General features: G+C 61.9%; 50 protein-coding genes, 3 pseudogenes and 1 other annotated feature (2 of these 54 only partly in view). Of the genes and pseudogenes, 31 read left to right on the forward strand and 22 right to left on the reverse strand.

The features are described 5' to 3' along the window. The 5 genes from F0184_RS08550 to F0184_RS08570 all read right to left on the reverse strand — a co-directional run. Positions 1-1705, reverse strand: partial view of a bifunctional metallophosphatase/5'-nucleotidase gene (locus tag F0184_RS08550; protein ID WP_150495752.1) — the 5' portion only. 293 nt of this gene lie to the left of the window's left edge; only the first 1705 of its 1998 coding nucleotides appear in the window; its start codon is at positions 1703-1705; the stop codon falls past the left edge of the window. Between the two features lie 409 nt (positions 1706-2114). After that, positions 2115-3215, reverse strand: a complete 1101-nt coding sequence (gene modC / locus F0184_RS08555) for a molybdenum ABC transporter ATP-binding protein (protein WP_208998385.1) — start codon at positions 3213-3215, stop codon at positions 2115-2117. Further along, positions 3212-3907 carry a molybdate ABC transporter permease subunit gene (gene modB, locus F0184_RS08560; RefSeq protein ID WP_150495754.1) on the reverse strand — a complete coding sequence of 232 codons (696 nt, stop codon included), beginning with the start codon at positions 3905-3907 and terminating at the stop codon, positions 3212-3214. Before modB ends, modC begins: the two co-directional genes overlap by 4 nt. Before the next feature lie 3 nt (positions 3908-3910). Beyond that, positions 3911-4666: a molybdate ABC transporter substrate-binding protein gene (gene modA / locus F0184_RS08565; protein ID WP_244299069.1), complete on the reverse strand. Its 756-nt coding sequence runs from the start codon at positions 4664-4666 to the stop codon at positions 3911-3913. Positions 4667-4756: 90 nt separating this feature from the next. Further along, positions 4757-5134 (reverse strand): winged helix-turn-helix domain-containing protein, encoded by a 378-nt coding sequence (locus F0184_RS08570; protein WP_150495756.1) that lies wholly within the window; start codon positions 5132-5134, stop codon positions 4757-4759. A gap of 398 nt (positions 5135-5532) precedes the next feature. Here F0184_RS08570 and F0184_RS08575 point away from each other — a divergent pair, with 398 nt between their 5' ends. The 3 genes and pseudogenes from F0184_RS08575 to F0184_RS08585 all read left to right on the forward strand — a co-directional run. Next, entirely contained in the window at positions 5533-7755 is a 2223-nt protein-coding gene (locus F0184_RS08575; protein WP_150495757.1) for a bifunctional diguanylate cyclase/phosphodiesterase, read from the forward strand. Then, complete coding sequence (locus F0184_RS08580; protein ID WP_172972045.1) at positions 7752-10004, forward strand: ATP-binding protein; 2253 nt, start codon at positions 7752-7754, stop codon at positions 10002-10004. The genes F0184_RS08575 and F0184_RS08580 overlap by 4 nt, the downstream gene beginning before the upstream one ends. A gap of 186 nt (positions 10005-10190) precedes the next feature. After that, a pseudogene (locus F0184_RS08585) lies at positions 10191-10496 on the forward strand (L-idonate 5-dehydrogenase); the annotation flags it as partial. A 143-nt stretch (positions 10497-10639) separates the two neighbouring features. On the opposite strand, the gene F0184_RS08590 reads toward F0184_RS08585, so the two are convergent. Together F0184_RS08590 and F0184_RS08595 are read right to left on the reverse strand one after the other, a co-directional pair. After that, positions 10640-11449 (reverse strand): substrate-binding periplasmic protein, encoded by an 810-nt coding sequence (locus F0184_RS08590; protein WP_172972047.1) that lies wholly within the window; start codon positions 11447-11449, stop codon positions 10640-10642. A 289-nt stretch (positions 11450-11738) separates the two neighbouring features. Continuing rightward, complete coding sequence (locus F0184_RS08595; protein WP_150495761.1) at positions 11739-12758, reverse strand: LacI family DNA-binding transcriptional regulator; 1020 nt, start codon at positions 12756-12758, stop codon at positions 11739-11741. Between the two features lie 355 nt (positions 12759-13113). Here F0184_RS08595 and F0184_RS08605 point away from each other — a divergent pair, with 355 nt between their 5' ends. The 14 genes from F0184_RS08605 to F0184_RS08670 all read left to right on the forward strand — a co-directional run bounded on the left by F0184_RS08605 (position 13114) and on the right by F0184_RS08670 (position 26715). Beyond that, positions 13114-14256 (forward strand): TRAP transporter substrate-binding protein, encoded by a 1143-nt coding sequence (locus F0184_RS08605; protein WP_371871065.1) that lies wholly within the window; start codon positions 13114-13116, stop codon positions 14254-14256. A 121-nt stretch (positions 14257-14377) separates the two neighbouring features. Next, positions 14378-14896 (forward strand): TRAP transporter small permease, encoded by a 519-nt coding sequence (locus tag F0184_RS08610; RefSeq protein WP_244299071.1) that lies wholly within the window; start codon positions 14378-14380, stop codon positions 14894-14896. 11 nt (positions 14897-14907) lie between these two features. Continuing rightward, on the forward strand, positions 14908-16239 hold the full coding sequence (locus tag F0184_RS08615; RefSeq protein WP_150495765.1) for a TRAP transporter large permease: 1332 nt from the start codon (positions 14908-14910) through the stop codon (positions 16237-16239). A gap of 8 nt (positions 16240-16247) precedes the next feature. After that, a complete protein-coding gene (gene hisD, locus F0184_RS08620; protein WP_150495766.1) occupies positions 16248-17561 on the forward strand; it encodes a histidinol dehydrogenase in 1314 nt (437 codons plus the stop codon). Between the two features lie 4 nt (positions 17562-17565). Next, the gene (locus F0184_RS08625; RefSeq protein WP_150495767.1) at positions 17566-18318 is read left to right on the forward strand and encodes an SDR family NAD(P)-dependent oxidoreductase; all 753 of its coding nucleotides are present in this window, start codon (positions 17566-17568) and stop codon (positions 18316-18318) included. Next, entirely contained in the window at positions 18315-19310 is a 996-nt protein-coding gene (locus F0184_RS08630) for a zinc-dependent alcohol dehydrogenase (RefSeq protein WP_150495768.1), read from the forward strand. Before F0184_RS08625 ends, F0184_RS08630 begins: the two co-directional genes overlap by 4 nt. 10 nt (positions 19311-19320) lie before the next feature. Further along, positions 19321-19611, forward strand: a complete 291-nt coding sequence (locus tag F0184_RS08635) for a UxaA family hydrolase (RefSeq protein WP_150495769.1) — start codon at positions 19321-19323, stop codon at positions 19609-19611. 13 nt (positions 19612-19624) lie between these two features. Continuing rightward, entirely contained in the window at positions 19625-20806 is a 1182-nt protein-coding gene (locus F0184_RS08640; RefSeq protein ID WP_150495770.1) for a UxaA family hydrolase, read from the forward strand. A 334-nt stretch (positions 20807-21140) separates the two neighbouring features. Next, entirely contained in the window at positions 21141-22151 is a 1011-nt protein-coding gene (locus F0184_RS08645; RefSeq protein WP_172972048.1) for an Ldh family oxidoreductase, read from the forward strand. After that, positions 22138-23196, forward strand: a complete 1059-nt coding sequence (locus tag F0184_RS08650) for a YeiH family protein (protein WP_150495771.1) — start codon at positions 22138-22140, stop codon at positions 23194-23196. The genes F0184_RS08645 and F0184_RS08650 overlap by 14 nt, the downstream gene beginning before the upstream one ends. 36 nt (positions 23197-23232) lie before the next feature. Continuing rightward, on the forward strand, positions 23233-23649 hold the full coding sequence (locus F0184_RS08655; protein ID WP_150495772.1) for a universal stress protein: 417 nt from the start codon (positions 23233-23235) through the stop codon (positions 23647-23649). Between the two features lie 129 nt (positions 23650-23778). Next, positions 23779-23835 (forward strand) — a sequence feature (sul1 is cis-regulatory element that is thought to sense ions involved in sulfur or methionine metabolism; They are found in Alphaproteobacteria). Between the two features lie 67 nt (positions 23836-23902). After that, complete coding sequence (locus tag F0184_RS08660; protein ID WP_150495773.1) at positions 23903-25393, forward strand: SulP family inorganic anion transporter; 1491 nt, start codon at positions 23903-23905, stop codon at positions 25391-25393. 14 nt (positions 25394-25407) lie between these two features. After that, complete coding sequence (locus F0184_RS08665; protein ID WP_150495774.1) at positions 25408-26262, forward strand: universal stress protein; 855 nt, start codon at positions 25408-25410, stop codon at positions 26260-26262. A 162-nt stretch (positions 26263-26424) separates the two neighbouring features. Further along, positions 26425-26715 carry a DUF1330 domain-containing protein gene (locus F0184_RS08670; protein ID WP_150495775.1) on the forward strand — a complete coding sequence of 97 codons (291 nt, stop codon included), beginning with the start codon at positions 26425-26427 and terminating at the stop codon, positions 26713-26715. Between the two features lie 216 nt (positions 26716-26931). On the opposite strand, the gene F0184_RS08675 is transcribed toward F0184_RS08670, so the two are convergent. From F0184_RS08675 to F0184_RS08700, 6 genes are all read right to left on the reverse strand, one after another. Further along, positions 26932-27129: an ATP-binding cassette domain-containing protein gene (locus F0184_RS08675; protein ID WP_150495776.1), complete on the reverse strand. Its 198-nt coding sequence runs from the start codon at positions 27127-27129 to the stop codon at positions 26932-26934. A 395-nt stretch (positions 27130-27524) separates the two neighbouring features. Beyond that, positions 27525-28352 carry an ABC transporter substrate-binding protein gene (locus tag F0184_RS08680; protein WP_150495777.1) on the reverse strand — a complete coding sequence of 276 codons (828 nt, stop codon included), beginning with the start codon at positions 28350-28352 and terminating at the stop codon, positions 27525-27527. Further along, a complete protein-coding gene (locus tag F0184_RS08685; RefSeq protein WP_244299073.1) occupies positions 28349-29164 on the reverse strand; it encodes an ATP-binding cassette domain-containing protein in 816 nt (271 codons plus the stop codon). Before F0184_RS08685 ends, F0184_RS08680 begins: the two co-directional genes overlap by 4 nt. After that, positions 29157-29864 carry an ABC transporter permease gene (locus F0184_RS08690; RefSeq protein WP_244299075.1) on the reverse strand — a complete coding sequence of 236 codons (708 nt, stop codon included), beginning with the start codon at positions 29862-29864 and terminating at the stop codon, positions 29157-29159. The genes F0184_RS08685 and F0184_RS08690 overlap by 8 nt, the downstream gene beginning before the upstream one ends. 465 nt (positions 29865-30329) lie before the next feature. After that, on the reverse strand, positions 30330-33197 hold the full coding sequence (locus F0184_RS08695) for a sensor domain-containing protein (protein WP_150495779.1): 2868 nt from the start codon (positions 33195-33197) through the stop codon (positions 30330-30332). Between the two features lie 195 nt (positions 33198-33392). Further along, complete coding sequence (locus tag F0184_RS08700) at positions 33393-35663, reverse strand: methyl-accepting chemotaxis protein (protein WP_172972049.1); 2271 nt, start codon at positions 35661-35663, stop codon at positions 33393-33395. 357 nt (positions 35664-36020) lie between these two features. On the opposite strand from F0184_RS08700, the gene F0184_RS08705 reads away from it, so the two are divergent. From F0184_RS08705 to F0184_RS08735, 7 genes are all read left to right on the forward strand, one after another. Further along, on the forward strand, positions 36021-36758 hold the full coding sequence (locus F0184_RS08705; RefSeq protein ID WP_150495781.1) for a helix-turn-helix transcriptional regulator: 738 nt from the start codon (positions 36021-36023) through the stop codon (positions 36756-36758). 362 nt (positions 36759-37120) lie between these two features. After that, on the forward strand, positions 37121-38038 hold the full coding sequence (locus F0184_RS08710) for a GGDEF domain-containing protein (RefSeq protein WP_172972050.1): 918 nt from the start codon (positions 37121-37123) through the stop codon (positions 38036-38038). Positions 38039-38627: 589 nt separating this feature from the next. Continuing rightward, positions 38628-39770: an Acg family FMN-binding oxidoreductase gene (locus tag F0184_RS08715; protein WP_150495783.1), complete on the forward strand. Its 1143-nt coding sequence runs from the start codon at positions 38628-38630 to the stop codon at positions 39768-39770. Then, positions 39763-40206 carry a MarR family winged helix-turn-helix transcriptional regulator gene (locus F0184_RS08720; protein WP_150495784.1) on the forward strand — a complete coding sequence of 148 codons (444 nt, stop codon included), beginning with the start codon at positions 39763-39765 and terminating at the stop codon, positions 40204-40206. Before F0184_RS08715 ends, F0184_RS08720 begins: the two co-directional genes overlap by 8 nt. A gap of 185 nt (positions 40207-40391) precedes the next feature. Then, positions 40392-41561, forward strand: coding sequence for a MerR family transcriptional regulator (locus tag F0184_RS08725; protein ID WP_150495785.1), 1170 nt, complete (start codon positions 40392-40394; stop codon positions 41559-41561). A 62-nt stretch (positions 41562-41623) separates the two neighbouring features. Further along, entirely contained in the window at positions 41624-42163 is a 540-nt protein-coding gene (locus F0184_RS08730; protein ID WP_150495786.1) for a GNAT family N-acetyltransferase, read from the forward strand. A 313-nt stretch (positions 42164-42476) separates the two neighbouring features. After that, entirely contained in the window at positions 42477-42884 is a 408-nt protein-coding gene (locus tag F0184_RS08735) for a GFA family protein (RefSeq protein ID WP_150495787.1), read from the forward strand. A gap of 442 nt (positions 42885-43326) precedes the next feature. On the opposite strand, the pseudogene F0184_RS20875 reads toward F0184_RS08735, so the two are convergent. Continuing rightward, a pseudogene (locus F0184_RS20875) lies at positions 43327-43437 on the reverse strand (IS110 family transposase); the annotation flags it as partial. Between the two features lie 659 nt (positions 43438-44096). Between F0184_RS20875 and F0184_RS08745 the strand changes: the two are divergent. The 7 genes and pseudogenes from F0184_RS08745 to F0184_RS08775 all read left to right on the forward strand — a co-directional run bounded on the left by F0184_RS08745 (position 44097) and on the right by F0184_RS08775 (position 51606). After that, entirely contained in the window at positions 44097-46292 is a 2196-nt protein-coding gene (locus F0184_RS08745; RefSeq protein WP_150495788.1) for an efflux RND transporter periplasmic adaptor subunit, read from the forward strand. Further along, on the forward strand, positions 46289-49468 hold the full coding sequence (locus F0184_RS08750; protein WP_150495789.1) for an efflux RND transporter permease subunit: 3180 nt from the start codon (positions 46289-46291) through the stop codon (positions 49466-49468). Before F0184_RS08745 ends, F0184_RS08750 begins: the two co-directional genes overlap by 4 nt. Before the next feature lie 32 nt (positions 49469-49500). Further along, on the forward strand, positions 49501-49842 hold the full coding sequence (locus F0184_RS08755; RefSeq protein WP_150495790.1) for a copper-binding protein: 342 nt from the start codon (positions 49501-49503) through the stop codon (positions 49840-49842). A 65-nt stretch (positions 49843-49907) separates the two neighbouring features. Then, positions 49908-50264, forward strand: a complete 357-nt coding sequence (locus tag F0184_RS08760; RefSeq protein ID WP_150495791.1) for a copper resistance CopC family protein — start codon at positions 49908-49910, stop codon at positions 50262-50264. A 6-nt stretch (positions 50265-50270) separates the two neighbouring features. After that, a complete protein-coding gene (locus F0184_RS08765) occupies positions 50271-51230 on the forward strand; it encodes a copper resistance D family protein (protein WP_150495792.1) in 960 nt (319 codons plus the stop codon). Between the two features lie 6 nt (positions 51231-51236). Next, positions 51237-51377: pseudogene (locus F0184_RS08770) on the forward strand (integrase core domain-containing protein); the annotation flags it as partial. 49 nt (positions 51378-51426) lie between these two features. Continuing rightward, positions 51427-51606 (forward strand): hypothetical protein, encoded by a 180-nt coding sequence (locus F0184_RS08775; protein ID WP_172972051.1) that lies wholly within the window; start codon positions 51427-51429, stop codon positions 51604-51606. A 21-nt stretch (positions 51607-51627) separates the two neighbouring features. Here F0184_RS08775 and F0184_RS08780 read toward each other — a convergent pair whose 3' ends face one another. The 8 genes from F0184_RS08780 to otnC form a co-directional block, all read right to left on the reverse strand. After that, positions 51628-52788: an MFS transporter gene (locus F0184_RS08780; protein ID WP_150495794.1), complete on the reverse strand. Its 1161-nt coding sequence runs from the start codon at positions 52786-52788 to the stop codon at positions 51628-51630. A 53-nt stretch (positions 52789-52841) separates the two neighbouring features. Then, positions 52842-53894, reverse strand: a complete 1053-nt coding sequence (locus F0184_RS08785) for a permease (RefSeq protein ID WP_172972052.1) — start codon at positions 53892-53894, stop codon at positions 52842-52844. A gap of 55 nt (positions 53895-53949) precedes the next feature. Further along, positions 53950-54267: an ArsR/SmtB family transcription factor gene (locus tag F0184_RS08790; protein ID WP_150495796.1), complete on the reverse strand. Its 318-nt coding sequence runs from the start codon at positions 54265-54267 to the stop codon at positions 53950-53952. Positions 54268-54540: 273 nt separating this feature from the next. Then, complete coding sequence (locus F0184_RS08795; RefSeq protein WP_150495797.1) at positions 54541-54777, reverse strand: thioredoxin family protein; 237 nt, start codon at positions 54775-54777, stop codon at positions 54541-54543. A 12-nt stretch (positions 54778-54789) separates the two neighbouring features. Continuing rightward, positions 54790-55848, reverse strand: coding sequence for a permease (locus F0184_RS08800; RefSeq protein ID WP_150495798.1), 1059 nt, complete (start codon positions 55846-55848; stop codon positions 54790-54792). After that, the gene (locus F0184_RS08805; RefSeq protein WP_150495799.1) at positions 55845-56132 is read right to left on the reverse strand and encodes an ArsR/SmtB family transcription factor; all 288 of its coding nucleotides are present in this window, start codon (positions 56130-56132) and stop codon (positions 55845-55847) included. Before F0184_RS08805 ends, F0184_RS08800 begins: the two co-directional genes overlap by 4 nt. 167 nt (positions 56133-56299) lie before the next feature. Next, on the reverse strand, positions 56300-57067 hold the full coding sequence (locus F0184_RS08815; protein ID WP_150495800.1) for a hydroxypyruvate isomerase family protein: 768 nt from the start codon (positions 57065-57067) through the stop codon (positions 56300-56302). Continuing rightward, positions 57064-57671: the 3' portion of a 3-oxo-tetronate 4-phosphate decarboxylase gene (otnC, locus tag F0184_RS08820; RefSeq protein WP_150495801.1), read on the reverse strand. The gene runs 40 nt beyond the window's last position; the window shows 608 of its 648 coding nt (coding positions 41-648); the start codon falls outside the window, past its right edge — the gene reads right to left on this strand; the stop codon is at positions 57064-57066. The genes F0184_RS08815 and otnC overlap by 4 nt, the downstream gene beginning before the upstream one ends.

Here is a 57671-nt window from a genome sequence, read left to right on the forward strand (position 1 = left end):
CTTCCGCGGCCGAACCACCAAGTTCGATCGCGTAACGCAGTCCGCTCGAAAAGTGAAGGAACCCGCGCGAGACAAATCCGTTCAGATCCGCGCTCTCCACTTCTTCGGGCCGCAGGATCCGCTTGGCGTTGCTGTCCAGCATTGCCTTCAGATCCCGACCTGTAACCGTCGCTACATGCACCTGGTCGGCATAAGGCATCACGTCGAACCATTCACCGAAGCTCAATGGCCCTTCGTCCACCCCGGCAGCGAGTCCTGTTGCATTGAAAAGCGCAAGATCCACCGTCCCATTCGCGAATGAACTGGAGCGCGCGACCAGCGCGTCGTTCATGAAGTTCGCCAGCGCAGCTTCGCGGATATACCGATCCGAAATGGTCCGATGACGCGATAGAAGACCCTCTGGATCGACTACATTGCCAATCGCTTCCGCCATTTTGTCTTCCAGCGCGGCGATCATCGGCCCGATTACCTCTGCCTCGAATTGCTGATCGTAGTCTTCGTCCCGCTCGGCAGCTTCATAGCCGTCATCGCCCGGGACCAAACGGTCATCCCGGCGCTTGGTGGGATGCAAGGAGACGCTAGTAAACCAGCCCCGGCGACCGTTTTCCGCAGCAATCGACATGGCTATATCACCCAGATGCCGGCCATTGGCATTTGCCTGGGTAATTAGCACGCCGTTCATGACATTAGCGGGATTGATCCCGGTCTCATTCAAAACGGTATGAGTATGGCCACCAACAAGAACAATCGGCTTGTCCGACAATGGACCTGCGCGTTCAGCCAAGACGAAATCGCCGTCGTCGATACGGCGGGCAAAGGCCGAGCGGCCACTCTGATGGCTTCCCGCGCCATAACCACAATGGGACAAGATCACAACAACGTCCGAGACCGCGGATACCGCCGGCATGAGGTTTTCAAGTGCGGTCACCGGGCTCGCCACGGCAAGCCCAGGATCTGACTCGGTGCCAACTCGCGTATCGACCGATGTTGTCAAGCCGATGACGCCGATCCGCAGGCCCTTCGCCTCAAGAATCGCCGCTGCATGATAGTCGCGATCACGTTCCATGTGGGCGGAGCCATGTATGTTCGCAGACAGAACCGGGAAGGTCACATCCCGCTCAATACCAAGGCGCAACATCTCCGCGCCTCTGTCGAATTCGTGGTTGCCAAGTACGGCAATGTCCAAACCCGCTGCCGAGGCGGCGCGATAGCCGGCATCGGCGACAAACTCCTCAGGGGACCAGCCCATCAGTTCGTCGAAGACGGAACCTGTATGATCATCGCCCGCGGACACAAAGAGGGTGATCTCATTGTCGGCCGATGATGCGCGTGCAGCCCGGACCATCTTGACGATCTGGCTGAACCGATGGGTGTCGCCTCGTTTGCTATGCATCTCGGTCAGATGGTTGTGCATATCGTTGATATGCAGAATGCGCAGCACCCGGCGTTCGCCCTCAGGCAAAGCCGGAGACGGCACAGGCGAGCCGTCGGCGGCCACGATCCGCTCGATCGGCCCCGCAAGCGGATCGCCGGTCAGCAAGAACGCGCGTTCAACAACGCCTTTCGGATTGGGGGCAACTTCGGTCAGGGACAGCTCGCGAAGTCCGGCCTGGGCGTTGGCCCGGAAAACAATCATTGGAGTCAGGGCGGCTGCGGATGCCCCAACGAGGAAGGCGCGGCGGGAGGGAGAAATGAAGGAAGGCATAAAAAACTCCTGATTGGTTTCCCGCCTGATAGAGCAGGCATGTGACAGGCGTTTGATCATGGTTGGGCGGCTACAAAACTGCGGTTTCCTAAGTCAGCGGTGGCGCTCTGCATTGATGAAAGGACCGTCCATTTTCACAGGTTGGTCCGAATCGGCTTCAAAAAGCTCCCGCTACCCTCGCCCCACCACGAAGCGCGCCTGCCAACCCGCCAAACAACTTCCCCAAGCGCTATCGAGTGCGGTTTTTTAACGCTGCGATGGCTTCCTCCGGTTCCGCCGCGCGCCCCCGCCAAAATGCCTCCAGCCCGAAAGCCGCACGAAAATCGGCGTTTTGGAAGCCGAAGTCGGCCACGATGGAAACCTGCGGCGCGACGCCCCTGCACCCCAGACTGTGGTCTGGCCGACCGCCCTATCGCTTGGTTCTGCCTCCGCCTCCAACGTCCAGCGGGGCAACGGAAACGGTCTTGACGATTGCATGAACTTCCGCCCCCGGCACCAGGCCGAGCACATTGGCAGAGCGCCGCGTGATCCGTGCCAGGACACGCCCCGCACAGGTGTCCAGCGCGACAATCGCGCCAGGTCCCTCGCCGGGCCGGACCTCGTGCACCACGCCCGGCAGGATGTTCAGCGCCGACAGCCCCTCGGGCCGGGCGCGGGACAGGATCACGTCATGGGCGGCGATGCGGACCCGCAATCGCCCCCCTTCCGGCTGGGGCACCTTGGGCAGAAACAGCGGCAGGCCGCCCGCATCCAGCTCGGTCAGCCCGTCCGCATGGTGACGCGCCACACGTGCGGTCAAGACGGCCCCTGCTTCGCGGGCCCCTGCCGGAAGGATGCCCGGATTTCCGAGAACCTCGGCCGCCGGCCCCTGCGCCACAACGCGGCCGGCGTCCAGCGCCACGACGGTCGTGGCGAGCCGGGCGACTTCGGAGGGCGAATGGCTGACATACAGGATCGGCACGCTCACCTCGTCGCGCAGTCTCTCGAAATAGGGCAGGATTTCGGCCTTGCGCGCCTCGTCGAGAGCCGCCAGCGGTTCGTCGGCCAAAATGAGGCGCGGCGCGGACAGGAGGGCGCGGCCGATCGCGACACGTTGCTTCTCCCCGCCTGACAGCGCGCCGGGACGGCGATCGAGCAGATGGCCGATGCCCAGCAAGTCGACCACCCCTGCCGTGCTCGCGCGTGGGGCGTCCTTGGGCGCGAACCAGGCACCATAGGCCAGGTTCTGCCGGACGGTCAGATGCGGAAAGAGACGCCCTTCCTGGAAAATGTAACCCAGGCGGCGCCGGTGCGGCTTCAAACGGATCCCGCTTTCGGTGTCAAGCAAGCACCAGTCCCCCGACGCGATGCGGCCGGAATCCGGCATCAAGAGACCCGCAACCGTATTGATAATGGTCGTTTTGCCCGATCCGGACCGCCCGAACAGAACGGTGACACCGGGCGGGGCCTTGAAGGCAGCGTCAAGGGCAAACCCTTCGAAGCGATGGCGGACGGAAACCTCCAGCATCATCGGCCTCCGACCCGCGCGGTGACCCGGCGCCCGATCAGTTCAGACAGCAGAAGAGCGCCCATGGCAACGACGACCGAAACGATCACCAGCTTCATCGCCGACGCCTCGCCCCCTGGCACCTGAAGGAAAGCGTAGATCGCCGAAGGGATGGTCCGCGTCTCGCCGGGAATATTGGACACAAAGGTGATCGTCGCCCCGAACTCGCCCATGGCTTTGGCGAAGGCGAGGATCGCGCCAGCGACAATGCCCGGCAGCGCCATGGGGAGCGTGACGGTCAGGAAGACCCAGACCGGCGAAGCGCCGAGCGTTGCCGAGGCTTGCTCCAGCTTCGGATCGACAGCCTCGATCGACAGCCGGATCGCCCGCACCATGAGCGGAAAGGCCATCACCGCGGCCGCCACGGCGGCGCCGGTCCAGCGAAAGGCAAAGACAATGCCCCAGTCGGCCAGAACGCTGCCGATGGGACCGCGCGTGCCCAGTGTCAAAAGCAGGAGATAACCCGTGACGACGGGAGGCAGGATCAGCGGCAGATGAACAAGGCCATTGAGGACCTGCTTGCCGGGAAAAGACCAGCGCGCCAGAGCGTAGGCCACGAAGATACCGAGTGGCAGGCTGACGAGCGTCGCCCAAAAGGAAACCTGTAGAGAGAGCGCTACCGCGCTCCACTCAGCGGGGCCGAGCCAGTCTGTCATGCGCTACTCTGTGAGGACCGTGAAGCCCTGCCGCTCGAAGGCCGCGCGCGCTTCCGGGCCGCGGAGATACGCGAGAAACTCCGCTTCGGCGGGAACATCCCGGCTGGCAAGATCGGCCGCCGGATAGACAATGGCGGGATGCGTGTCAGGGGGGAACGTTCCGACGATGGTCACGTTGTCCTCAGCAGCCGCATCCGTGGCATAGACGATACCATAGGGTGCCTCCCCGGCCGCCACGAAGGCAAGCGCCGCGCGCACATTGTCGGCTTGGGCCACCTGCGCTTCGACATCGTCCCAAAGCCCGAGGCTCTCAAGGGCCGCCTTGCCGTAGACACCGGCCGGCACGGAATCCACCAGCGCCATGGCCAGCCGGCCGTCGCCGAGCAGACCGGCAAGATCGAGGTCGGGCCCGATCTCGACGGGCGCGGTCTCGGTGCCGAAGGCGGCAAGAACGATGGAATTACCGAGAAGGTCGAACCGCGATCCCTCCTCGATCAGCCCATCGGCTTCGATCCTGTCCATCCAGTCCGTGCTGGCCGAAATGAAAATGTCGGCCGGTGCGCCCTGCTGGATCTGCCGCGCAAGAGCCGAAGAGCCCGCGAGCGAAACGACAAGGTCATGGCCTGTGGCCGCCTCGAAATTCGTTTCGATCTCGGCAAGGGCGCTGGTCATGCTCGCCGCGGCGAAGACAATGATTTCCTCAGCCGCGACCGTGGCCGGTGTGGCGGCAACGCAAACAATCCCGAAAACGCGAGACAAGGCTGATCTGACCACGGACGATACCTACCAACTTTGATATGTTTCTTGAAACATATCGCTATACACCATCTATCTGGTCAAGCATTATTTTCACTCGGAAATATCGCGCAACATGGACCGGAGGGAACCGATCCGCGCGGCCCCAGCTTCGGCCAGGATTTCCTCGAGCTTTCGATAATTGGTCAAGACGGTCTCGCCCGCCTCGGTCAGGCGGGCACCGCCGCCCCTGGAGCCGCCACGGGTGGACTCAACCAAAGGGTCACGGAATGCATTGTTCATTTCCTCGACCAACATCCATGCGCGTTTGTAACTCATGGCCATCGCGCGGCCAGCCGCCGCGATCGAACCCGTTTCGCGGATTCGTTCGAGCAGGTCGGCCTTTCCCGGCCCCAGCATCGCGTCCTCACCGAACACGATCCGGATGCGCAGGCTCGGGGCGGCTTTGTCATCGGGACGGTCGTCACTCATGATGCGGTTATGCCAGTCAAACGGCAGGACCGGCAAGCCATATGGACGGCCACCGGGGCGGCCCGTCCACAAAGCTCGCCTGAAGGCGATATTTCCCTATGTTCATATCATCCTCAAAATGCCGGGCGGACAAGCGGGTGTTGAAGATCAACCGAAACGGCCTGTCGCAAGGCGCTGGAGACTACTTGACCGAAAACCCGGCCGGAAATCGGTTCTCTTGAGTGAAAAAGTCGCTCCCATACCCAAGCGTCATCTGGTGATTTCACCAATGAAAATTGATGATATCCCTCGGTATCACTGTGAATTATATCACGTTTTATAGTTTTATCTTTTGCTTAAATCTTACTGGCTAGGTTGCGGCTTACTGAGCGGTAGGAATCCTTTAGAGGCGTAGGCGTATGCTGAAATCTGCGGCGGACGCGAAAGATATTGTCCTCTTCGTAGACGAGACTGACCGTACCCCGCCTTCCCAACTCTTCTGGAACGTTCTGATCGTCGATGACGATCCGGATGTGCACGAAGCAACCCGGCTCGCCCTCGACAACGTGAAGATTGAAGGCCGGCCTCTGCGGTTTCTTCATGCGCGGTCCGAAGCCGAGGCCATGGACATTCTCCATTCCGCGAAGGACACCATTCCAGTCGCCTTGATCGATGTTGTGATGGAACGCTCCGATTCAGGGCTGCGCCTTGTAAAGCATATCCGGGACGAGCTCGGACTTGACACGCTGCAGATCATCTTGCGCACCGGGCAACCCGGATACGCCCCCGAACTGGAGACGATCGAGACTTACAATATCAATGACTACCGCACCAAATCCAACCTGACCCGAACCCGGTTGTGCACCAGTCTCATCGTTGCCATCCGCTCCTATAATCAGTTGCGGCATCTGGAAACAAACAAGCGCGGTTTTGAGAAGATCGTCTCCGCGAGCACCCACCTCAACGGGCTGCGCAGCCTCTCCCAGTTCGCAGACGGCGTGATCGCCCAGATCTGCGCCCTTCTTGAAGTGCCCGAAAACGGCTTCACGACAGTCGTTGGCGTCGATGGTGCCCTGGTCGATCCGCTGGTCATTTCCGGCACCGGCCGGTTTGAGGGCTATGCGGGACAGAACCTGGCCGACCTCAAAAACGACGTCATCAGAGAGCAGATTGAAATCTGTATCCGCAACAAGGCGAACCAGTTGGGGCCGCTCACCTGTTTCGTGTTTCGGGCCAGCAACGATGTGTGTCTTGCGACCTGTGTGGACACCCCCCGTTGTGACCATGAGATCGACCATCGTGTGATCGAGGCGTTTTGCGCGAGTGTGACCGTGGGGTTCGAGAACGTGCTTTTGAACGGCAAGCTTCAAAGGCTTGCCTACCGGGATCACCTCACGGACCTGCCCAATCGCAACGGGTTTGAGCGCATCATCGACGACTATCTCGCGAACGAGACCGACGGACGGCTGGCGCTTGTCGATATCGACGATTTCGCATCGATCAACGCGGCCCTGGACCAGCACTATGGTGATGACGTTCTGCGGGCGATCGCAGGCCGTTTGCTGGATGTGCTCGGCCGGTCCGTCAGCCTCGGGCGGATATCCGGCGATTGTTTCGGTGTGATCGGACCGGAGGACGCCGTGCGACCGGACATGATCGACGACTTGTTCACGGAACCGATCGTGGTCAACAACGAACCCTTGCGGCTCTCTGCCACCAGCGGGTTCGTTTCCCTGCGGCAAAGCTCCGGTTCCGGCATGCAGCTGTTAAAGGACGCAAACATCGCGCTGAAACAGGCCAAGCTGGAGAACCGCGGCAAGGCCCTGGTGTTCAGCGAGAATCTGCGGACCCAGGCGGACGCGCGGATCAACATGCTGTCGGGCCTTCGGTCCGCATTCACCTCGCAGCGGCTGTTTCTCGCCTACCAGCCCCAGGTTACCATGTCGGACGGCCGCCTGGTCGGTTTGGAAGCCTTGCTGCGCTGGCGTGATGCCCATGGCAGTTTCATTCCGCCCGACCAGTTCATACCGCTCGCTGAAAAATCCGGCCTGATTAATCCGATTGGCGACTGGGTGCTTCGGGTGGCCTGCGATCAGCTGCGCGCGTTTCTGGACGCCGGACATCACCAGACCCGGATGGCCGTCAATGTTTCCCATGTCCAATTCCGCGAACCCGGCTTTGTCGAAACGGTCGCGGAGGTGTTGTCGGAGACCGGGGTGCCGGCAAAGTATTTGGAAATAGAATTGACCGAATCCGTTGCCGTTGAAAACACCGACATGATCGTTTCCAGACTTCAGGACCTGCGATCTCTGGGGGTTTCGATCGCGCTTGATGATTTCGGGACCGGCTATTCCTCGCTGAGCGTCCTGAAAGACCTGCCCCTCGACAAGCTCAAGATCGACAGGTCGTTCATCCGGGATCTGCACAGCCACGAAACCGCGACCAATGTCGCCGACCTGATCGTGGCTTTTGGCAAGAAGATGGGCCTCGAGCTGATTGCCGAAGGTGTGGAAACCCCGGACCAGATCGAGATCCTTCGCTCGATGGGGTGCGAGGTCGCGCAAGGCTTTTATTACTCAAGACCCCTTGAGGCGGCCCAGCTTTTCAAATGGCTGGAAGCGCGGCAGGAAGATGCAACATGACCGTCAACACACTCCAGACAAACGATGCGCCATTGGAACGAAGCAGCGACTCCGAACGCTTGATCAAGGACTATGGCGGCTTGTTCATCGGCGGAATCATGCTGTTGACAGCCGTCGGTGTCGGCTTTGGCCTTTTGCAGGCGAAGCAGATCTCGACCCGGTTGGTCCAGCAGGCCACCGGACAGGCGGAACTGCTTTTCAACGGTCTCTCGGAGCAGCTTGACATCGCCCAGCGTCATGTCGACGGGATGCGCTTCGTGATGGAGAATGTGCTCGCCCATCCTGAACTGGCGGATTTCGGTGCGATCAGCTCAACCCTGAACCGCATTGGGCAAGGCAGCCCGGAGGGCGCACCTTGGGATAGCGTTCCGAAGGATTTGCGCGGCCGCACCGGAACCCTGTTCACCCGCAACGCGGAAGCTGCGCGCAGCCCGGAACTCGAGCGCATGCTTTCGGTCTTGCCCTTGATGTGGAATGCGCACCAGCAGCATCCGGATTTCCAGTGGAGCTACTACTACGACGACAAAGAGGAATTCAGCCTGCTTTTCCCCGGCCTGGACTACAGTGTCTTGGCCGACGCGACCGGGAAAACGAACATGAACGACGTGCTGGACGTGGTCTATGCGGCGGGCGGTACGTACCCGGTCGATCTTGTTTCTCCGGGCAAAAACCCCGAACGCGACCATATCTGGACCCCGCCCTATCCGGATGCCGCAGCAGCTGGCCTGATGATCTCGTTGGTTGCGCCGGTTTATGACGGCAACAGTTTTGTGGGCGCCTTCGGGGCCGACCTCACCTTGTCCGTCCTCAATGATTTGCTTGCGCTGGACGGCTCCGGTGTGGGCAAGATCTGGGTCGTTGCAAGGGACGGCCAGGTCATCGCCACCTCCGAAGCAACCGGCGACATGGGGCAACGGATCCCGCAGTTTTCCGAGTTCATTCCGCAATTGCCCATCGAAACCGTTTACGCGACCACACCGGGAGACCGGCAAACGACGCACGACGGGATCTGGAAGACATTCGACCTGAAAGGCACCCCCTGGAAGATGCTGCTTTATATCCCCGACGCGGATCTGAACGGTGCCGTGTTCGATGTCATGAAGCCGTATCTGGCCATGACGAGCCTCTGTGTCCTGTCCCTCATCGGGCTTGTTCTCCTGCAGCACCGCCGCTTCACCCTCCCCGCCCTGCTGCTGGCACGCCATGTCGAAACCCTCCCTCAAAATGCCAGGATTGATACCCCCCAGGTTCCAAGTCATTGGAGAGGCCTGTTCGGTCGGGCCAACACCACCGAGAAGGAGCGGCGCGAAGCGATCGCCAAGCTTCAGGACCTGAATGCGGACCTGGAAAGCCTGGTCGCGGAACGAACGCACGAGCTGACAGAGGCAAACGGGCAGCTCTCTCACACGATAGACGAGTTGAAGGCAACGCAGGGCCAGTTGGTCAAGGCCGAGAAGCTCGCCAGCCTGGGGTCACTGGTGGCGGGCATCGCCCATGAGCTGAACACCCCAATCGGCAATGCAGTCATGGTGGCCAGCACATTGGCCGACAGGAACAAGGCGTTCCGCGAAGCCATGGATCAGCCGCTGCGAAAATCGGACCTCGACGAATTCGTCGACCTGATGGACAATGGAAGCGCCGTTGTCCTGCGCAATCTGGCCAGGGCCGAGGAACTCGTCACCAGTTTCAAGCAGATCGCGGTCGATCAGACCAGCTACAATCGGCGCACATTCCAGATTTCCGAAGTGCTTCGCGAAATCAACATCGCCTTGGGGCCGTCTCTTGAAAAAGCCAATGCTGTGATTGAAACCCGCGTCGAAGGCGATGTGGAAATGGACAGCTATCCCGGACCTGTCGGCCAGGTCCTGCTGAACCTTTACAACAATGCGATCATTCATGGGTTTGAAGCCAAGGGAAGCGGCAATATCAAGGTCCACGCCGTCCAGATCGGGACCACTGTGAAAATCACCGTTTCGGACGACGGCGCCGGAATTCCGGAAGAAAATCTCAACAAGATCTTCGATCCGTTCTTTACCACCAGACTTGGAAAAGGCGGTTCCGGCCTCGGCCTGCACATCCTGTTTAATCTGGTCACCGACCTGCTGGGAGGCGACATCAGCGTCGAAAGCCAGGTCGGCAAAGGGACGAAGTTCGTCATCACGCTGCCGGTCGTCTCCCCGCAACGGGCGAAGTCGAAGGACTCAGATGCCGAAACTCGTCCGCCAGAATCCGGAGTGCGTGTTCACTGACCGGCCGGGCATCGGCGCACATCCACTTCTTGGATCGGAGATTGCCCGCGCTTGCTTATGCGGTCGGGTTGGTCGGAGAAGAAAAGACCTTCTCTTCAAACGAGGGGTGAACTTCTTTTGGTACTGCCAAGGGGCCAATGACTCTGGCATTTTCTTTTAATCTGGCGCCGTGTTTTTTGCGCCCGCTCAGCCGCTGCGCCCGCCATCCGCACGGCCATTGCCACCACACGGCCGCTTGGAACCATCGTGCACATCGGCGTGACAGGCGACCAACCCGTGCCGATCAACCTGCTCGTGGCAAAGGAGATCAGCCTGGTCGGAACCCACAGGTTTCATGCGGAATACAAGGAAGCCGTTGCGGCGATCAACTCGCGGGCGATTGACGTGAAGCCGATCCTGACCCGTCAGTATCCGCTCGAGAGCGCCACGGCCGCCTTTGCCGAGGCGGGCGACAGATCCCGGGCCGTCAAGGTTCACCTGACCTTTGCATGACCGGCGGCCGTGTGAACGGCAAAGATGCGCGCCCACTCAAAACGCGATCAGCTTGGGGCGTGAAACCGGTTCCGGTTTAACGCCCGCAGATCTCGCAACGGGTCAAGAGCGTGGGGAACGGTTACGGCTCATGTGGCGCAGGGTTACTCGCGAGCACCGGCAAGCCCCTCCAGTCCCTCCAGGCTTTGGACCGCTTGCGTCCAAATCCGGTCATAGGAGCCATCTGCCTTCATCTCGCGGAGTGTCTCGCTGAAGGCTTTCGCCATGGTCTCACCGGTCAATGTGCGGTTGAAGGCCACATAGCAGGCCCGGCGTTCGAAAACCGTCCGGTGCTCGATCACGAGTTCGTCACGCTCCATCTGGAATTCGGTCGCAAGCGCATACTCCAGCACCTCACGCGCATCGATCAGAAAATCGACCCTGTCCGCCTTCACCTGCCGGATCGACGACGGCAGGTCGGGCGACAGGCTCCAATAGATACCCGGATTGCGCAACAGGCGCGCTCCATAGTCAAAACCGAGGATCACCGCCACACGCTTGCTGCTCAGATCGGTCATGGTTTCGAACGACCATCCCGCATCCCTCCGGCGCAGGACCACAAGATCGTGAACCATCAAGGGTTCCTCGGAGAGGTAGGAAATCTGCCGGCGTTCCGGGGTATCCCAAACACAGTCCGCGGCAAGCACAGCCGCCGCGCTGACCCGGGCGATGACGCGTTTGAACGGATAGATGCGGTGCGTCACCTCATGGCCCATACGCGCAAATACGGCGCGGGTCAGCTGCGCCCCGACGCCCTGCGCCTCCAAGGTCTCCCCATAGAACGGGGGCCAGTCACCCGCGGCGATTTCGAAGTCGGCGGCGGCCAAGGGTTTTGACGTCCCCAGCCATGCGACCACCACCAGCGGTACAGCGCTGATCAGAAGACGGAAAACGAGAGATAGCCTTGGGATCATGCCCGCCTTTATAGCCAAGCTCCGTAACAAAATTTTTGCAACAAACAGAGTGTCATCGCCGGGGATGGGCATGGCATCGATTGGCAAGTCGCGGCGCGATCAATCGATCAAGGCTGCGGGCAGAAAACCGCATGGACCATGACCGGGCAAAGCCCGCACCTTTGAAGTATCCATGACAAGCCGGACAGACTGCTTTTATGCGTCCGGTCGCCCTCGCATTCAGGGGGCCAGCCCCTTCCCCGCCACCGTCACAATCCATCCCGACCACGCCCTTTTTCACAAAAGGGGGCTAGAGGGTCTGCCTTCGGCAGATCTCGACCGGCAGTTCGACACTTGGCGGCTCCAGGCCGTCCAGAGTCTCAACCAAGACACGGGCCGCCAATTGCCCCATCCGCCGGTGCGGGACATGCACCGTCGTGAGCGGGTACGGTGCGACCTGCGCGAGTTCGATGTCATCGAAGCCCGTGATGGCGACATCCTCCGGCACCCGCAATCCCAGACTTGCCGCGCCTTTCAAGGCGCCGATCGCAAGGACATCGTTCCCGCACATCACGACTTCGGGTTGTGCGGCGCCGGACATCAGCTGCGCGAAGGCTGCTTCGCCATTTTCAATCGAATAGGTGGTCTCGATCAGTTGGAGCGTGCCGGGATCAAGGTGGGCGTCGCGCATGGCCGCGCGGATCCCCTCGACCCGATCCCGTGCCCGGTCGTTGGTTCCGGTTTCGGCGGATATGCATCCAATCGCCGTGTATCCCTCTTGAATGACCATATCGGCGAGTTGTTTCATGGCTTTACGGTTGTCAAATCCGACCGAAAGCAGGCCGCTGTCCGGCCGTGACGCCCAGGTCAGAACGACAGGGATATCGCGCTTTTCCAGATAGTCGTAGATGCGTGCATCCCTCTGGTAGCCGATCAGCAAAAGCGCATCTGCCCCCCGCGCGCTCAAGGTTTTGATCTGCTGCTCTTCCAGATCGAGCCGATAGGAGGATGAGGCGACCAGGAGCGTGCGCCCGTGGCGCTGCAATTCCTCTTGAAACGCCTGCAGCCCGCGCGCGAAGATGGCGTTCTCCATGGTCGGAATAATGGCGCCGACCATGTTGGTGCGGTTCGAGGCAAGCGCACGCGCGCTGAAATTGGGCGAATAACCCAGGCGCTCCACCGCTTCCATCACCCGTTTCAAGGTTTTCTCGCTGACGACCGTCGGAGAATTGAGACACCTGGACACGGTCGCCGTCGATACGCCTGCCGCAGCGGCCACATCTGCAACGGTCGGGACGGGCCGTCCGCCGGAGCTATGGGTTTTGTCCATCTCTGCCATTCCAAGTAAGTGGCAGCCGCACCATTCGCTGCCGAAACCGATGTCCGCTCATGGAAAATACACTTTTCGCTTGTCAGAAGAAATGTAACCGCTTACATTTCTAATCGCTGGGTGATCTGATCATTGGGAGGTGATCATGCTGTTGGCTTTGGCAGGAGGCTTCTTCTGCGTTTACGTGATCAACGTGTGGATTGGATCCTTTGGCGGAACACCGTTTTTTGGCGCTGTCGGAGAGATGCTGTGTTTGTTCGCAGTATCCATCTCATTCACGGCGGCGGTCCTGAGGAAGGAAGCGGAGAAGAAAGCCAGCAAATAATCGGCAAACTGGAATTTCTGGGAGGAAATGATGAAAAAGACAGAAGACCTGGCCTCACATGAGCGCCGTAATTTCTTGAAGCTGACCAGCAAGGGCGCGTTTACCGCCGCGGTCGTGGCCGGGGCCGCCGGGACGCTTTGGTCCGACGAAGCCGTTGCGCAGACGGCCCAGGAAGAGCGCGAGCGCCAACAGGCCGCGGACCACACGATGACACTTGCGACCGCCTATGTTCTCGGCGCATCGCGCAGCTATCCGATCATGCAGCTCGACCTGAAGGAAAACATCCAGAACGCGACCAACGGCAAGGTTTATGTAAAACTGGCGCCGGGAGGCCAGCTTGGAGCCGGTGGCGCGCTGGTTCAGGCCGTCCAGGGCGGCACCATCCAGGCAGCGCAGCACTCGCTTGCCAACTTCGCGCCGTTCGCCTCCGCTGTGGATCTCATCAACATGCCGTATTTCTGCGGCTCAAACCAGCGCTTTACAAATCTTGTGACCTCCGATGCCTGGAAGCGGGAAGTCCATCCGAAGATCGAAGCCTCCGGCTTCAAGGCGCTGTTCTACGTGGTCATTGATCCCCGCGTCGTCGCAATTCGCAGAGGCGGCAACCAGGTGATCACCCCGGGCGATCTGGCTGGCGTGAAGTTCAGGGTGCCAGGTTCGGCGATGCTTCAGCAGTATTACCGGATGGTCGGCGCCAATCCCACGCCGGTGGCCTGGGGCGAAACACCCTCGGCGATCAAGCAAGGCGTGGCGGATGCGCTCGATCCGTCAGTCGGCGCGCTCTACGTGTTCGGCTTCAAGGATATTCTCAGCCATGTGACCTTCACGCAAGCCGTGCCGGACAGCCAAGTGTATTCGATGAACCTGGAGTGGTTCAATTCCCTGCCTGCCGATGTCCAGGAAGGCATCGAGTTCGCCGGTGAAATCACCGCTCAGCAAAACCTTGCCAAGGTTCCGGCCGCCCGGTCCTTCGCCATGGCCGAACTGGTCAAGTCGGGCGTCGAGTTCCACTCGCTGACCGAAGATCAGTTGGCCGAATGGCAGGCTGCCGGTGGATACCAGCGCTCTGAGTGGGATGAGTTCAAGGTGGAACTGGCCGGCTCCATGGATACGTTCAACCGCCTTGAAGAGGCCGCGAACACCCAGGGCCGCTACTACGTGCACGACGCCTAAGGGCTGAACGACGGCCGGCGCCATCAAGAGCGCTGGCCGCGGGCACCGCGTGTTTTCACACATCTGATTTGCGCGACCACCGCATCGGCTCCACGGACTGATGGGAACGGGAGAGGAGTGCTTGAAGTTGAGTATCCTGAATGCAGTCGACAAAAACGGAGAGCGCTGGCTTCTTCTCGTCTTCTATATGATGCTTGTTCTCACAATGTTCATTGAGGTCGTCCGGCGGGAAGTATTTGCCTACTCGTCGATATGGGGCGAGGAAATCGTCCGATATTCCTTCATATACCTGGCCTGGATCGGAGCGGCATCCGCCGTGAAGGAGCGCGGCCACATCCGGATCGACGTGCTGATGCAATATGTCGGCCCGAAGGCGAAGGCCGGACTCTACATCTTCGGCGACATCGTCATGGCGGTAGTCGCGGTGATCGCCTTCATCTGGTCGCTCGAAACGGTGCTTGTTTCCGCCAAGTTCGGGTCGGTGACCCATGGCCTGCGCATCTCGCAGGTCTGGTTTTTGAGCGCTGTTCCCTTTGGCTTTGCGCTTGTTCTCTTCCGTCTCACGCAGTCCTTGCTGCGCGATATCCGCGACCTTCGTAACGGCCGTCCCGTTTACGAAGGCGACAAGTTGTTCGACTGAGGAGACCGGTCATGCTCTGGCAACATCTCCAACCCCAAACCATCGAACTCGGCTGGGATTTTTACGGTCCCGTCCTGCTGTTCGTTCTCCTCGTCGCGCTTGCGGTCCCGGTCTGGGCAGCAATAGGTGCTGCCGCGAGCCTCATGCTCGTCTGGTCCGGTGCCCTTCCCCTGTCCCTTGTCGGGGAAAAGCTTTTTAGCGGCATCGACGCCTTCGCCCTTACCGCCGTCCCCTTGTTCATCCTGACGGGCGATGCGCTCGTGCGCACCGGGCTCAGTCGAAAGTTCCTCGATGTCGCAGAAGCGCTGACCCAGTTCGCCAAGGGCGGCTTCGGCTCGGCAACCGTTCTTGTGTGCGGCATGTTCGCGGCGATCTCCGGATCGGATGCGGCTGGCGCCGCGGCGGTCGGCCGGATGACCATCGACCGGCTGGTGGAAAGTGGTTACCCCCGCCCCTACGCGTGTGCGCTGGTCGCTGCGGGCGCTTGCACGGGCATTCTGATCCCGCCCTCCATCGCCTACATCATTATCGGATTGGTCCTTGGCATATCCGCGTCCACGCTTTTTCTGGCCGCGATCATTCCCGGGCTTGCCATCCTGGTTTCCATTCTCGCCACCAATATCATCATGAACCGGCTTTACGGCTGGGAGGGCGGCGGCAATATCGGCCTCAGCGACTATTTCAGCCGCCTTTGGGGTGCCCTTAAATCAGGTTGGTACGCCTTCATCGTCCCGGCGATCATCTTCTACGGCATCTTTTCGGGCCGCTTGACCCCAACGGAAGCAGGCGCCACCGCCGTCGTGGTGACGATCGCCATCGGCTTTATCCTGGGAACGATGAAGCTGTCCGACTTTCCGGCCATGTTTGTCAGCTCGGCCAAGGTCAACGGCGTGATCATTCCGATCATCGCATTCTCCATTCCCCTGGCCGAAGCTCTTGCCATCATCGGGGTGCCGCAAGGTTTTGTCGCGGTGGCCACAGGTATCAGCGACGAGCCGTGGGTCCTCATCATGATGATGATCCTGGTGCTGATCGCCGCCGGGTGCGTCATGGAAACCACCCCGAACATCGTGATCCTGGCGCCGATCCTGAAGCCTCTGGCAGACAACATCGGCATGAACGAGATCCAGTTCTGCATCATGATGATCACCGCGCTCGGTGTCGGCTTCATCACGCCGCCGCTCGGTCTCAACCTGTTCGTCGTCTCCGGCCTGACTGGTGAGTCGATCCTCAAGATCGCCGCCCGGGCCGTCCCCTTCGTCCTCTTCATGCTCGCAGTGACCCTGCTGATTGCCTATGTGCCGGCAATCTCCACCACGCTGCTGCCTGAAATCTACAAGTAGGTTCAGCCATGACCGTTGAATATCTGAAAAAAGCAGATCGAACCTCAACCAGCGATGCGTCCGAGACCACCAGGATCGTTCAGGAAATCCTGGATGCGATCGAGGCGGGCGGAGATGCCGCCGCGATGGAATATGCCGCCAAGTTCGACAAGTATGACGGGGCGATTATTCTCAGCGCGGCAGACATCGAAGCGGCGAGCGCCAAGGTTCCGGAAAAACTGAAGAACGACATTGGATTCGCCCACGCAAACGTGAAGCGCTTCGCCGAGGCCCAGCGGGAAACCTGCCAGAACATCGAGGTCGAGGTTATTCCGGGCTTGATCGCGGGCCAGAAAAGCATCCCGGTCAATACCGCGGGCTGTTATATTCCAGGAGGCCGTTACAGCCACATTGCCAGCGCGATCATGACCGTGACGACCGCCAAGGTGGCGGGGTGCGAGAACATTATCGCCTGCTCCCCGCCCCGGCCCGGGATCGGCATCAATCCGGCCATCATTCACGCAGCCCATGTGTGCGGCGCCGACAAGATTGTCGCCATGGGCGGCGTCCAGGGTGTGGCTGCCATGACCTTCGGCCTGTTCGGCCTGCCGAAGGCCAATATCCTCGTTGGTCCGGGCAATCAGTTTGTCGCGGAAGCCAAGCGGATCCTGTTCGGCCGCGTGGGCATCGATATGTTCGCAGGCCCCACCGACAGTCTAATCCTCGCCGACAAGACGGCCGATCCGGAAGTGGTCGCCGCCGACTTGGTCGGGCAGGCGGAACACGGCTACAACTCGCCGGTCTGGCTGGTCACCGACACCAGATCGCTCGCCGAGGAGGTGATGGCGCTGGTGCCCAAACTCATCGACGATCTGCCGGAGGTGAACAGCCAGAACGCGGCGGCCGCCTGGCGCGATTATGCCGAGGTGATCCTGTGCGACACCCGCGAGGAAATGGCGGCAACATCCGACGCCTATGCGCCCGAACATCTGACGGTACAGGCCGAGGACCTGGATTGGTGGCTGGACCGGCTGTCCTGCTACGGCTCCTTGTTCCTGGGCGAGGAAACCACCGTGGCTTTCGGCGACAAGGCGTCGGGCACGAACCATGTTTTGCCGACTTCGGGCGCCGCGTCCTACACGGGCGGCCTGTCGGTCCACAAGTTCATGAAGATCGTGACCTGGCAGCGGGCGACCCGCGAAGGGTCCAAACCGGTTGCCGAAGCGACAGCCCGCATTTCCCGCCTGGAAGGCATGGAAGGCCATGCCCGCACGGCGGACATCCGGCTCCGGAAGTATTTTCCAGGTGAGAACTTCGACCTGAGCGCGGAGGCCGCGGAATAACGCCATGTCCGGTTTGTTCGACATCTCCGGAAAGGTTGCCTGCGTCACCGGAGCAAGTTCCGGTCTTGGCCGGCAAGCGGCGACCGTGTTGGCCCGGGCCGGCGCATCGGTTGTCGGCGTCGCCCGCCGGGCCGCCGATCTCGAAGACTGGCGTCAGGAGGCCGGTGCCCAGACCGCCGCGGTTCCAGCCGATCTGAGCGACCGGTCAGCCATGTCTCGGATCGCGGAGGATATCGCGGCGCCCTTCGGCCCGCCGCAGATCCTGGTCCATGCGGCAGGGATCAACACCCGCGAACCGGCCGATGAGGTGACCGAGGCCGGATGGGACATCACCATGACACTCAACCTCACGGTTCCATTTTTCCTCAGCAAGGCCTTCGTACCGGCAATGCGCGAAAAAGGCTGGGGCCGGATCGTCAATTTCGCCTCGCTCCAGACAACCCGGGCCTTTCCCGGCGGCATCGCCTATGGAGCCTCCAAGGGCGGGATTGGCCAATTGACCAGGGCGATGGCCGAGGCCTGGTCAAGGCATGGCATCAATGCCAATGCCATCGGCCCCGGCTTCTTCCCAACCGAGCTGACGGCCGCTGTCTTTGGCGATGAAGCGCGGGCGCAGCGCAACGCGGACCAGACCTGTATCGGCCGCAATGGCGCCCTTGAGGATATCGACGGGCCGATCCTGTTCCTGTGCTCGGATGCCTCCCGGTATGTGACCGGTCAGGTCCTGATGGTCGACGGGGGGTTCACCGCAAAATGAAAGCCCTTGTCTATACCGGTCTCGAAACCCAGGCCTATCGGGATTTTGCCGATCCGGTTCCAGCGGCCGGCGAAGCGCTGATCAAGGTGGCGCATACCGGGATCTGCGGCTCGGACATGCATGCCTTTCTCGGTCACGACGAGCGCCGGCCCGCCCCGCTTATTCTTGGTCATGAAGTTGCCGGAACCGTCATGTCCGGCGCGCTCGAAGGCAAGCGTGTCACCGTCAATCCCCTGGTCACTTGCGGAACCTGCGCGGCCTGCGCATCTGGCCGCGACAATCTGTGCCCGGACCGGCAGATCATCTCCATGCCGCCGCGCGAAGGCGGGTTTGCCGAGTATCTTGCCATGCCCGAACGCAATCTCGTGGTCGTGCCGGATCACATTTCGGACGCGCAGGCCGCCCTTGCCGAACCCATTGCCTGCGGCTGGCATGCCATCAAGCTGGCGAAACGGGCATCGATGGTCGATCCGGTGGACGCAAAGGCCCTTGTCATCGGCGGCGGCGCAATCGGCCTTGGCGCGGCTCTTTCGTTGAAGGCGCAAGGGATTTCCAACGTCCGGCTTGTCGAACCCAATGCGGAACGGGCGCAGTATCTTGCCTCCGCTTGCGGGATTGACATCCTGACCCCAGACCAGGCGGGTGCCAGCGGGCATTATGATCTGATCGTCGACGGCGTCGGATATGCCGCAACGCGAGCAACCGCCTCCAAACTGGCAAGACCGGGCGGCGTCATTGTCCACATCGGACTGGGATCCGCCGATGGCGGGCTCGATATCCGCCGCATGACGCTGCAGGAAATCACCCTCATCGGCACCTACACCTACACGGCCGAAGACTTCCGCGAGACCGCCAAGGCCATGTTCGATGGCCGGCTGGGCGCGCTCGACTGGACCGAGATCCGGCCGCTGTCCGATGGACTGAACGCTTTCAACGACCTCCGTAAAGGCGCGGTTTCTGTTCCGAAGATCCTACTCACACCAGACACTTGAGGAGACATTCATGTCTGAAATTCCGCATCTTCTCGTCCACGAACACGCCGACAATGTCGGTGTCGTGGTTGTGGAAGGGCTGACCAAGGGCACCGACATGCTGTGCTGCGTCACCCATGACAATTCCACCTTCCGCCTGACCGCCGGCGCAGATGTTCCGATCGGCCACAAGATCGCTCTGAAGGATCTCAAAGAAGGCGACACGGCCATCAAATACGGCGAGGACATCGGCAAGATCATTGCCGACATCCCGAAGGGCGACCACGTCCACACCCACAATTGCAAAACCAAGCGCTGGTAAGGAGCCGCCTGACATGTCGACCAAATACTCCAATATGACGGTGAAGGCCTACCGGCGCGAGAACGGCCGTATCGGCGTGCGCAACCACGTGGTCATTCTGCCTGTCGACGATATCTCGAACGCCGCCTGCGAAGCGGTGGCCAACAATGTCAAGGGCACGCTGGCCATTCCCCACGCCTATGGCCGCCTGCAATTCGGGGAGGATCTTGAACTCCATTTCCGCACTATGATCGGCACCGGGGCCAACCCGAATGTTGCCGCCGTGGTCGTGATCGGCATCGAGCCGGGCTGGACCAAGCGCATCGCCGACGGCATCCGGGAGACCGGCAAGCCGGTCGCCGAGTTCTCCATCGAGCAGAACGGCGACTTCGAGACCATCCGCCGCGCGTCCTGGGCCGCGAAGGAATTCGTCCACATGACTTCCGAATACCAGCGCGAAGAATGCTCGATTTCCGAGCTCTGGGTTTCCACCAAATGCGGGGAGAGCGACACGACCACGGGTCTCGGCTCGTGCCCCACCGTCGGCAACATGTACGACAAGCTGCTGCCGGAAGGCATCACGGGGTTCTTCGGCGAGACCTCGGAAATCACCGGCGCCGAACACATCTGCCAAAAGCGGGCGATCAACGAGGAAGTCGGCGAGCGCTGGTACAAGATGTGGAAGGCCTATCAGGACGAGGTCATTTTCGCCCATCAGACCGATGACCTGTCCGACAGCCAACCGACCAAGGGCAACATCGAGGGCGGTCTGACCACCATTGAGGAAAAGGCCCTCGGGAACCTGGAAAAGATCGGCCGCACCTCGCAGTACATCGACATCTTGGAGCCTGCAGAAGCGCCAAAATCCGGCAACGGCCTCTATTTCATGGACTCGTCCTCCGCCGCCGCGGAATGCGTGACCCTGATGGCCGCGGGCGGGGCCGTGATCCACACCTTCCCGACAGGCCAGGGCAACGTGGTCGGCAACCCGATCGTGCCGGTGATCAAGATCACCGCCAACCCGCGCACGGTCCGCACCATGAGCGAGCACGTGGATGTGGATGTGTCCGGCATTTTGCGACGGGAGATGACCATTGATGAGGCGGGCGATGCCTTGATCGATATGATCTGCCGCACCGCCAATGGCCGCAACACCGCAGCCGAAGCCCTTGGGCACCGGGAGTTCTCGATGACCAAGCTTTACCGGAGCGCTTAAGGCCCTTCGAACCGGCGGCCGGCACCCCGGCCGCCGCTCTGGTCTTCTGAAAAAAAGGGTCGGTGCCAGAAGCACTTCAGGACCACGAACAATCAGATCGCGTTTGGCAAGGGCCGGGCCATGGCCTCCATCCTTCCAGACGCGTTTTGCCCCCCTCGGGATGCGGGGAGCAAAGCCGGGATGACGATGGGATTTGGCAGCTCCGCCCGTCGTCATCCTCAGCCAGAGGAGGGTCTCGGATCCACCTCGCAGGAGGTGTGGCAATTCCGTCGCCAAGACGCGCGAATAACGATAGCTCTTGGCGATCTTTTGTCATTTGAAAGCATGAACACCCATGGAACCAACCGAACGCCTGACCCTCACCGACGCGCAAGCCCTGATCACGGCGGCCTTCGCCACCGTGGGTGTGCCCGATGCCATCGCGCGCTCGGTTGCCCAAGCCCTCGTGGCCGCCGAAGCCGAGGGGCAGGTCGGGCATGGATTTTCGCGGGTCGAGGACTACGCCGCCCAGGTCCGCTCCGGCAAGATCATCGCCTCCGCGCGTGTCGAGATTCACATGAAGGGAACCACCAGCCTGCTTGCCGATGCCGGTTTCGGATTTGCCTATCCGGCGCTGGACGCGGTGATCGAAACCGGATCCGTGATCGCGCTGGAGCACGGCTGCGCCGCCATGGGTATCACCCGGTCCCACCATTGCGGCGCCTTGTCGGTGCAGGTCGAAAAGCTCGCCCAAAAGGGCTTGATGGCGATCATGGTCGCCAATGCGCCAGCGGCCATGGCGCCCTTTGGAGCCAAGGATCCGGTCTTCGGCACCAATCCGATCGCTTTTGCCGCACCCCGTCCGGGCAAGGATCCACTCGTCGTGGATATGTCCTTGTCGCGCGTGGCGCGCGGCAAGGTCATGAACGCACAGAAGGCCGGGAAGGACATCCCGCAAGGCTGGGCACTCGACAAGGACGGCAACCCGACGACCAACGCGGAGGCCGCGATGGCGGGAACCATGCTGCCGATCGGCGAAGCCAAGGGCACCGCGCTGGCGCTGATGGTGGAAATCCTGGCCTCGGTCATGACCGGGGCCGCCAAAAGCACGGAAGCGTCGTCGTTCTTTTCCCCGGACGGACCGCCTCCGGGCGTCGGTCAGTTTCTGATCGCTCTGAAACCCATGGATTCCGATCATTTTGCACCCAGGATCGACGCCCTTCTCAGTCTGATTGAAACGATGGATGGCACGCGTTTGCCGGGCAGCCGCCGCGCGGCCGCCATCGCCAAGGCAACAATGGAAGGCATCGATGTCCCGGTGCGGTATGTCGAGGCCGTTAGGAGACTGCGCGATGGGTCAACCTGACATACCGGCAGAAGGACCCCGCACCCTTTTGAAAAAGACTGCAGGCAAAACCGCGGCGGCGCGGGAACTGATGCCCGGCCTGCTCGTTGCGGCCGTGATCGCCCTCGCCAGCCAGTTCATCGCCGAACACTATGGTGCGCCGGCCATGTTGCTAGCCCTCTTGATCGGCATCGCGCTCAACTTCCTGTCCGAGGACGGACCCTGCAAGGCCGGAATTGCTTTCGGCTCGAAGCAGATGCTGCGGCTGGGAGTTGCTCTCTTGGGGCTCAGGATCAGTTTCGACATGGTGGCAGCCCTCGGCCTGCCCGTTGTCGGCCTGGTTGTCTGCGGAACGCTTGCGACCATCGCATTCGGGATCACGTTCGCGCGCGCTTTTGGCTTTGACCGCAGCTTTGGCTTCCTGTCGGCGGGAGCAGTCGCCATTTGCGGAGCATCCGCGGCCATGGCGATTGCCGCCGTCTTGCCCCGGGATTCCGATTCGGAGAACCGTCTCGTCTTCACGGTTGTCGGAGTGACCATCCTGTCGACGATCGCGATGATCCTGTACCCTGTAGTCAGCCAGGGGCTCGGCTTCGATGACCGGATGAGCGGCGTTTACCTGGGAGCGACGATCCACGATGTTGCTCAGGTTGTCGGCGCGGGATTTTCCGTATCGGAGGAAACGGGCGAAACCGCGACGCTCGTCAAACTGCTTCGGGTCGCCATGTTGGCACCGGTCGTTCTGGCGGCCCTACTGATCATCCGGAACACCTCGGGGAAAAGGGCTGCGGACGGCCCCAAAGTCCCGCTGATACCCGCATTCGTGGCAGGATTTGTTCTGCTTGCGGTGATCAATTCTACGATCGATTTACCGGACATGATCGCGGACGGTTCGGCCGCCGTCTCGCGCTGGCTGCTGTTGCTCGCGATTGCCGCGGTCGGGCTGAAAACCGTTCCAAAGGATCTGATGAAGGTCGGCAAAAGCGCCGCCGCGTTCCTGATCGCCCAAACGGTCTTTTTGGCCATTTTGATCGGGATCGGACTGCTCGTTGTCCTGCCGGGCTGACCAGTTGACCATTCACGAACCCAAGAGGAGACCACCATGTACCGACACATCCTCATCCCCGTCGCACTTGATCATGAGGCACTGATTGCCCCCAAACAGAAGGTTGCCCGGCGCCTGCTGGAGGACGGCGGCCGTATCACACTGCTAACGGTGCTGGAGAATATTCCAGGTTTCGTATCGGAGTTCGTGGATCTCAAGATCGACAATCACCTGGCCGAGAAGGTGGCGGAAAAGCTGCGCGCAGCGGCGGACGCAGACGCGGACGAGCGGATCATCTGCAAGGTCGTCACGGGCAAGCCCGGCGTGCAGATCGCCGCCTATGCCGCCGAAAACAGTGTCGACTTGATAATCGTCGGATCGCACCATCCGTCCGCGCAAGACTATTTCCTGGGGTCGACGGCGTCCCGCGTGGTCCGCCGCGCGGACTGTTCGGTATTTGTGGTTCGAGATTGACCGTTTCATGCCCGAGGCGGGCATGTTCGGAGCGGTGCGTTCCCGGCGCCTGGCGTGTCGGGAATGAGCTTGCAGGTCCCCTGAAGCTTGCCATTTTCCTCCGGGGCGGATACACCGCACTGCAGCAAACCAGGACCCGGATGCGATTCCGGGTGGCTCTTCCGGCCGCCGATCCGCCGGACAATGACGAAAAAAGGTGCGAACGCACGCCGGTTTTGCAGTGTCTGCCAGACCGGTATCGGACAACATTTTCATGTTTTCAATTGACGCTTACCGCAGCCAATGGCTCGGAAACATTCGCGGCGATCTGCTTGCCGGGCTCGTCGTAGCGCTGGCCCTCATTCCCGAAGCCATCGCCTTTTCCATCATCGCGGGCGTGGATCCGAAGATCGGTCTTTATGCCAGCTTTTCGATTGCCGTCATCACCGCGATGACGGGAGGCCGCCCGGGCATGATCTCGGCCGCCACAGCGGCCACAGCCGTTTTGATGGTCACGCTGGTGCGCGATCATGGATTGCAGTATCTGCTGGCCGCGACCGTTCTAGCCGGGTTGATCCAGATCGGCGCCGGGCTGCTGCGGCTCGGGTTCGTCATGCGGTACGTGTCGAAATCGGTGATGACCGGCTTCGTCAACGCGCTCGCCATCCTGATTTTCATGGCTCAGCTCCCTGAACTCGATCCCCGCGAGGTGACGTGGATCACCTATGCGCTGGTCGCGGCGGGGCTGGCGATCATCTACCTCTTTCCTCTCCTGACCACAGCGGTGCCCTCTCCGCTTGTCACAATTGTGATTCTGACCGGCCTCACCGTCGCGCTCGGTCTCGACGTTCGCACAGTCGGCGACATGGGGGACCTGCCGGACACCCTGCCCGTCTTTCTGATCCCCGACATTCCCCTGACTTTCGAAACGCTTCAAATCATCTTTCCGTACTCCGTCGCGGTCGCCGTTGTCGGTCTTCTGGAAAGCCTGATGACGCAGAACATCGTGGACGATCTGACAGACACCAAGTCGAACCGGAACCAGGAATGCATCGGTCAGGGGCTCGCCAACACGGCGACCGGCTTCATCGGCGGCATGGCCGGCTGCGCGATGATCGGTCAGTCGATCATCAACGTGAAATCGGGTGGCCGCGGACGGCTTTCCTGCTTCGTGGCGGGCGTGTTTCTGCTGATCCTGGTCGTCGGGCTGGGCGATCTCGTCAGCATCATTCCGATGCCGGCGCTGGTGGCGATCATGATCATGGTCTCGATCGGGACATTCTCCTGGTCGTCGATCAAGGCGCTGAGGGTCCATCCGCGCTCGTCCTCCATCGTGATGATCGCGACGGTCGTGACTGTCGTCTACACCCACAACCTGGCCATCGGCGTTCTGGTGGGGGTATTGCTGTCGGGCATCTTCTTCGCCGCCAAGATCGCACAGCTCTTCAACATGCGCACCGAAATCAGCCCCGATGGCCGGGTCCGCACCTATCACGTCGAAGGACAGCTATTCTACGGCTCGGTCGAGGATTTCATGAACGCCTTTGACTTCAGGGAGGCGCCGGAGCGGGTCGTCATCGATGTGAGCCGCGCGCATATCTGGGACATCTCCTCGGTTCAGGCACTCGACATGGCGATCCTGAAATTCCGTCGCGACGGCGCCGAGGTCGAGGTCGTGGGCATGAATGACGCGACAGAAACCCTGGTCGACCGGCTTGCCATCCATGACAAGCCTGGCGCCATTGACAAGCTGACAGCGCATTGAGGGAGGAGAGACCCATGACAGACAAGATCATCGCCCTCGTGGACGGCTCCATCTATTCGGAAAGCGTCTGCCACCACGCCGCCTGGATCGCGCAGCGCACCGCCGCACCGGTCGAGCTGATCCATGTACTCGGCCGACGGGAGGCCCCGGAAAAGTCGGACCTGTCCGGTGCGATCCGGCTGGGGGCGCGCAGCAAGCTGATGGAAGAACTGGCCGAGCTCGACTCGCAACGCGCGAAGCTCGTCGGCCATCGCGGTCGTGCGATCCTCGAGGATGCCCGCGCCATCGTGGACCGGGACGGCGTGACCGAGATCACCACCCGCCTGCGCCACGGCGATGTGGTTGAGGCCATTTCGGAAATCGAGGGTGAGGCCCGCGTCATTGTGATCGGAAAGCGCGGCGAGGCCGCCGATTTCGCCAAGGGGCATCTGGGCTCAAATCTGGAGCGGATCGTGCGGGCCGCCCACCGGCCTGTTTTCGTCGCCGCCCGCGCCTTCAAACCCATTAACAGCGTACTGGTGGCCTATGATGGCGGACGGTCGGCGATGAAGGCGGTGGATCACATTTCTCGCAGCCCGCTTTTCGCAGGGCTCGCCGTGACCGTGGTGACCGTCGGCACCGAGACGCCGGAAATCAAGAAGGGCCTCGCGGACGCGACGGCCTTGTTGATGGCCGCAGGCATCGAGGCCGAGACTCGGGTCGTGCCGGGCCAGCCGGAAACCCAACTTGGCAAGCTTGTCGAGGAAGAAGGCTTCGGTATGGTGGTCATGGGCGCCTATGGGCACAGCCGTATCCGTGCGCTGGTGATTGGATCGACGACGACCGAAATGGTCCGGTCCTGCAAGGTTCCTGTCGTTCTTTTGCGGTGACGGTCCGGCAGTCCCCAACCATCCGGTCTGGGCCATAGCCCGGCCTTGCGCCTTTATGCGCGGCGATGCATCCTCCCCGCCAAGATCAGCGAGCTTCAAGCCGGAAACGTTTCCCGCCCATGCGCTGATCCGATCCACAGGCCCAGATCAGGGGGGAGCAAGATGCCAAAAGGATATGTCGTGGCCCACATCCGCATTGAGGACGAAGGCGCCTACGAGGAATTCAAGAAAATGGCCGGGCCGGCCATCACTCAGCATGGCGGCCGTGTGCTGGTTCGCAACGGGGACGGCGATCATCGGGAGGGCAGCTTGCGCGGCACGGTCGTGGTGGTCGAGTTCGATGATCTTGCGGCCGCACGGCGCTTCTACGAGTCAGAGGCTTACACCGCCGCGCGGCAAGTTCGCGAGCGGGCGGGAGAAACGGATCTGGTGATAGTCGAGGGAGTCGATTGACGGTTCGACCCCGATTTGCAGCAGGCTTGCGGGCGACGGGCCAAAGCATGGACGCCTATCCTGTGCTGGACGCCTGAGAAGATTGTGAAGAGGATGCGTGCCCCGGACGCTGGCCTGGCCCCTGTCGCGCGAGGCTGGGCAGGCAGACAACCCGTCCGTCAGCAAGGTGTTCAACCCGGACATCGACCCCAAAGACATTCGAGAGAGCCTGGCTCGTCAATGCCTCCTGCGGGCCCCGGCCGCCCGGACCGGGCCCTCGTGCGGAAGCACGACCTGTGTTCCGATCGCCAGCGCATGATCTGGATCGTGGGTGGACAGCATCACGGTCAGACCGTCGCCCGAAAGACTGGCAACCTCGGTGAGGACCAGGGCCTGATTGCCGAAATCGAGGCTCGCGGTGGTCTCGTCGATCACGAGAACCGGCGCGCCTTGCGCTAGCGCGCGGGCAATCAGGACGAGCTGAGAACCTCTAGTTACCGGCTTTTTGAGACTATAATTGGCAAAATTGTCTGCTGGTAGGGGTGCGCTGGGTCTGTTGCTTCCGGATGATTTTGTCATTTATCCCCTGTAGGGCCTTTCGGCAGCCTATACCGTCTGTGTTTCGCTGATCTGGACGAGCCTTCTCATGGTGTAACGATGTTGGCCATTCCGATCCTGGTTCTGGCCCGCGCGATGCCGATGGGCCGATCCTGTCGTCATCATCAGTGCCACAATCGCTGCCGTGAGCTTTCGCATGCAGGTTCCTCCCGGGGGGAAGCCCGGACCCGGCGCCACAGGTTTGTGCGGCGCCGGAACGGATGGCGGCGGCGTCAGCTTCCGGCGTTGGGGAAGAAGAGCTGCTGGTCGTCCACCTGATAGGATGCGATCGCGGCCTGACCTTCGTCAGAAATTATCCAGTCGACGAACTGCTGGCCAAGATCGGCCTTCACATTCGGATGCTTTTCCGGGTTCACCAGAATAATGCCGTACTGGTTGAACATCTTCGGATCGCCCTCGACCGCGATCTGGTAGTCGCCCTTGTTGCCGAAGGAGATCCATGTGGCGCGGTCGGTCATGATGTAGGCGCCCATCGCGGTGCCGGTGTTCAGCGTGGCGCCCATGCCCGACCCCGTCTCGCGATACCAGCCGCCGGAAGCCGCGGCGACGTCCACATCCGTCTCACCCCAGAGGCGAAGCTCCGCCTTGTGCGTTCCGCTGTCATCCCCGCGCGAGGCGAAGGGAGCCTCCGCCGCGGCGATCTTCGCAAGCACGGCCGCCACATCGGACATTCCCGCGACCCCGGCCGGGTCCGCCGCCGGCCCGACAATCACGAAGTCGTTGTACATCACGTCGAAACGCTCGACGCCGTTGCCGTCGGCCACAAATTTTTCCTCGGCCGGCTTTGAATGCACGAAAAGGACATCGCCATCGCCATTGGCAGCGTTCTTGATCGCCTGGCCCGTGCCGACGGCAACGACCCGAACCTCGATCCCGGTTTTCTCGGCGAAGATTGGCAGGATATGGTCGAACAATCCCGAGTTCTGTGTGGATGTCGTGGACTGGACAATAATGAAATCATCCTGCGCCGCGGCTGGACCGGACAGCCCCAGCGCCAATGCAAGGCCGGCGGCCAGTCCGAGAAAACAGCGTCTGATCATGTGTTGTCTCCCGGTGCTTGAGATCTCTCCGGATCTCCGGTTTCAAAGTGAAGGCGGCCTTCGAGCCAGGCTTGCGCGGCTTCCGAACGTGGCGCATCCAGAACGCGGGCCGCCGGTCCCGACTCGACGATCCGCCCGCCGGACATGAACAGAACATGGTCGCCGAGCCGGAGCGCCTGGGCACGGTCATGGGTGACCATCACGATGGTAACGCCGGCCGCGTGCGCCTCCTGGATGAGGCTCTCGATGGCGTGGGTCGAGGCGGGGTCGAGGCTCGCGGTCGGTTCGTCGAGAAACAGGAGTTCGGGTTCGCAGGCGAGCGCGCGCGCCACGGCAAGCCGTTGCTGCTCGCCCCCTGACAGGACCCGCGCCGGCCGCCCAGCAAGGTGCTCGAGCCGTGCGAGCGCCAGTGCGGAGCGTTCGCGCGCGCGCCGCGCCGGCCCGCGCAGGCCATGGACGCGCAGCGCGAACTGGAGGTTGGCCAAGACCGACCGGCGCAGCATGACCGGCCGCTGGAATACCATCGCCTGCGCGCGCCGTCCTGCCGCGTCGAGTGGCCGCCCCTTCCACAGGACATGCCCATCGGTCGGGGAGATCAGCCCGTGCAGGAGGCGCAGCAACAGGCTTTTGCCCGCCCCGTTCGCGCCCATCACCACGGTCCGTCGGCCCGCCGGGATCTCAAGGCCGATATCCCGGATCAATGGGCGCCGGTCGACCGCGTAGCTAAGCCCCCGGGCACCGACGATGGCGGGCGGGGCCGCTTCGCCGGTTTCCTTCCAAACCGTTTCCATCAGGTCGGCGGGCTTAAGCATAAGCGGCCCTCACCGCAGAGGCGCGGATGGCCATCACGGCCGCATTCACGATCAGCGCGATGGTCAGGAGAACCACGCCGAGCGCCAGCGCGAGCTGCAGGTTGCCCTTCGAGGTTTCCAGCGCGATGGTGGTCGTCATCACCCGCGTCACGTGGTTGATGTTGCCGCCCACGATAATGACGGCCCCGACTTCCGCCACCGCTCGGCCGAATCCCGCCAGGGCCACGGTCAGCAAGCTGTAACGCGCGTCCCACAACAACGCGCCGACCCGATCCAGCGGACCGACGCCCATCGATGCAAACTGCTCGGCATACTCCCGGTTCAGATCCTCCACCACCTGCTTGGTCAGCGCCGCGACAATCGGTGTGACCAGTATGGTTTGAGCGATGACCATTGCTGTCGGCGTATAGAGCAGTTGCAGCGGTCCAAGTGGCCCGGATGCGGACAGCATCAAATAGACCATCAGCCCGACGACGACTGGGGGCAGTCCCATCAGGGCATTGAGAACGACAGTCACCACCGTCCGGCCGGGGAAGCGGAACGCGCCGACGGCCGCGCCGAGCGGCAATCCGATCAGGCAGGCGATCGCGACCGCGGTCAGAGTTACCCGGAGCGACAATGCGATGATCTCGATCAGGTCGGGGTCCCAAGCCAGTATAAGCCCGACCGCCTCCGCCAGGATGCTGCCAAAACCGTCCAAAGGTGCGTTCTCTCCCGTTTTCCGGAAGAAAAACATGAAAACACGACAGGATCCACCCCGAATATGGATTCGGCCAACTGCCTGCGCACCAAATTCGGCGGTTTAACGGGAACTATGGGAACCGAGACGAACCGGGACACATCATTTGAGATCTGAACAGACCGAAGAATACGCATCAAAAAGAATAATTATGCAGGGCTTTTCGAGGTATGCCCCGGAAAACCGCCCCACATGCCCCTTTCCGCCAAGCGAACCAAGCGGCCAACCGGCCGAATCCTGCTTTTCGAATAAGAAGACCATGGCCCACGCGGCCGCATTGCACTTGCCCGAATATCTCACCCGACCTGATCCACAGTCCCTGAAAAATATCAAAGAACGAAAATATTATTCCAATAATATTCCATCATAACAAATATTCACGTAAATATATTTTCGATTACTTATAAAATAGACAAATAATTTTACTCATGAATATTCAAAATAATGCGTAAGCGTCATGGGCTTACTGATCAAATAGCCTTGCACACTGTCACAGCCGATATCCAGAAGAAATTCGAGTTGCGCTTCGGTCTCGACCCCTTCCGCAACCACTTCCAAATTCAACCCGTGAGCCAGCACGATCATCGTTTGGACGATGGTGTCGACATTGGCGTCGGTGCCGATATCCCGGATGAAAGACTTGTCGATCTTGAGCTTCGAGATCGGCAAGCGCCAAAGGTGCTTGAGGGATCCGTAGCCGGTGCCGAAGTCATCCAGAGACAATCCGATTCCGGCCGCGTGAAGCCATCTTACATTCCGGGTGATTTCATCGCTTTTCTGATCGAGCAGAACCGTTTCCGTGATCTCGAATTCCAGCCGCCCGCGAATCTCGGGAAACCGTGCCAAGAGCGCGTCGATCCAATCTGAAAAGCCGGGATCGGACAATTGCGAGGTGGCGAGGTTCAAGGCCAGATGCCCGGGATTCACGCCGGATTTGATCAAGGCACCGTACTCTTCGCAGGCCCGTTCAATAACAACGGCGCCCAGGGCGCATCCCGCACCCATCTCTTCGGCGATTGCCACAAACTCCTCCGGCGACACTGCCGTTCCGCCATGGGACCAGCGGGCAAGGGCCTCGAATCCGACCAGTTTGCGGGTGCCGGTCTCGACCTGGGGCTGGAACGCAACGCCGATCCTCTTGTCCTTGATGTCCTGCTGCAATGCCTCGCGTAGAATTTGCCGCCGCTCCAGACAACGCCGATACTTTGGATCGTAGGTTTTCCAGGTGTTGCGCCCGCTTCCCTTGGCCCGGTACAGAGCCAGGTCTGCATTTTTCAAAATCTCACCGGCTGTCTGCCCGTCCGCCGGGATGTGGGCGACCCCCAGGGAGGCCCGCGGCGAGACCTGCTGGCCGTCGACCCAAACGGGCTGACACAGCTGGCCATGCAAGGCAGTGAAGTCTTCCGGGAGGAATCCCTCCCTGCCGCACGCGTGCGCCAGGAACGCGAACTCATCGCCGCCTAGCCTGGCGACAAGACCCCCGCACTGCAGGCCGACAACCTCGGTCAGACGTTTCACCGTCTCGGTCAGGATCACGTCGCCGCCGCCATGGCCGTACTTGTCGTTGATTGCCTTGAAATCATCGATATCGACAATCCCGAACACGGCTTTGGACACGGACGTTGCCTCGGGATGCAGGACCTCGGCGAGGCTGCGCAACATGATATCGCGCGTGGCCGCTCTGGTCAGCGGATCCGTCTCCGCGATCCGGCGAAGATCGTCCTCAGCCTGTTTCAGCGCGGTGATTTCGCTTCGCACACCGACCTTTATTCCGCTGCTCGAAACACGCTCACGGATTTGGAACCATCTGCCATCGGTCAGCTTTTGCACCACAACTTCCTGAGGATTGCGGTGCTGATGCAAACGCCAGTCCAGCCATTTCCGCTTTTCCGTGTCGGTCTCGCCGGCATCGGCGTAAAATCCCGCCTGCAAACCCTTTTCGATAATGTCCCGAAAGCGCATCCCGGTACGGAGCTTGACATCCGAATTCAGATAATACTGCCGGAATGCCTCGTTGAACAAAATCAGACGATCCGTCTCATCGAATGCCGCCACGCCGTCCGGAATGGTTTCTATGACCTCTTTCAGCAAGGTCCGCGTGGCTTCCCGTTCACGCTTTTGGTTTTCTTCCTCCGTCACATCGACAAAACTGGCGACGACTTCGCGGTCATGGGTCGCCGAGGCCCCGGAAATCTGAGCATTGACGCGTAGCCATTGCACGGCACCGTTCGGTTTGCGAACCCCGACCATTTGGTTCTCGACCTTCTCGCCCGTCGAAAGGGCGATGGAGGACGGCATTTCATGGCCGCCCATGGACCGTCCATCCGCGTAGATGAGACCCCAGCTCGGATCCAGAACCTCCCTGCCCTTCATCTGATCCTCGGTCATTTGAAGCAGACGGCAGGCCTCGGAATTGGCGGCCACGATATTCCCGTCGCTGCCGTGCAAGACAATCCCCGCCGCCATGTTTTCGATCACGATCTCAAGCCTGCGCCGGCTTTCCAGAAGCTCGGTAATATCGTTCTGGACTGCGATGAAGCCGATCAAGTCGCCGTCCGGCGACCGCACCGGCTTTATCTCAAGATCCAGCCAGTATTTCCGGCCGGACTTGGCTTGATTGAGGATCGTGGTCCGGATTTCGCGCCCATCTCGAACAGCGTCTCCAAGCTGTCTTATCGTCTCGCGGTCGGTCTCAGGACACTGCAGGACATCACCCGGCTTTCGATGCCTCACCTCCGGCAAGGTATAGCCGGTCAATTGTTCGAAGCCCGGGTTCACCCAATCGATCACCCCCGCAGCATCACACACAATGACAACCGCGTTGGTGGACCGAACGATCTGATCGGAAATCATGGCGCGGCGCGAGAGGCGCTCGCGCTCCGTGACGTCTTGCGCCACCCCCCAATAGCCGAGGAAATTTCCGTCCTCATCGAACCGCGGCTCGCCATTGATCTGGAAGAACAAGGCCATTCCGTCTTTGCCCGTGACGCGGCAGACCTGCCCAGTCAGCGGACGCAGCAACTCAAAATCGTCCTTCAGGCGCGACCGGCCGTGCTTCGTGGACGCACAGCTTTCCGCAAGCTGCCAGAAGGGACGGCCGATCCAGGATTGGAACAGGCAACGCACCCGCCCGTCCTTACCGATGATGTCCGTCAGCCGATGCTGGGCATCGGTTTCCCAGAGCCAGTCACAGGACAAGGCGAGCAAGGCCTCCAGCCGTTGCAAGATCTCGCCGGAGCCAACACAACAATCCGGCCGCTTGGTTTGGGGAGTGTGACTGTTCGATAACGCCATCGGGTCTGTCTACTTTACTGGGCTGGCGGCAGAAGTGATTTCACGCGCCGTCACCGGCAGGAGGTTTTAGCAAGGGTCACGCCTCAGGGGATCGCGCCTCTTGGGGGTCGCACCTGCCCGAACCGGGCAAGACGGTTCTTTGGGTTCGGGCAGCACCGGTGTTTTTCCGGCCAAATCGGCCAAGGTCCCAAGCTCTTATGCTGCCCGAATGTTTTCCAGGAAGCGGCGCGCCGCCTCTCCCAATTCTCCACTGATGGCCTGCAGGTCGTCGGTGACGAGTTGGATGTCCTGCGCCGAACGGTCCGTGGCTTCGCTGCCGTCCCGCACGGCAATGATCGTGCGCGAGACTTCCTGTGTTCCTTGCGCGGCCTCGGTGACATTGCGGCTGATCTCGTGGGTCGCGGCGCCTTGTTCTTCAGCCGCGGCCGCGACCGCCGACAGCATCTCCGAGATCTGCGCGATGTTGTGGGTCAGCGCGCCGATTTCATCGACGGTGGCCTGGGTCACGGACTGCATGGCCTCGATCTGCTGACCGATCTCGATAGTCGCGTTCGCCGTCTGACTGGCCAGGTTCTTGACCTCGCTGGCCACCACCGCGAACCCCTTGCCCGCCTCGCCGGCGCGCGCAGCCTCGATCGTCGCGTTGAGGGCAAGCAGGTTCGTCTGCTCGGCAATATCGGAGATCATTTTCAAGATATCGCCGATCCGCATCGAGTTCTCGTTCAACTGGCCCGCCTTTGCCTGGGTGCCGGTGGCGATTTCAGCGGCCTCCCGTGCCTTTCCGCTCGACTGGACCACCTGTTGGCTGATCTCGGAGATCGATGCCGACAGTTCCTCGGTTGCGGCCGCGACCGACTTGACGTTCGTGCTGGCCTGTTCGGCCGCCGCCGAAACTGAAGCGGACTTTTGCTGCGTGTCTTCGGCAACCGAGGCGAGTTGACCGGAGTTCGATTTCGCCCGGCCCACCGCTTCGGCGACCCGTGTCACGCTGCTGTTCACCAGTTCGGCAAGCTGTTCCCGCTCCGTGATGTCGTCCCAAACAACCATCGGACCGGCATAGGCACCGCTCGCATCCATGATCGCGGACACCTTCAGGGAGAACCGGCGTCCAGCGAACGAGATGCGGGCGGAATAGGGCAGTTTCGATGGGTCTGAGAGGATCTGTCTTTGGTGCTGAGGATTCTTGTGGAAGGTGTCGATGGAGGTTCCGATCAACTGATCGACCGGCACGTTGAGATGACCGGCCATGCTGTCGGCCATGCGTTCCATGGTGGGGTTCATGTAGCTGATCGCGAAATTGTTGTCCGGATCGGCAACCATCACCGGCAACGGCATCTGATCGATCATCTGCGCCTGGGTGAAGGCCTTTCGCACGGTTTCGCGAAGCGTTCCATAGGCGAGGATCAACCGGCCGATCGCATCGGTGCGCCCCCGTCCCTCCAGATCCTGACCGGTATCGCCGCGGCCGAGCCGCTCAAGCGCCCCGGCCACTGTCTCGACCGGCATGATGATGCTTCGCCCGATCAAAAGCGCGGCGGCAACGCCCACCGCCAAGGCTAAACCGCCAGCCACAATAAGGAGCCAGACCTGACGCTCGAACGCGCTCATGATCTCCGGCCCGACCGCGGACTGGGTATCCAAGGCATGGTCGACCAGCGTCCCGATGCTGGACAGCATCTGCGGCCCGATGACATCAAGCTCTCCGGTCAGGATCGCAGTCAGGGCCTCTTGTGTTTCCACACCATTTGCAAAGGCCTTTATGTATTCATCGAGGTGGGTCTGCGTGTCTGAGGCAAGGCCGGCTCTGCCTGGATCCTGAAGTTTGTCTTGAAGAACTTGAAGCTCAGCGGACGTCGCTTTCAGTTCGGCCTCCACCCGAGCGCGCGCGGCTGCATCATTTTGAGCCACGAAACGGCTGCCATAGTAGCGGGCCAGCATCAGATGTTCCTGAACGCGGCCCGCATAAAAGGCCGCCGCCGGATCGCCATCCTGATAGGCGCTTGCCATGATATCGGTCAGGTTCTGCCGCATCTGCGTGCCGAGCGAATCAAGATCCGCATTGATCCCCTCCCCTTGCGCATACAGATCCAGCGCCCGCGAAAACGCATCGGAATAGGAGCCGGCCTGCCGCGTGATCTCCACAATCTGACCGGCTTGCTCCGCGCCCAAAAGCTGTTTGACCTGCCCGGCTTCCTCGATCAGCGCCTCCATTTCGGCCCGAACGTCTTCCAAGGCCCCCTCTTGGCGCAGCGCCCGGTACTTCATGACCCTCAGACGGGCGGACAGAACATCCTCCTGCATGTCGCCCAACAGGACACTTTCCCGGGCTGCCGTCCGGTAGTCGGAAAACAGTCCAGTGCCCGCGATCGCGCCCCACACGCCCAGCAGGGCCAGAACGAGCACGAGGCCCATCAGGCTTCCGAATCCCACCGCCAACTGTGCCTTGATATTTGTCATGCGCACCATGGTCGTTCCTTCCCACCTTGGACTTTGAAAACTGTCCATTTTCCCGAGGAAAGAATTCGTGGAAATTGTTAACTGAGCGTAACGTATCAGCAGGTGGGTATTTGCCTGTAAAAACTATCAGGCGCAAAAATATCGACTAAAAATTCGCATTGAATTTATCTGGAAACTGCCTTGTGATGTTGCGTTTATCATCGAGGAATGCCGGGCCGAACCGTGCAAAGGGAGCCGGCTGCTCGGCTTGGCGCGCCAATTATTTCCATTCTGGACAAAATTCTATGGAAAGACCCCCCCTTAAAAAGATAAGTTTTAATACGCACATGAGATGATGCAGTATAACAGCACCACCAGGATCGACGGATGCCCCATCATTTGAAAAGAAATGCGGAATTCATTTTTTCATTCTATGAAGAATTAATGAATAAAAAGAACAAGAAAGAAGTGTCTGAATTATTGAATGATCTGTCTTCACGGTTTCAATTCGACTATTTCTATATTTTAAACATACCTGAAATGACGACTTCGAAACTCAGAAGTTCTTTTATTTTGAGCAATTGGCCACAGGAACTGACAAAGGAGTATGATGACAGGTCAGTCCTGACTCATAGCCCTGTCATTTCCGGCCTCAGAGCATCGCATGATCCGCTCAAATGGACTCTTGAAGACGTCCGGCGGAAGTTTCCCGCCGACATGGCGGAAGGTGTCGTGTCGATGTTTGAGCGCTTTGATATGAGAATGGGCTTGTGTTTCCCAAGCTTCGATGTGGAAGGCAGAGCGGGTGCCGTGTGTTTTGCCGGCGATCGATCCATGCCGGAGGATGGGGAACTGGCCACGCTCCATCTGTTGTCGCATTTCCTGTTCGGGCACCTCAGCGTTCTGATCCAGGACATGGCGTCGGGCGCACCCAATCTCACCCATCGGGAACGGGAATGTGTCGCCTGGGCTTCGGAAGGCAAGACGATCTCGGAAACGGCTCAGATCATTGGCATCTCGCAAAACACGGTGAATGGCTACCTTGCGTCAGCCATGCGCAAGCTCAACGTGATGAACAAGACCCACCTTGTTGCAAAAGCGATTCGCTGCGGCGTGATCCACTGATTGGACATTCCGCGTCCGAGACCGGGGCCAATTTGCCGGTGGAGCCGTGGGCCGATTGGGACCAACGCCGGTTACGGGCGCGTGGACCGATCCAACCGCCCTAGGCGCAGCCCTTCGGCGATGCTGATTATTGATAATAATTACAGGTAGAATTTTATGGTTACGGCAGCAATAACAGGGCAGTAAGATCTTAACGATAAAAAGAAAGTGGCTCCATCGACACGTCCTGGGGAGGTGACTCCGGTTTCAACGATCGCCTCCCTGGACCGCGTCGGTTCAAAGACCGGACAGCCCACGATGACTGACCCCATGCGATGATTGGAACGCGGTTGGACAAGCAAACTCAGGGTGACCCCAAACCAGTGTCATCACCTTGCGAAACCGTCTTTTCGTTCATGAAAGAGCATGGCCTGTCCTGCGCGCCCAAAGTGTATCATGTGCTGTATGCGACATTGATTGCACGGGACAAGCGCATTGCGGCAGCGTTCGACCGGCTCGTGTCGCAAGGCATGATCACGGACACCGCTCTGGAATTCCTGTTCGACACCTATCTCTTCGGCGAACTGGACGGATCGCAGCGGGATGAAATCATCGAGACAACGCAGATGCGTACCCGGACGTTGACCGGTTTTGTGAAACGGTCTCACACTTCCGCGGTCGATCTGGCCTCACGCCCCAGCGCGACCCCCACCCACCAGGAATTGGCGCGGGATCTTTCGGAGGCCATGGAAGAGGCAAAACGCTTGGAACGCGATATTCTGGCGTTGCAACGGCAACTCATGACCGATCCGCTCACCGGCATCCCCAACCGGCGGTTTTTCGAGTTGGAACTCGCCGGCGCAATCCGTCAGGGGCGGAGCGATGCCTTTGTGGCGTTTCTGGACGTGGATCATTTCAAGGCAATCAATGACACCCATGGCCATGCCATCGGCGACCAGGTCCTCAAACTGATCGCCGGCCGCCTGGCTTCGAAAGTGGAGCGGCCCGACGTTCTCAGCCGCTACGGCGGAGAGGAGTTTGCGGCCCTGCTTTTCCGCAGCGACATGAGCGCGTGCCTGAACGCCATCGAAACGCTGCGAACGGAGATCAGTGCCCAGCAGATCCGGAATTCCAGGACGGGCAAGATGATCGGACGCATTACGCTGTCCGCGGGCATTACGGCAGTCGGGCCCGCTGACGAGCTGCAAGAGGTCATGAGGCGGGCCGATGGCTTGTTGTACAAAGCCAAGTCCGAAGGCCGCGACAGGGTCCGGCATCAGGGCCTCTCCGGACAGGATTGAACCGCGTGGCGGTCAATTGAACCCGGGAAGAATGCGCTTACCCCCCAAAGGTAAAAGTATTTTTGGTCATATTCCGGCCTGCCGCTTCCATCTGACCAGGAATTGCTCCAAGGGCCTTCAGGCACGGTTCGGCGCGGCATGAAGCCGCCCGGCATCCGCTTGCGCCTTTGCCGGCCTGTCGCGGCAGCTTTCCAAGGCCCCATGTGGGTGCCGATCTCCGGCCGAACTGGCGTGGGGCCAGGCGCCCATGAGCGGCGAGTTCGGATAGGTACCGCCCGACGTGACACCTGGAGCAAAAGTCGAGCCTGTGACAAAAGGGGCGGGCATCAAAGGACCGTCCCCCCCACCGCCCTGCGGGGATCCATTGGCTTCTAGAACGGGTGACACGGTGTGCGGTTCCCGAAACCCGTCACGGCCCAAATCGCCGCTTGGCGTTTGCCGCAAACCTGATTGGATCCCCGCACATTTCCGCTTCGCGGGGCGGGGATGTCCACGGCCGCGTCCGCCGGTTTGAAACCACGCCGCACTTGATTTTGATACGATACCGTACTAAATAATACGATATCGTATCAAAAAGGACACCCCGGCCATGAACCTCTCTCGCCGCAAGACCCTTGCCCTTATCGGAGGCGGGACGATCCTCGCCGCGACAAGTGGCGTGGGCTGGGAAATCACCCGCCCTCTGGCAACCGCGCTGCGGCCCTGGGATCGGGCGGGGCAATATGACGATCCGCGCATGCGGGCGCTCAGCTGGGCGATCCTGGCGCCAAATTCCCACAATATGCAGCCTTGGAAAGTGGATCTTTCGACCCCGGACCAGGCGGTTCTCTATCCCGATCTCGAACGAATGCTGCCGGAAACGGACCCCTTCAACCGCCAGATCACGGTCTCCCTCGGCTGCTTTCTCGAGCTGATGCGCATGGCCGCGCTGCAGGACGGGCTCGCGGTGGACGCGGATCTTTTCCCCGAGGGTTCGGACGCCGCTGGGCTGGACGCGCGTCCGGTGGCCATCTGCCGGTTCCGCGCGACCACCGCGCCCACCGATCCCCTCTTTGCCCATACCCCGATCCGGCGGAGCAACAAGGAAGCCTTCGACATATCCCGCCCTGTGCCGCCACAGGTGCTGGCCCGCATCGCCGGCGCTGCCCGCCATACCGAAGTCGGGTTCAGCGCCGATCCGGCCGAAGTCGCGGACATTGTCAGCCTGACCAGCCGCGCCATGGAGATCGAGATCGACACGCCGCGCACCTTTGGGGAAAGCGTCGATCTCTTCCGCATCGGCCGGCGGGAGGTGGAAGCGAACCCGGACGGGCTCGAGTTTCACGGGCCAGCCTTCGAGGCGATGCGGCTATTCGGGCTGTTCACCCGTGACGCTGCCCGCGATCCGGGAAGCACGGCCTTCGCCCAGGGCAAGGCCGCGGTGCTCGACCCCATCGCAACGGCGATGGCGCATATCTGGCAAGTCACGGCGGACAATTCCCGCAAGACACAGATCGATGCGGGCCGCGACTGGCTGCGCCTGAACCTGGCGGCAACGGCAGAAGGCGTGGGATACCATCCGCTCAGCCAGGGATTGCAGGAATATCCCGAGATGGCGAGGATATACGCCGATCTTCACGCCCGCCTCGCGCCCGGCGGCGGCACGGTTCAAAACCTGACGCGTCTGGGATATGGTCCCGACATTGGGCCGACGCCGCGTTGGCCGCTTGAAGCCAAGATACTGGATGCCTGACACCGACCTGCCGCTGTACTTCCGGCTCTTCAACGAGATCGGAATCGTCGACCAACTGGGCCGCGCCCGATTCGAGAAACGCCTTCCTCAAGGTGTCACCGTGTCCCATTTCTCGGTTCTCAACCACTTGATGCGGGTTGAGGATGGGCGCACACCGCTGGAACTCGCCCGGGCGTTCCAGGTGCCCAAAACCACGGTTTCGCACTGGCTCACCGGTCTCGACACGCTGGGTTTCGTGAATCTCAGGCCGAACCCGAACGATCGCCGTTCAAAACAGGTCTGGCTGACCGAGGCGGGCCGGGCCTTTCGCGACAAGGCGATCGCGGATCTTGCGCCCGATCTTGCCCGCGTGAAAGACGTCATGGACCCCGACGAGGTCGCCGATCTGGTGGCGCGGCTTGAACGCCTGCGAATTTGGCTCGACACCAACCGATAAGGCCGCCGCGCTCCCTCCCCTCCCCCGCACGCCTCCGGATGCGGCGGGAGCGAGGATCATCAATCCCGGCGGGAGACGGAGAGTAGAGGCGGCGGCCGGCCGCGTTTGCGCTTGACCTGTCTACCGCTCCATACTTTAGAGGTCGCCCCCGAAAGCAAATTCGAACACGGCAAAAATGATCATAAGTGTATAAAATCTCTGAACTATCAAAGCTTCTGGGCCTATCGCGATCCGCACTGCTCTATTACGAGAAGGTCGGCTTGGTGCGCGGCAGACGCCTTGAGAACGGGTATCGCGTTTACGGTGACACTGACCTCCACAGGCTGCAGCTTCTGCAGATGCTCCAGTCAGGTGGACTGACACTTCAGGAATGCAAGTCCTGTCTTGATGGGAAAATGGACAGAGACGTTCTGAAGAGCCGGCTCTCCGCCCTCGATTCGGAAATCCGCGCGAAGCAGCAGTCGCGGGACTTGCTGTCCGCTCTGCTTGGCCACAGAAGCCTCAAATCCTGGCACGAGAGGCTCGAAAGCATCGCGCCCGACCTGCACCGCGCCTGGCTGATGACCCAGGGTTTTTCCAGCGAGGAGGCCGCGCGGGTGGCGTGGCTGTCGAAGGACATGAATGCACACGACGATTACATGGCTGTCTTCATGAAGGTGTTCTCCGGACTCGACTGGTGGGGGCCGGGAACGCAAGCCGCGACGCTAAAGGCGCTTGCCATGGCGCCCTTTGCGCCGAAGACCATCCTCGAGATCGGCTGCGGTCCTGGCATGGCGACAATGCTTCTTGCCGAGGCCACCGATGCCCGGATCCTGGCGACAGACACGGACGAGGGCGCGCTGGACAGGCTGCGCGACCGGGTGGTGGCAAAGGGCCTCGGCGACCGGGTGGCGGTACGCAACGTCGACATGGCGCAGCTGCCCGTGCCGGAGCAGCCTTGGGACGTGATCTGGGCCGAGGGCAGCGCCTACATCATCGGCGTCGAGCGCGCCCTGGCCGACTGGCGGACCCTCCTGCGCCCCGGCGGAGTGCTCGTCTTCTCCGACATGACCTGGCGCACCGACACCCCCCCAGAAGCACTGCGCGCTTTCTGGGCCTCGGAATACCCGGCGATGACCCGTGTTTCCGTCCGGCTCGATCAGGCGAAGCGCGCCGGCTACCGCGTGCTCGGCCATTTCGAGATGGGGCGGGAGGCGATGGACGCCTACTACCAGCCCCTGGAGGCGCATGTCGCGGAGATGCAGGCGCAGCTCAAAGGGACCCGCGTGCTCGACGATCTGCGGGCGGAACTCGCCGCCTACCACGCCTGCGACGGGATCGTGAGCTTCGAGATGGTCGTGCTGCAAAAACCCTGACGAGCGGCGCGGCCCCAATTCCCAAAAACCGGCAGGCTCAGCCCGCCGGCGGAGACAGAACCATGGACTTTTCAACGGATTACGAGACCCACGCCTACGCGATCACGGAACTCTTTACCTCGACCTTCCTGGCCTCCGAGGGAACGGAGGAAGGCGCATTGATCGGCGCTCTCGCGCGCCGCCTGATCGCCGAGACGCCGCCCGAGGACCTGCGCGTCGTCACCGCCTGGGCGGACGGCACGCTTGTGGGCGGCATTTTCTTCACGCGCCTCACCTATACGGGCGATCCGCGCACGGTCTTCCTGATGGCCCCCGTGGCGGTGGCAACGGCGCATCAAGGCAAGGGCATTGGGCAGCGGCTGATCGCCCACGGTCTCGACGCGCTTCGGCAAGAGGGCGTGGACATTGCCGTGACCTATGGCGATCCTGCCTTCTACGGCCGCGTCGGGTTCAAGCCCGTCACGGACGCCGATCTGCCCGCGCCGCAGCCGCTGCACCAGCCGCAGGGCTGGATCGCCCAGTCCTTGACCGACGCGCCTCTGACGCCCATGCGCGGCCCAGCCCGCTGTGTCGCCGCCTTCGACGACCCCGCACTCTGGTAGGGCCATTGTCCGCGGCTGGCTATTTCTGAACCGCGCGCGGCCCCGGTCGTGGCGCCCGCAGACTGGTGCAAGCCCGGCCGAACCGTCGCGTTCCCGCGCTCCTGTGGTGTCGGCGGGTCTAGAAGCTGCAAGTCGCCTGACGCACCCGGCCAAAACATCAGTGACCGCCATCCCGGATGGGCCGCGGTGTCTCTTGACGTCGTGACGAGCGCGTCGAGCCATATTTGACCTTGGTTTTGGACACGGATAGTGATGGCGAGCCAACTCTACAGTTGACTGGCCGCCATATGGCTGCACGGCGAGGGAATTCCGAATGAGCAATCTTGCCAAGGGGCAATGCCTATGTGGCGCCGTAAAGTTTCGGATATCGGGAGAGTTCGACAGCTTTTTCCTTTGTCACTGTTCCCGCTGCCGCAAGGATAGCGGCTCGGCCCATTCGTCGAACCTGTTTTCATCCACAGCGCGTGTTTGCTGGCTATCGGGCGAGGAGAGTATCCGGAAATTTCGGCTTGCCGGGTCGAGACACCAGAAGTGCTTCTGCACGAACTGCGGTTCGGCGCTGCCGTATTCTGCAGAAGGTGATGGTTTGCTCGTGGTGCCTGCCGGGTCTCTTGATGGCCAAATCGGCATGCGGCCAAATGCACACATCTGCTGTTCCAGTCGCGCTGATTGGGACGACGACCTCGCTTCCGTTGAGAGGATCGACGGACTTCCCGGTTGACCGGGGCATTCGGGGCACATCCCAAACAGCAACCAGACAACAAGGCCGCAGGCCCTTCAGCACCGCGCGGATGTTCTGGTGCTTGAACCCGGCGGCACCCTTCCGACCGGTCGTTCAGCGGCGAATGGAGCGCCCGGCGATGCACAGCTTTGCCGCTGCCGCGCCCGGAGACGTCGCCGGCCAGCATCGCGAAGTATTCGGAGACGCATTCCGCGTCAAGCGCCCAGTCTCCGAAGGGCGAAAGGCCCTGCCAACGCCCTTCGAAACTAAAAGAAAAATGACCCCATTCGGGGCCCTTGGACGGATTCAGTATCTGAGTGTGGTGGTGGGGATGGGCCTGACGTCGAACCTTTTCCGAGCCTTAAGCCATTGAAATTATTTATGCGCCACATGGTTCGAAGTGACATCCGGAACAGACGCAACCGACGTCCAACCGGGTGAACTGCGGCTGGGTCACCTTCTTTCGGAACAGCACCGACCCGTCCACCGCAGCCCCGTGCACCTGGAACACGTTCTTTGCGAGTTCAACGCCGATGATGGCAATCTCTTCCATGGATCCCTCTCCAATAGCTTGTGCGTTGAGACCCAAAGCCTAGCACATTGCGATAACGTCAGGGGAGAGCAGCATCCATCCCATCTTCCGCGGGAGCAAGAGAGGGACCGCGCGAACGCTGGCCCATGCGCGGTCACGCAAAATCTAGTTGTCTTGGCACGTTGTAGCGACTATCTCAAAGTCATGACACGGTTTGCGTACAGCTTTTCAGCAAAGCGTTTTACGGCGCTGATCATGTGCCTTGCGCTCATGATCACTGGAATTGCTGCGGCTGTCGCGATGGAGCATCCGGGTCATGAAAACGTCGCCGGGGTCGCATCTGATCCCGGACAAATGACGCACGCGTCGCATGATATGTCACCGGCTGATTCCGATGAAGAATGCTGTGAGCCCGATACAAATGAGGCGTCGGGCTGCCACGTGTCGGCGTGCTGTCTTGCAGAAGTGCAATACTCGGACATTTTGACATCCTCGGAACACGATCGAAGCGCATGTGACCAGGCCATGTCGCAAGTGGTCGGACCTTCGGTCTATACATCACTCCCTGAACGACCTCCCCGACTTTCCTGACAGTTTCTTACCGAACCGTGCGCTAGCGCGCTCGGGTCGAAATTGAATTGCGGGCCGATCCAACGCGGGTCGGCTGTCAGGAGGTTGCAATGGGTGGACGCTATACGGCTCTCGTTATCCTTGCCTTGGCGGGCGGCACCGCAGGCGGCATCACACTTGAGAGGTTCTACCTCAATCCGGCGAACACTGGCGGATCGGACGGTCCGGAGATCCTTTATTGGGTCGCTCCGATGGACCCGAATTTCCGGCAACCTGGCCCGGGCAAGTCGCCCATGGGCATGGATCTGATACCGGTTTACGCCGGTCAAGAACCTTCCGGCGATCCTTCGGAGGTGTCGCTCAGCGCCGCCGAAATCAACGCCATCGGGGTACGGACCGCACTTGCGCGGATGACGGATGTGGCGCCGAAGATCGAAACCGTCGGATTCGTCGGCTACCACGAGCATCTCACCAGCCATGTCCACACGCGCGTCGATGGATGGATCGAGGTCCTAAATGTCAGGGCCGTTGGGGATGTCGTTCGAAAAGGCGACGTGCTTTTCGAGCTGTTCTCGCCGGAGTTCGGTGTGGCAAGTTTCGATTTTCTCAGGACATTGGAAAACGGCACGGGGCTGTCGCGCGAGGCGGCGCGCAACAAAATGCGCAGCCACGGTGCCACCGAACGGCAGATCGCAGAGATCGAAGCATCCGGAGAGGTCGCGCGTCGCATCACCGTAGAAGCCCCGAGGGACGGTATCGTGGTGGCTCTCGAGGCCGCAGACGGCATGTTCCTACAGCCGGGAACGCAGGCGGTGTCGATCACGGATCTGAGCCAGGTGTGGCTGATCGTAGATGTGTTCGAGCGTGACATCTCGCGCCTGTCGGGAGACATGGCCGCTGTCGCCAGCTTCGAGCATCTTCCGGGGCGGGTCTTCGAGGGGAAGATCGACTACGTCTATCCCGAGCTCGACTCGCGCACGCGTACCCTTCCGGTGCGCCTGCGGTTCGACAATTCGGAAGGTCTGCTTCGGCCAGGAATGTTCGGCAACGTGAGCCTCATTGCGGGCGAGAGCCGTCAGGTTCTGACGGTGCCGTCCGAGGCGGTTATCCGCACCGGAAGGGCAGAGCGGGTCATCCTGAAGACGGGCGAAGGAACATTCCGGCCGCGGCTTGTCACGACCGGGTTGCGCGACAGCTTCGGCGAAGGCGGCCGCACCGAAATCCTGCAAGGACTGGCCCCGGGCGAGGAAGTCGTCGCCTCGGCGCAGTTCCTGATCGACAGCGAAAGTGCCCTGAGCGCAGGTTTCATGCGGATGGCACCGACCGATGAAGAGCCCGCCCGCGGGACGGGCATGCTTGTCGCGCTCGACCAGGAACAGCGGATCGCGACGCTGCGCCATGACGCTCTGGAGAGCCTCGACTGGCCCGCCATGACATCCGAGTTTCCGGTGCGCGCAGATGTGTCGCTCGACCGGCTCCGCGAGGGAGAGGAGGTGGCGTTCCGCGCCGCCCGGGGCGCCGACGGTCTGCTTGGCCTGATCGAACTGGGTCCTGATGACGGGGTCGCGGCGACGGGAACCGGCATGGCCCTGGCCGTGACGCCTGAAGGCAAGCTGACGCTGGATCACGGCCCCATTCCAGACCTTGGCTGGCCAGCCATGCAGATGGATCTCGACGTGGCCGGTCTAGATCCTTCAAGCGTGCCACTCGATACGCCCATCGAGTTCGATCTCGCCAAGGATGAGAACGGCATGTTCTCCATCATCGCAGTGCGCACTGAGGGCGAAGACCCGCGACCAGCGCGGGAGGTTGACGAAACACCGACAATGTCGGCCCCGCCAATCGTCGTTTCCGGAACGATTGATGCCATCGACCCCGCAACGGGAAGGGCAACGATCACCCATGGACCAATCACCGAAATCGGCATGCCCGGGATGACCATGGCATTCGATCTTGATGCGGGGTTAGACCTCGCTGGCTTTGAGCCCGGTCGCGAGATGACGCTCACCTTCGAAAGACCGGATGGACTGACCATGGTGCTGGCGGCGGCCGAGCCCGTGAAACCGCCGATGGAAGTCTCGGGCACGATCAACACGGTAGATCCTGATACGCGGATGGCCAACATCACCCATGGACCCATGACCGAAATCGGGATGCCAGGCATGACGATGGATTTCGCCATCGCCGATAACATCGATCCGGCCGCCCTGCCCATCGGGGAAGAGCTCACCCTGCTTCTGCATCGCAATCCCGACCTCTCGATGACGCTCGTCGGTACCGCCGCTGCGCGGAGTGTATCGCAATGATCCCTGCCATCATCCGCGCCTCGATCGCCAACCGGTTCATAATCGTGGCGCTCGCGCTCATGATGGCGGCGGCCGGGGTCTGGGCCATCCGCGAAACGCCGGTGGACGCGATCCCTGACCTGTCTGACGTGCAGGTGATCGTGCGCACGCCCTATCCCGGCCAAGCGCCGCAGGTCGTCGAGAACCAGATCACCTATCCACTGGCCACGGCGATGCTCGCCGTGCCGGGGGCGCAAGATGTGCGCGGCTTTTCCTTTTTCGGCGACAGCTTCGTCTATGTCGTCTTCGAGGACGGCACCGATCTTTACTGGGCACGTTCACGCGTTCTCGAGTATCTCGGCCAGATCACCGGAAGCCTGCCCGAGGGCGTGTCCCCGCAACTGGGACCTGATGCGACTGGCGTCGGCTGGGTCTACCAGTACGCGCTGATCGACCGCACCGGGAACCACGACCTGTCGCAGCTCCGTACGCTTCAGGACTGGTTCCTAAAATACGAGCTACAGGCCGTCGAAGGCGTCTCGGAGGTCGCCACCATCGGCGGGATGGTCAAGCAGTACCAGGTCGTCGTCGATCCAAACAAACTGCGCGCCTACGACATCACGCTCGCGCAATTGCGCAACGCCATCCAGTCCGCGAACCGCGAGACTGGCGGCAGCGTGATCGAGATGGGCGAGGCGGAGTTCATGGTGCGGTCGTCGGGGTACATCGACGAGCTCGCCGACATCGCCAGCGCACCGCTGATGGTCAACGAGCGGGGCGCAGCGCTAACACTGGGGGACGTGGCAGAGATCCGGCTCGGCCCGGAAATGCGGCGCGGCGTTGGCGAGTTCGACGGCGAGGGCGACGCCGTCGGCGGCGTCGTGATCCTACGCTGGGGCGGCAACGCGCTCGCCACAATAAAGGCAGTCGAGGCGCGGATCGCGGAACTCCGCCCGAACCTGCCCGAGGGCGTCGAGATCGTCACCACCTACGACCGCTCCGGCGTGATCGAACGCGCCATCGAGAACCTGCAGAAGAAGCTGACAGAGGAATTCATCGTCGTAGTGCTGGTTTGCGCGGCCTTCCTTCTGCATCTGCGCTCATCGCTGGTAATCCTTTTGTCGCTGCCGCTCGGCATCTTTGCGGCCTTCATCCTGATGAAGGCGCAGGGCGTGAACGCCAACATCATGTCCCTAGGGGGCATCGCCATCGCCATCGGCGCCATGGTCGACGCCGCTATCGTGATGATCGAGGCAATGCATCGACGGCTCGAAAAGGAGAAACTGACCGCGGAGAACCGCTGGCGGATCGTGCAGGAATGCGCTTCCGAAGTCGGTCCCGCTCTCTTCTATTCCCTCGCGATCATCACGGTGAGCTTTCTTCCGGTCTTCGTCCTCGAAAATCAGGAAGGCCGCCTCTTCAAGCCGCTCGCCTACACCAAGACCTACGCCATGGCTGCCGCCGCGATCCTGTCGATCACGCTTGTGCCAGTGCTGATGGGCTACTTCGTGCGCGGCCGTATCCTGCCCGAACGAAAGAATCCGCTGAACCGGATCGTGGTCTGGATGTATCGCCCGTTCCTCGACGCGGCCATCGCGTGGCCCTGGGCGACAACGCTGCTCGCGGCGGTCGTCGCCGCCTCGATGTGGTATCCGCTCCAACGCCTCGGCTCGGAGTTCATGCCGGAATTAAACGAAGGTGACTTCCTCTACATGCCGACGCTTTACCCCGGCGTATCCATCGGCAAGGCGCGCGAGGTGCTGCAACAGACCGACCGGCTGATCGCAACGATCCCAGAGGTGGAGACCGTGCACGGCAAGCTTGGGCGTGCGGACACGGCCACCGATCCCGCACCGCTGACGATGATCGAAACCACGATCCAGTTGAAGCCCGAGGCGGAATGGCGTCCCGGCATGACGATGGAGGGAATCCGTGACGAGCTTGACCGCGTTGTACAGGTTCCCGGTGTCACCAACGTCTGGATTCAACCGATCAAGAACCGGATCGACATGCTGGCGACGGGGATCAAGACGCCGGTAGGCGTCAAGATTTCGGGCGCCAATCTGACCGTGATTGAACAGATCGGTATCGCAGTAGAGGACGCAGTGCGCGGCATCGAGGGCACCGCCTCCGCCTACGCCGAACGCCCAGTCGGCGGTCGTTTCATCGAGATCGACGTGAAGCGAGATGCTGCCGCCCGTTACATGATGAGCGTGCGCGACGTGCAGGACGTGGTGCAGACGGCCATCGGCGGCATGCAGGTGTCGGAGTCGGTTGAAGGACTCGAGCGCTTCCCGATCAACCTGCGCTACCCGCAGTCGTGGCGCGACAGTCCTGAACGACTGGAAATCTTGCCGGTGGTCACGCCCTCGGGCGCGCATGTCCCGCTCGCGGCACTTGCCGATATCCGGATCGTCGATGGCCCGGGCATGATCCGGTCCGAGAACGCAAGGCGCACCGGTTTCGTCTTCATCGACATCGCAGGCCGCGACCTTGGTAGCTATGTCGCCGAGGCACGTGCGCGGGTAGCCGAAGAAGTCGCCCTGCCACCGGGCTATTCGCTGACATGGTCCGGCCAGTACGAGTACATCGAACGGATGCAGGAACGGCTGACTATCGTTGCCCCTGCGACGCTTCTGATCATCACGCTGATGCTCTTCATGGCCTTCAACCGGGTCATCGAGGTGGGTATCATCCTCGCGGCCCTGCCAGTCGCTTTGGCCGGAGGTGTCTGGTTCCTGTGGTATCTCGCCTTCGACATCTCGGTGGCCGTGCTTGTCGGTTTCATCGCGCTCGCGGGCGTCGCCGTCGAAACCGCGATCGTGATGCTGCTCTATCTCAACCTGTCCTGGGAAAAACGGCGCAAGCTCGCACAGTCCGAGAACCGCAAGCTGACCCGCGACGACATCGAAGAAGCAGTCTTCGAAGGCGCAGTGCTGCGGGTCCGGCCCAAAGTGATGACGGTGGCCACGATTTTTGCGGCTCTCATCCCAATCATGTACGGTTCAGGTACCGGCTCAGAGATCATGCAGCGGATCGCGGCGCCGATGATCGGCGGCATGGTGACAGCAACCTTGCTGACCCTTTTCGTGATCCCATCGATCTTCGTGATCTGGAAGATGCTGGCCCTGCCCCGCGTAAATCGCGAGATCACCCCCCTCATTCTGCGGCCTGACCAAGCGGTGCCTGCCGAATAATCGAACCCGTAAACCAATTGATGGAGCAACCGATGAAGACACTCACTGTAACCCTCGGCCTTCTGGCTCTCACGTCCATGCCCGCCCTCGCCCAGATGAACCATGGCATGGACCATTCCAACATGCCGATGTCCTCTGAACAGATGGAGGGCGCGGTGCACGCAAAGGCCGTGGTCAACTCGATTGGCGACGGCACAGCCAATGTCAGCCATGATCCGATCCCGGAGATAGGCTGGCCTGCGATGACCATGGACCTGCCCGTTCTCGAGAACGCCGAAATGATGGGCGAGATCTCACCGGGCGATGAAGTAACGCTCATGCTCGTGAAGGGATCGGATGGCATGTACGCAATTGGCGCAATGATGCCGAACTGAACCACGCGGCACAGCGACCGGCCACTCCGCGCCGGTCGCCCACAACTCGATAAAAGGGCCGAGAAATGAACCGAAAACTCTCCAGCATACTGGCCGCAGCCGCGATTTTCCTGTCGGCAACTCCGCTTGTGGCACATTCCGAAAAGAAAGGCACCACGCCGGCAGACGGTGCGCAGCTCACCGAAACGCCGGAAATGATCCACATGGTGTTCGACGACCCGATGCGGATCACCATGGTGCGCCTGTTAAAAGCGGACGGTACCGAGATGCCGATGGAGCGCGGCACCGGGCTAGAGCCGTCGCTGGAGTTCCATGCCGAGCCGGCGCCACTCGCGCCGGGCAGCTACACGGTCGAATGGCGTGGGCTTGCGTCCGACGGGCATGCCATGCAGGGCAGCTTTTCCTTCGAGATCGCGGACTGAGCCGACATGATCGCTGCGCTCGCGTCCGCCGATGCCCTGATCTGGATCTCGATCTTCGTGAAGACACTGGCCTATGCCACGACGCTCAGCGCCATCGGAAGCGTGCTCGTGCTTGTGGCATTGCGCGAACTGAGCGAACACGGGCGCGCCGCGCTCCGCCTGACAGCCGTCGCTTCAGTGCTCGCCGCGGCTCTTTTTTCCGCGCTGCGGCTGCCGGTGCGGGCCAGTTTTCTTATGGGCGGGACCTGGGACGGCGCAACTGACCCAATGATCCTTGGTATGGTGGCGGACAGCCCGCTTGGGACCAGCGTGGCCCTGCGGCTCGTGGGGCTTGCACTCATCCTCGCTGTGCTCTGGCGCGCGCGGGCGGGCCTTGCCCTCGCTCTGGTGGGCGCGAGCATCGCGTCAGCATCCTTCGCGCTGCGCGGCCACGCGCTCGGCGAGCCGCAGATCATCCTCGGCGCGCTCATCACGCTGCATATCCTTTGCCTCGCCTTCTGGGTTGGCGCCTTTGCGCCGATGGTGAGGGCGGCGCGGCTCGACCCTCCTGCGCGGGCCGGCGCCCTCGCCCATGAATTCGGGCGGCGCGCGCTTTGGGCCGTGGGCCTTGTCGTCCTTGCTGGCGGGTTTACGCTTGCACTCCTCGGCGCCGCAACGCCATCCGCTCTGTCCAGCCCCTATGGACAGATGTTCGCGGTCAAGCTCGTCCTCTTCGCCGGCGTTTTGGCACTGGCCGCCTTCAACAAGCTCACGCTCACGCCCGCGCTTTCAGCTGGGACTCCGGGAACCGGCGCGCGCCTGCGCCGGTCTATCAGCGTTGAGGCGGGATTGGTGGCAGGCATCCTTGTCGTGACAGCAGCACTCACCACGCTTTCCGCCCCGCCTGACAACAACGACAGCGCGCAGGCCCCCGGTTTTGCCCCTTTACATGGGCCGGTGTACCAGACGTTTGGAGAACCCTCATGACCTAACTCACACGCGAAGGCCGGCATCGGGCGTTGGATCGCATTTTACAATCACCAGCGGCCCCACGCCGCCCATGGTGGACAGCCGCCCCCCGTGGTCTACTTCAATCAGGCCGAAACCGACCAGCAGGGGCAGAGAGTAGCTTAAATCACCCCTGAAACTCTCCAATCGATGGGGAGTAGCTCAGCGCGAATATGTGCCGGTCAGATGGTCGGAGCGCGACTCGTTTGGCCACCCGGTCCTGATGCGGCTCGGGAAGGGCGCGTCGGCCTCGATCTCATCTATGGCGCAGGCCATGGGGATCGCCGTCGTCCCTCCGGAAATCGCCATGGTCGCACCGGGCCAAGCGCTGGCCGTCGAATCCCTGGCCGAATGACGGACAAGGAAACACCTTAACCTAGCTTCGCCGGAGCGCCAGCAGGGCGATGAAGGACGCAGCCCCGATGCCTGCCGTCAGCCAGATCGCCGAGAGGCCCCAGGCCGTCAGCGCCGCGCCGAAGATCAGGGGCGCCGCCGCCTGAAGGATGCGGGCGGGCGCATTCAGCCAGCCGATCCGCCGCCCGTATCCCGCCGATCCGAACAACGCGAGGGGCAGCGTGCCCTTGGCGATCGTCAGTATGCCGTTCCCCGCCCCATGAAGGAGTGCGAAGGCATAGGCAGCCGGTCCCCCGAAACTCACCAACGCGACAGCGGCAGCGGGATGCGCCGCCGCCGCCACGCGGGTCGAGACAAGCGGATGGAACCGGCGCAGCAGGCCGAACTCCAGCACCCGCGCTGCGACCTGCGCCGGACCGATGAGCGCGCCCGCCGCGATGGCGACCGCCGTGCTGGCCCCGGCGGCTTGCAGCAGCCCCGGCAGGTGTGCGGCCATAGCGGTTGAATTGAACCAGGTCGCCGCAAAAACGAAGGCCAGCAGCCAGAGCGCCAGGCGGGATGGCGGCGGCCCGTCCTCGATTTGTGTCTGCTGTGCGGCTGCCGTGCTGGTGCCTTTCGGCAGCCACGCGTTCAACGGCAATGCCACGGCCAGATGGATCACAGCCCAACCGATGCAGGCTTCCCGCCAGCCCCATGTGGCCAGCATGACCCCGGACAGCGGCCAACCGACCGTGCTCGCGAATCCCGCGATCAGGGTGATGCCGGTAATCGGGCCCCGCGCGTCCTTTCCGTAAATCCCGGCCAACGTGGCGAACCCTGCCTCGTAGAGCCCGATCCCCATGCCAAGCCCAATCACGGCCCAGCCGGCGAACAGGACGGGCGGCGTTGGGGCGACGGCAAGCAGACCGAGGCCGGCTGCGAAGATGAGGTTCGATACCATGAGCACGCCGCGTCCACCGGCCCCGTCGATCCGCGCCCCCGCCCATGGACCGACCATGGCCGAGACAACCATCGCCATGGAGAAAGCACCGAAAACCCAGACCGGCGACAGCCCGAGATCTTCAGCCATGGGCACGGCCAGAACCGCCGGAATATAATAGCTTGACGCCCAACTGACCGTTAGAGACGTGCCGAGGGCGGCGACGGTCAGCCCGCGCCGCGCTGGAGATAATCTTGAGAACATGATTGGGTTTCAATCCGATGGAGCGGCGGGGAGACGTGCCCCGCCGCAGCCGGTCAGGCCATGGACGTCCACAGCTGGAACAGCAGGCCGGATGCGAAAGCGCCGGTGAGTGACAGCACGATATAAAGTGCAAAGACCTGTGGCCGGGCCAGCGCCCAGACCGCCATCGCCGCCGGGATCGAAGTGACGCCGCCGGCGACCAGGAAAGCCATGCCCGCCCCCGGCGCCATGCCCTGGTCGATCAGCCCGCCGACCAGCGGCAGAGCCGCGTAGCCGTTCAGATAGGCGGGCACACCCACCAGCGTCGCGGTGACGATGGGCAGCAGCCCCTGCCCTCCCAGCGCCGCGGTGACCATTTCCGCCGGAATCCAGGCCAGCATCAGGCTTTCGATGATAAAGGCGAGCGTCAGCCACTTGGCGAGGAACAGCGTCGTGCTCAGCGCGGTCTTGCCGAACTTCGCCCGGCGGTCCGCGTCGGTCCAGAACCGCCAGACCACGGGCTTCGGCGCGCGGATCTTCGCGCCGCCGCAGCCGCCGTTGCCGATGCCGTCGCGCAGCGGATCGGCGAAGGCGCCGCCCTTCATCAGAAGGTGCACCACCGTGCCGCCAAACACACCCAGCCCGATGGCGGCCAGCGTCTTGGCCACCGCGAACTCGAGGTCGAGCACGCCCGCCGTCAGCACGAACATCGACGGGTCCATGATCGGCGAGGCGAGCCAGAAAGCCATGACGGCGGACAGGGGCACGCCCATCGCCAGCAACGCCGCGATCAGCGGGATCACCCCGCAGGAGCAGAATGGCGAGATGCCGCCCGCCAGCGCCCCAAGCCCGATCATCAAAAGCGGCGCGCCGGTGAAGGCCTTGGCGATCAGGTTGTCGGCGCCGGTGGCATTGGCCCAGGCAGCGATGACGATCGACAGGATCAGGAAGGGCGCCGTGCCCAGCAGCGCGTTGCCCGCGAAGCGCGCGGAGTCGGCAGCCTGGGAGGTGTCGAACACCGCCAGCGCCAGAAGGATCAGCGCCGAGGCAAACCAGACCCGCTGGTCCAGCCAAAGATGGCGCATCGTGGACCGGAGGCCGGGTGTCGGGAAAGTCGTATCAGTCATCACCAAATCTCCGGATTTACAGTTGTTTCAGGCCCAAAAAATAAACCCGCCCGCGTCATGCGGCGTCCTCAGAACGCTGCACCGAAACACCGGTACAGCATTCTGAGGTCAGGAAGCCGACAACACGGTGCATCGCGGGGAAATCCACCCGGTTATACACCTCGCGGCCCTGCTTTTCCTGAAGCACCAGTCCAGCATCGACCAACGTGGAGAGGTGGTGCGCAAGCGTCGACGGGGCGAGCCCCAGATGCTCACCGATATCGCTGACCCGCAGCCCGTCATCCCCAGCCTTCACCAGCAAGCGAAAGATCGCGAGGCGGGCATCGTGGCCGAGAGCGGCAAGGGCGCGGGCGTTGGGACTGATGATCGTCATGGAACTAATATAACCACAATTCTAGTTTTGTAAATGGTTTAGGTGAGAACCGGGCGCCGGAGGCGAGCCGAGCCAGCTCAGCGGGTGTCGGATGCTGCGGTCTGAGACCACCCGCGGTCCAGCGTCACTCCCATTCCATCTGCTGGGACGCCGTCTGTGCGTTCCGGTCGGCCTGCCCCGTGAACTGCTGCAGCCGGGCACGACATGCCCAGCCCCCTCGCCTCCAGCGCGAGATACGCGTCGGGCCGGTGGCGGCGATGACGACCGCGCGGCTCATGCGCGGAGCCAGCCCTCGAGCTTTGCCGCGTCCGGCAGGCCGCCGGCATGGACGAGCTTGCCGTCGACCGAGATGCCCGGCGTGGACATGACGCCCGCCATGGCGATGGACTTTGCATCAGCGACCTTTTCAACATTCACCTCGATACCGAGCCGAGACGCAGTTTCCTTGATCATCGCTTCGGTGGTCTCGCAGCGCGTGCAGCCGGGGCCGTAGACCTTGACGGTTTTCATGGGCGTGTCCTTTCAGAGAATGGCATTAAAGAGAAAGCCGGTGGCGAGGATCCCCGCCGAGACGACCGCGAGGAAGATCGCGATCAGGCGAAGGGTCAGCACCTGCTTCAGGATGATCATCTCGGGCAGCGAAAGCGCGATCACCGACATCATGAAGGCCAGCGTCGTGCCAAGCGCAGCCCCTTTTCCCAGCAGCGCCTCCACTATGGGAATGACACCGGCCGCATTGGTGTACATCGGCACGCCCACGACGACGGCGGCGGGAACCGACCACCAGGCTTCGCCGCCCATGATTCGCAGCATCATCTCTTCGGGGACGTAGCCGTGGATGGCGGCGCCGATCCCGATGCCGATCAGCACCCAGATCCAGACCTTGCCGACGATCTCGCGCACCTGTTCCACGCCGATCTTCAGCCGATCGACGAGGCTCAGCCGTTCCTCCGGCAGATCGCCCACGGGGCCCGCGTTCAGCTCGCGCACCCAGTCCTGCAGGTAGCGTTCCAGTCCCATGCGGCCGAGGATGAACCCCGCCACGGTGGCAATGGTGAAGCCGAAGATGAGATAGATGGTCGCGATCTCCCATCCGACGAGGCCGTAGAGCAGCCCGAGGCCCACCGGCCCCACCATTGGCCCGGCGATCAGGAAGGAAAACGTCACGCCCAGCGGGATGCCCGCCGAAATGAAGCCAATGAAGAGCGGCACCGAAGAGCACGAGCAGAACGGCGTCAGCACGCCGAGCGCAGCTGCGAACGGATAGCCCCAGATCTGGTTCTTGCCCGCGAGGATCGCGCGGGTCTTCTCCGGACTGAACCAACTGCGCAGCACGCCCGTGACAAAGACGATGCCAGTCAGCAGCAACAGCACCTTGGGCACGTCGTAGATGAAAAAGGCGATCGCCTCGCCAGTATGGCTGTCGCGCGCGACGGGGAAGAGCGACGTCGCCCATTCGGAGAACGGGATCAACTGGCCGTAGACCAGCCACCAGACAAGGGCCGCAAGCGGCACGCCGACATACCATGCCCAGTCCGGAAGCCCGTGCGGGGCGTGGTGTTCGTGGGTCTCAGTGGTCACGCGACCTTCCTTTCAAGAGTAAATTTGGCGGTCAGCACAGCGTCGATCACGGCCGCGAATTCCGGTGCGAGGTCGGGGTTCCGGCGGTAGCGCACCCATTGCGCATCGCGCCTGTCCAGCACGAGGCCAGCCTCACGCAGCACCTTCATGTGCCGCGACATCCGGCTCTGGCTCGCGTCGAGCCGCGCCATCAATTCGCAGACGCAATGCTCGGCCCCGCCCCAGAGAAGGGCGAGCGCGGCGCGGCGGGTCGGATCACAAATGGCTGTGAGTACATCCTGCATGGCGACTGGTTATGCGCAATTGCGCATATGCGCCTTGATCGATATCAACTTCCCCCGAGCGCCACGGCCAGGAACACCCAGCGGAGCGTATCGAGATACCGGGACAGCGGCAGGGTCGCGGTCTGGGTCTCGGCCAGGACGCCCTGCGCTACACCGACCCGCCGCAGTCAGTTGCGCCGCAACACCTGCATCCAGCCGAGGCTGTCGCTGGTGGGGCCCGTGACCTTGTATTCGGCACCGAGGGGTACAATCCAACCAAGCGCCGAGATCTCGGCGAAGACGGGGCCAAGATCGAGCTCGCCATGGCCGGGTGGGCCACGATCGGGGACGGAGGCAAACTGGATGTGGCCGATAATCGGCATAAGCGCTCGCAGGCGACCAATCACGTCGCCCTCGGTCCGGCCGACATGGTAGCAGTCGAACATCAGCTTGAGGTTCGACGCGCCGACACCGGCGATGATCTCGGCCGCCTGCCCGGTCCGGTTCAGGAAGTACCCCGGCGCGTCCCACGGGTTGAGGGGCTCGATCAGGATAATACGGTTCGGCCCCGCCCGCTCGCAGGCATAGCGCAGATTGGCAGTGAAGGCGGCCTCCGCCGCCGCGCCCTCGGCACAGCCCGCCATGACATGGACGGCGCGCGCGTCCACGGCTTCGGCATAGCTCAGCGCCTCGTCGATAGCGGCGCGCGCCTCAACCTCGCGGCCTGGCAGCGCTGCAAGACCGTTTTCGCCCGAAGCCACGTTTCCGCGGCGGGTGTTGAGGCCGAGCATGGGCAGGCCCGTCTCGGCCAACGCAGCGGCCACATCGGCGGCGGGCGTGTTGTAGGGCCAGTGGCATTCCACGGCGTCGAACCCAGCGCGGGCGGCGGCGCAGATGGCGTCGCGCAAGCTGAGCTCCGTCCAGAGAAAGCCGAGATTGGCGGAAAAGCGCGTCATGCGTCCCATTCCACATTGAACGCGGTGACAACGGCCCGCACCTGTTCGGGGTCGAGCACACGGGCGTCCGTGCCGCGCAGGAGAAGGGCGAGCCGCGCCGTCGCCTCCAGCTCTTCGATGGCGGTGCAGGCCGCCTCCGCGTCGCGGCCGGCCACCACCGGGCCGTGATTGGCCAACATCACCGCGCTGCGCTTGCCCGCGAGGCCGCGCACCGCTCTGCCCATCGCAGGATCGCCGGGCAGATAGAACGGCAAGAGCTTCACTCGCCCCAGCTTCATGATCGCATAGGGAGTGAGCGGCGGCAGGAAATCGTCGGGGTCCACCTCGGGCAGCATGGAGAGCGCGACGGAGTGACACGAATGCAGATGCACCACCGCGCCCGCCGTCCCGCGGGTGTCGTAGAAGGCACTGTGCAGGGGCATTTCCTTGGTCGGCGGATCGCCACCGATCAGGTGGCCCTCTGCGTCGAAACGGCTGAGCCGGGCGGGGTCCAGCCGCCCGAAGCTGGTACCCGTGGGCGAGACGAGCAACCCGCCATCCTCGGTCCGGGCCGAGATGTTGCCGGTGCTGCCATGGGTCAGGCCGCGGTCGAAGAGCGATTTCG

The sequence above is a fragment of the Roseibium aquae genome (genome assembly GCF_008711285.1).
Classification (GTDB): domain Bacteria; phylum Pseudomonadota; class Alphaproteobacteria; order Rhizobiales; family Stappiaceae; genus Roseibium; species Roseibium aquae.

What these genes read in the sequence shown, in the direction of transcription:
- F0184_RS08765 (WP_150495792.1), top strand. Translation starts at nt 50,271, where the DNA reads ATGATCGCTGCGCTCGCGTCCGCCGATGCCCTGATCTGGATCTCGATC.
- F0184_RS08570 (WP_150495756.1), bottom strand. Translation starts at nt 5,134, where the DNA reads ATGAGTGACGACCGTCCCGATGACAAAGCCGCCCCGAGCCTGCGCATC.
- F0184_RS08735 (WP_150495787.1), top strand. Translation starts at nt 42,477, where the DNA reads ATGAGCAATCTTGCCAAGGGGCAATGCCTATGTGGCGCCGTAAAGTTT.
- F0184_RS08705 (WP_150495781.1), top strand. Translation starts at nt 36,021, where the DNA reads ATGCCCCATCATTTGAAAAGAAATGCGGAATTCATTTTTTCATTCTAT.
- modB (WP_150495754.1), bottom strand. Translation starts at nt 3,907, where the DNA reads ATGACAGACTGGCTCGGCCCCGCTGAGTGGAGCGCGGTAGCGCTCTCT.
- F0184_RS08670 (WP_150495775.1), top strand. Translation starts at nt 26,425, where the DNA reads ATGCCAAAAGGATATGTCGTGGCCCACATCCGCATTGAGGACGAAGGC.
- F0184_RS08780 (WP_150495794.1), bottom strand. Translation starts at nt 52,788, where the DNA reads ATGTTCTCAAGATTATCTCCAGCGCGGCGCGGGCTGACCGTCGCCGCC.
- F0184_RS08745 (WP_150495788.1), top strand. Translation starts at nt 44,097, where the DNA reads ATGGGTGGACGCTATACGGCTCTCGTTATCCTTGCCTTGGCGGGCGGC.
- F0184_RS08715 (WP_150495783.1), top strand. Translation starts at nt 38,628, where the DNA reads ATGAACCTCTCTCGCCGCAAGACCCTTGCCCTTATCGGAGGCGGGACG.
- F0184_RS08605 (WP_371871065.1), top strand. Translation starts at nt 13,114, where the DNA reads ATGAAAAAGACAGAAGACCTGGCCTCACATGAGCGCCGTAATTTCTTG.
- F0184_RS08805 (WP_150495799.1), bottom strand. Translation starts at nt 56,132, where the DNA reads ATGCAGGATGTACTCACAGCCATTTGTGATCCGACCCGCCGCGCCGCG.
- F0184_RS08590 (WP_172972047.1), bottom strand. Translation starts at nt 11,449, where the DNA reads ATGATCCCAAGGCTATCTCTCGTTTTCCGTCTTCTGATCAGCGCTGTA.
- F0184_RS08730 (WP_150495786.1), top strand. Translation starts at nt 41,624, where the DNA reads ATGGACTTTTCAACGGATTACGAGACCCACGCCTACGCGATCACGGAA.
- F0184_RS08655 (WP_150495772.1), top strand. Translation starts at nt 23,233, where the DNA reads ATGTACCGACACATCCTCATCCCCGTCGCACTTGATCATGAGGCACTG.
- F0184_RS08635 (WP_150495769.1), top strand. Translation starts at nt 19,321, where the DNA reads ATGTCTGAAATTCCGCATCTTCTCGTCCACGAACACGCCGACAATGTC.
- F0184_RS08795 (WP_150495797.1), bottom strand. Translation starts at nt 54,777, where the DNA reads ATGAAAACCGTCAAGGTCTACGGCCCCGGCTGCACGCGCTGCGAGACC.
- F0184_RS08785 (WP_172972052.1), bottom strand. Translation starts at nt 53,894, where the DNA reads ATGACTGATACGACTTTCCCGACACCCGGCCTCCGGTCCACGATGCGC.
- F0184_RS08760 (WP_150495791.1), top strand. Translation starts at nt 49,908, where the DNA reads ATGAACCGAAAACTCTCCAGCATACTGGCCGCAGCCGCGATTTTCCTG.
- F0184_RS08645 (WP_172972048.1), top strand. Translation starts at nt 21,141, where the DNA reads ATGGAACCAACCGAACGCCTGACCCTCACCGACGCGCAAGCCCTGATC.
- modC (WP_208998385.1), bottom strand. Translation starts at nt 3,215, where the DNA reads ATGATGCTGGAGGTTTCCGTCCGCCATCGCTTCGAAGGGTTTGCCCTT.
- F0184_RS08750 (WP_150495789.1), top strand. Translation starts at nt 46,289, where the DNA reads ATGATCCCTGCCATCATCCGCGCCTCGATCGCCAACCGGTTCATAATC.
- F0184_RS08630 (WP_150495768.1), top strand. Translation starts at nt 18,315, where the DNA reads ATGAAAGCCCTTGTCTATACCGGTCTCGAAACCCAGGCCTATCGGGAT.
- F0184_RS08700 (WP_172972049.1), bottom strand. Translation starts at nt 35,663, where the DNA reads ATGGTGCGCATGACAAATATCAAGGCACAGTTGGCGGTGGGATTCGGA.
- F0184_RS08695 (WP_150495779.1), bottom strand. Translation starts at nt 33,197, where the DNA reads ATGGCGTTATCGAACAGTCACACTCCCCAAACCAAGCGGCCGGATTGT.
- F0184_RS08660 (WP_150495773.1), top strand. Translation starts at nt 23,903, where the DNA reads ATGTTTTCAATTGACGCTTACCGCAGCCAATGGCTCGGAAACATTCGC.
- F0184_RS08680 (WP_150495777.1), bottom strand. Translation starts at nt 28,352, where the DNA reads ATGATCAGACGCTGTTTTCTCGGACTGGCCGCCGGCCTTGCATTGGCG.
- F0184_RS08720 (WP_150495784.1), top strand. Translation starts at nt 39,763, where the DNA reads ATGCCTGACACCGACCTGCCGCTGTACTTCCGGCTCTTCAACGAGATC.
- F0184_RS08595 (WP_150495761.1), bottom strand. Translation starts at nt 12,758, where the DNA reads ATGGACAAAACCCATAGCTCCGGCGGACGGCCCGTCCCGACCGTTGCA.
- hisD (WP_150495766.1), top strand. Translation starts at nt 16,248, where the DNA reads ATGACCGTTGAATATCTGAAAAAAGCAGATCGAACCTCAACCAGCGAT.
- F0184_RS08755 (WP_150495790.1), top strand. Translation starts at nt 49,501, where the DNA reads ATGAAGACACTCACTGTAACCCTCGGCCTTCTGGCTCTCACGTCCATG.
- F0184_RS08815 (WP_150495800.1), bottom strand. Translation starts at nt 57,067, where the DNA reads ATGACGCGCTTTTCCGCCAATCTCGGCTTTCTCTGGACGGAGCTCAGC.
- F0184_RS08640 (WP_150495770.1), top strand. Translation starts at nt 19,625, where the DNA reads ATGTCGACCAAATACTCCAATATGACGGTGAAGGCCTACCGGCGCGAG.
- F0184_RS08575 (WP_150495757.1), top strand. Translation starts at nt 5,533, where the DNA reads ATGCTGAAATCTGCGGCGGACGCGAAAGATATTGTCCTCTTCGTAGAC.
- F0184_RS08625 (WP_150495767.1), top strand. Translation starts at nt 17,566, where the DNA reads ATGTCCGGTTTGTTCGACATCTCCGGAAAGGTTGCCTGCGTCACCGGA.
- F0184_RS08615 (WP_150495765.1), top strand. Translation starts at nt 14,908, where the DNA reads ATGCTCTGGCAACATCTCCAACCCCAAACCATCGAACTCGGCTGGGAT.
- F0184_RS08665 (WP_150495774.1), top strand. Translation starts at nt 25,408, where the DNA reads ATGACAGACAAGATCATCGCCCTCGTGGACGGCTCCATCTATTCGGAA.
- F0184_RS08650 (WP_150495771.1), top strand. Translation starts at nt 22,138, where the DNA reads ATGGGTCAACCTGACATACCGGCAGAAGGACCCCGCACCCTTTTGAAA.
- F0184_RS08685 (WP_244299073.1), bottom strand. Translation starts at nt 29,164, where the DNA reads ATGCTTAAGCCCGCCGACCTGATGGAAACGGTTTGGAAGGAAACCGGC.
- F0184_RS08790 (WP_150495796.1), bottom strand. Translation starts at nt 54,267, where the DNA reads ATGACGATCATCAGTCCCAACGCCCGCGCCCTTGCCGCTCTCGGCCAC.
- F0184_RS08580 (WP_172972045.1), top strand. Translation starts at nt 7,752, where the DNA reads ATGACCGTCAACACACTCCAGACAAACGATGCGCCATTGGAACGAAGC.